Origin of the sequence: Rhodococcus sp. NPDC059179, from assembly GCF_042754885.1 — a bacterium.
In the GTDB taxonomy this organism is placed as follows: domain Bacteria; phylum Actinomycetota; class Actinomycetes; order Mycobacteriales; family Mycobacteriaceae; genus Rhodococcus_G.
Genome location: NZ_JBHZBV010000008.1, coordinates 145,105 through 186,931 on the forward strand (window position 1 = coordinate 145,105; position 41,827 = coordinate 186,931).

The following is a 41,827-nucleotide window of genomic DNA, read 5'->3' on the forward strand; positions in this document are numbered from 1 at the left end:
CACCCCCTCTAATTACTTGTTGTTTGTGTTCGCCTTCTTTTTTTTTTTAACACCCACCCCATCCCACCCCGGGGGCCCCCCCCCCCCCCGCCCCCCCGCCCCTCTTGCGTATCCACCCGACCCAAGACCTCCCCAATGTCACATTGGTTCGGCTCACGCGAATCAATGTGACATTGGGGAGGTGGGAGAATTCCTAACCGGCGGCGGCTTCCCGCTGCAGCTCGAGCGCGATGTCGATCAGCTGGTCCTCCTGGCCGCCGACCAGCTTGCGCTTGCCTGCGCGCACCAGCAGCTCGGCGGCGGAGACGCCGTACCGCTCGGCCTGGCGCTCGGCATGCTTGAGGAAGCTGGAATAGACCCCGGCGTAGCCCATCATCAGGGCCTGGCGGTCGAGCAGGCATTCGGCCGGCATCGTCGGGCGGACAATGTCCTCCGCGGCGTCGGCGATCGCGAAGAAGTCGATGCCCGTCTTGACGCCGATCTTGTCGCAGACGCCGACGAACGCTTCGACTGGCGTGTTCCCCGCACCCGCACCGAAACGACGGGTGCTGCCGTCGATCTGCTTGGCACCGGCACGCACCGCGGCGATCGAGTTCGCCACGCCCAGACCGAGATTCTCGTGTCCGTGGAAGCCGACCTGGGCGTCGCCGCCAAGCTCCGCAGCGAGTGCCTCGACCCGGTCGGCGACCTGCTCGAGCACCAGCGCACCCGCAGAGTCGACGACATACACGCACTGGCAGCCGGCGTCGGCCATGATGCGGGCCTGCGCCGCGAGCTTCTCCGGCGCAATGGTGTGCGCCATCATCAGGAAGCCGACGGTCTCGAGGCCGCGCTCGCGGGCCAGACCGAAGTGCTGGATCGCGACGTCGGCCTCGGTGCAGTGCGTTGCCACGCGGCAGATCGACGCGCCGTTGTCCTGCGCCTCGATGATGTCCTCCTTGATGCCCAGACCGGGCAGCATCAGGAAGGCGATCTTCGCCCGCTTCGCGGTGTCCACCGCGATCTTGATCAGTTCCTGCTCGGGGGTCTTGGAGAAGCCGTAGTTGAACGAGGATCCGCCCAGTCCGTCGCCGTGGGTGACCTCGATGACCGGCACCCCGGACGCATCGAGCGCGCCGACGATCGCCCGCACCTCGTCTCCGGTGAACTGGTGCCGCTTGTGATGCGACCCGTCCCGCAGGGAGGTGTCGGTGACCCGGATGTCCCATGAAACGTCGAAATGAACGTTGCCGTCGACCGGTGCCATCGCCCTCACGCCCTCACGCCGAGGAGCTTCTGGGCGATCTCCTCGCCCACCTTGGTTGCCGCCGCCGTCATGATGTCGAGATTGCCCGCGTACGGCGGCAGGAAGTCGCCCGCGCCCTCGACCTCGACGAAGGTCGTGACGGTCGCATAGCCGCCCGACACCTCGCTCGGCTCGTTGAACTGGGGCTCGTTGAGCAGCCGGTATCCGGGCACGTACTGCTGGATGTCGGCCACCACACGGTGGATGGAGTCGGTGATCGCCGCGCGGTCCGCATCCTCGGGGATCGCGCAGAAGATGGTGTCGCGCATGATCATCGGCGGATCGGCCGGGTTCAGGATGATGATCGCCTTGCCCTTGCGAGCACCACCGATCACCTCGATCCCACGGCTGGTCGTCTTGGTGAACTCATCGATGTTCGCGCGGGTGCCCGGCCCGGCCGAGGACGAGGACACCGACGCCACGATCTCGGCATAGGGCACGGCGACGACCCGGGAGACCGCGTACACGATCGGAATGGTGGCCTGGCCGCCACACGTGATCATGTTGACGTTCGGGGCGTCGAGATGCTCGCGCAGATTGGCAGGCGGAACGACCGCGGGCCCGACGGCCGCGGGGGTGAGGTCGATCGCGCGGATGCCCGCCTCCTGGTACCGCGGCGCGGCAGCGCGGTGCACGTAGGCGGAGGTCGCCTCGAAGACCAGGTCCGGCTTCTCGTCCTGCGCCAGCAGCCAGTCGACGCCCTCCGCGGAGGTCTCGAGGCCCATGCCGCGGGCGCGCGCGAGCCCCTCACTGGCCGGGTCGATGCCGATCATCCAGCGCGGCTCGAGCCGCTCCGAACGCTGCAGCTTGTAGAGCAGATCGGTGCTGATATTGCCCGAGCCCACGATCGCAACGCTTGCCTTGGTCATCGGATGATCAACTCCTCCTAGACGAACTCGATGGACACCGTCCCCAGCCCGCTGAACTCGGCACGAACGTGGTCGCCCGGCCGAACGTCGACGGCCTTGGTGCACGACCCCGGCAGCACGACATCACCGGCGCGCAGGCGTACACCAAAAGTGTCCACCGTCTGAGCCAGCCAGGCGACCGCGCGTGCCGGATGGCCGAGCACCGCGTCGCTGCGCCCCTCCGCGACCCGCTCGCCGTTGATCGCGAGCACTGCGTCGATGGCGGTGAGGTCGATGTCGTCGGGCCGCACCCGCTGGGCGCCAAGCGCGTGCCCCGCGTACGAGGCGTTATCGGAGACCGTGTCGACGAGCCCGATCCGCCACTCCTTGATCCGGGTGTCGATCAACTCGATCGACGGGACGATGAACTCCGTCGCCGCCATCACGTCGTCGACGGTGCAGTCCGCTCCCGGCAGGTCCGCGCCGAGCACGAACGCGACCTCGATCTCCACCCGCGGCAGCAGGAAGCGCGCGCACTGAACCGGCTCACCCTCGTGCAGTTCGGTGGTGTCGAACAGGTGCCCGTAGTCCGGTTCGGAGACCCCCAACATCTCCTGCATCGCCTTGGCGGTGAGCCCGACCTTGTGCCCGACGACCCGTTCCCCGGCCTCCACTCGGCGGCGGATGTTGAGCAACTGGATCTCGTACGCGTCGACCATGTCGATGTCCGGGAAGAGCGTTGCCAGCGGTTCGAGCGGTGCGAACCCCTTCTCGGCGGCGTGGAGGAGGTCCGCGACCTCGATACGCGATTCCGTCGACAGCACTCGGTTTCCCCCTCGGTCGCAAGCTATGCGGTCGAGGCGGACTCCGAACGCGCAACCCCGCGGCGAGCGGCGTGCGCTGCGGCGCGACGACCAGAGAACACACAGTCTGCGAGCGAAAGCCCACTCACGTAGGAGTTCGAGCAAATTCCGACGGCGGTCCGGCCGGCGGCGTATAAGCCTTCGATCGCAACCCCGTCGGCGGCCAGCACCTCACCGGTGTCCTCGTCGACGACGAGTCCCCCGAGGGTGATCATCGGCAGCGGATTACTCAGGCTCTTCTTCAGGGAAACGTCGTACAGCGAGAACGGCGCGGTCAGGGCCGGGCGACGGAACTCGTCCGGCTTACCCATCGGATCGGATGTCCCCGCCATGATCGCGTCGTTGTGCGCGGCCACGGTGGCGGCGAGCCCCGCCGGGTCGATACCCACCTTCGCGGCGAGTTCGTCGAGGGTGCCGGCCGTGGTGCCGTCGATCCGCATCATCGTCTCGGACTGCACCCGCTGGAACCAGGTGGTCCGGTTGCCCATCTGCGAGCGTGCCTCCGCGACCAGGTCGGCGTCGGCCACCAGCCAGCCGTGACCGTCACCCTCGGCGATCATCGCGTGCCCGAGCGCGGCGCCGTAGCGAGACTCGTCGACCTTTCGCTCCCCCTTCCTATCGACCAGCAGCGACCCGAGGAACGCGGTCGGCGGCACGATGAACCGCCACGCCGAGATGTTCGACAGTTTGTCGGTGGCACCGCCGACGGCGGTGCCGAGGGCGATGCCACTACCGTCGTCGCCGGAGGTGCCCAGCGGCAACCCGCCAAGGTAGCGCGGTGCGTGCTCGGCGACCATCGCCCGGTTCGCGAAGAAGCCGCCCGCGCTGAGGATCACCCCCGACCGCGCCTCGATCCGGAACGGCCTGGCGTACCGGGCCTCGATTCGTGCCATCTGCTTGTCCATCGCCTTGCGCAGCGGCGGATAGTAGACACCCGGCTTGGAGGACAGCGACGCGAGCCGGGCGTGCCGGGCACGCACCCGGGCGGGTGCATCGCGCAGGCTCAGGCACTCGACACCGACCACCGTGCCGGCATCGTCGGTGACCAGCCGAACCGCGCGGGTCTGCGTTTCCAGTCGCAGCCCCTTGGCCAGCGCGGACTCGACCAGCGGGCGGTACAGCATCTTCCCGGACGTGCCCTTACCCTTCGGTCGGTGCCCGCGGGGCGCGGGCGTGGCGGCGTCGCGGAAGCCACCCGCAGCCTCGCTCCCGGAGTAGTACAGGTAGTGCCGGTCCGTGGGGTAGGAGGTCTTGTAGGGGCACAGCGACCCCTCGAACGGGACTCCGTTCGACTGCAACCAGTCCACGGTCGAGACGCTGTTCTCGCAGAACCTGCGCAACGTCTCGGGCCGGACGGCGTCGCCGACCTCGAGGCTCAGATACTCGAACATGGCGTCGGCACTGTCCTCCACGCCCGCCTCACGTTGCACCGAGGTGCCGCCGCCGGCGTAGACGATGCCACCGGAGATGGTGCTGGCCCCGCCACCGGCGAACCGGTCGACGGCGACGACGTTCGCACCCGCATCGAGAGCCTCGATTGCCGCCGACGCACCGGCGACTCCACACCCGACCACCACAATGTCGGTTGACATGTCCCAGGACCTCATCAGTCCCCTCTCCACACTGAACGTGTTGCCGTTTGCGTCCAGCGTGTTCCGCGGAACCCAGGAATACTTCCTGGCAGAAAGCATGGACTGAGACCCCCATCATTCTATAACGTGTTCTACATGAGCAAGCAGGAATACGACATCGTCGTTGTCGGCAGCGGCGCGGCAGGCATGACCGCGGCACTGACCGCCGCACACCAGGGTTTGAGCGTCGTCATCGTTGAGAAGGCCGCCCACTACGGCGGATCGACCGCCAGGTCCGGCGGCGGTGTCTGGATCCCCAACAACGAGGTGCTCCAGGCCGACGGCGTCACCGACACCCCCGAGGCAGCGCGCGAGTACCTGCACAGCATCATCGGCGACGTCGTCGCGCCCGAGCGCATCGACACCTACCTCGACCGCGGACCCGAGATGCTCTCGTTCGTGCTGCGCAACAGCGCGTTGAAGCTGCAGTGGGTGCCCGGCTACTCGGACTACTACCCGGAGGCCCCCGGCGGACGCCTCGGCGGACGCTCGGTCGAGCCGACCCCCTTCGACGGCAACGCACTCGGCGACGACCGCAAGAACCTCGAGCCCGACTACGTCAAGGCGCCCAAGAACTTCGTCATCACGCAGGCCGACTACAAGTGGCTGAACCTGTTGATGCGCAACCGCCGCGGGCCCATGCGCGCGATGAAGGTCGGCCTGCGGTTCCTGGCAGCCAAGGCCACCGGCAAGGACCTGCTGGTCCGCGGGCAGGCCCTGGTCGCAGGCATGCGCATCGGTCTGCGCGACGCGGGTGTACCGATCCTGCTCAACACGCCGCTGACCGAGCTGTACACCGAGGACGGCGTCGTCCGCGGCGTGAAGGTTCTCGTCGACGGCGAGGAGCAGGTCATCCGCGCCAAGCACGGTGTTGTGCTGGGTTCCGGCGGATTCGAGCACAACGCGGAGATGCGCACGCAGTACCAGCGCGCCCCCATCACAACCGAGTGGACGGTCGGCGCCAAGGCGAACACCGGCGATGGCATTCTCGCGGGCCAGCAGCTCGGCGCCGCTGTCGATTTCATGGACGACGCCTGGTGGGGTCCGTCCATCCCGCTGACCGGCGGCCCCTGGTTCGCGCTGTCCGAGCGGACCCTGCCCGGCTCGATGATGGTCAACACCTCGGGCAAGCGCTTCGGCAACGAGGCCGCGCCGTACGTCGAGGCCACCCACATGATGTACGGCGGCAAGTACGGCCAGGGCGAGGGCCCGGGCGAGAACATCCCGACCTGGATGATCCTGGACCAGCGCTACCGCAACCGCTACACCTTTGCGGGCATCACGCCGCGCTCCCCCTTCCCCGGCCGTTGGCTCAAGGCAGGCGTGGTGGTCAAGGCGGGCACCATCGCCGAACTCGCCGAGAAGACGGGGCTTCCCGTCGACTCCCTCACCCAGACGGTGGAACGCTTCAACGGCTTCGCTCGCAACGGCAAGGACGAAGACTTCGGCCGCGGCGACAGCGGGTACGACGCCTACTACGGTGACCCGCGGCTGAAGAACCCCAGCCTCGCCGAGATCAGCAAGGCCCCGTTCTACGCGATCAAGATGGTGCCGGGCGACCTGGGCACGAAGGGCGGCATCCAGACCGACGTCGACGGCCGCGCGCTGCGCGAGGACGGCACCGTGATCGAGGGCCTCTACGCGGCGGGCAACGTCAGCGCGCCGGTGATGGGCCACACCTACGCCGGACCGGGCGCAACGATCGGCCCCGCGATGACCTTCGCGTACCTCGCGGTACTGGACATCGCAGCCAAGGCGAAGTCGGGCGCGAGCGCCGAATCTGCCACCACCCCCGCCACTTCGAACTGACAGGACGTCACGTTGCCCATCGATCCCGCCATCGCGATCGGCGCCGAGCTGCCCACCCAGGAGTTCTCCTGGACGAGCTCGGACGTGCAGCTCTACCACCTCGGCATCGGCGCGGGCGCGAGCCCGCTCGACGCCGGGGAACTGCGCTACCTCGAGGACGGCAAGCCGCAGGTGCTGCCGACCTTCGCCACCGTGGTGGCCAACATCCATGCCACCGAGGCGCCGAAGGTGTCCTTCCCCGGCGTGGAGATCGACCTCGCGAAAGTGGTGCACGGCAGCCAGGAAGTGACCGTGCACCAGCCGATTCCGGCGGAGGGAAGCGCCCGCACCACCACCCGGATCTCCGAGGTGTGGGATAAGGGCAAGGCCGCGGTCATCGTCCAGGAATCCACCACGACCGACCTGGACGGGAATCCGCTGTGGACCGCGCGCTCGTCCATCTTCGCGCGCGGCGAGGGCGGCTTCGGCGGCGAGCGCGGCCCGTCGGAGTCGGTCGCGCTTCCCGACCGGGCACCCGACTTCGAGGTCGAGGCACCGATCCTGCCGCAGCAGGCATTGCTGTACCGGATGTGCGGTGACCGGAATCCGTTGCACTCGGATCCCCAATTCGCCAGCGCGGCAGGCTTTCCTGCGCCTATTCTGCATGGGTTGTGCACCTACGGAATGGTCTGCAAGGCCGCCGTCGATGCCGCTCTGGACGCTGACGCCTCGAAGGTAAAGGGCTACAAGGCCCGATTCGCCGGGGTGGTCTACCCGGGCGAGACCCTCAAGATCCGGATCTGGAAAGAAGCAGGCCGGTTGCTCATCTCGGCCAGCGTTCTCGAGCGCGATGACTCGCCGGCCCTGGCCGACGTGGTCCTCACGCTCGCCTGATCCAACAAGCACGACAGACCGGTCGGCCGTACCCAGGACGGCCGACCGGTCGACCCAACCCCAACGACAGCAACTCCTTCCCCCTCTCTCACTACGACTGGAGTAAACGCATGCCCGATTCGAACGATAAGCGTCTTGGCTTATCCAGGCGGGGATTCCTCGCGGCAGGGGCGGGGGCCCTGGCAGCGACGGCGGTGGGCGCGTGGACGCCCGTCTACGCGATTCCGTTCGGCTCGTCGGGTTCGGCCGGCGGCTCGGGCTCATTGGGCGGTGGGACCACCCTCCCCGCGCCGCCGAACTTCCCGGGCGGCGTCGAACTCGCGCAGCAGGCATACCAGAACTGGTCCAAGGAGATCATGCTGGACTCCGTCTGGACGTGTCACCCCAAGACCGCGGAGGACGTTGTCCGCCTGGCGAACTGGGCGCATGCCAACGGGTACAAGCTGCGCCCGCGCGGCGCCATGCACGGCTGGACCCCGTTGACCGTCGTCAACGGCGCCCCCGTCGACAAGGTCATCCTGGTCGACACGATGAAGCACCTCAACGGCATCTCGATCAACGCGGGCGGCGCCCCGGCGACCGTCACCGCGGGCCCGGGCGCCACCCTGGACGCGATCACGACCGCGCTGCAGGCACAGGGCCTCGGCTGGGCGAACCTTCCCGCTCCGGGCGTGCTGTCCATCGCGGGCTCGCTGGCCGTGGACGCACACGGTGCCGCCCTGCCCGCGGCTGGCCAGGGCACCATGCCCGGTCACACGTACGGGTCGCTGAGCAACCTGGTGACCTCACTGACCGCCGTGGTCTGGGACGGCTCCGCGTACGCGCAGAAGACCTACTCGCGCAACGACCCTCAGATCAAGCCCCTGCTGACCAACCTCGGCCGCACCTTCCTCACCTCGGTGACCCTGCAGGCCGGGCCGAACTTCCGGATGCGGTGCCAGAGCCACACCGACATCAAGTGGACCGAGCTGTTCGGAGCCAAGGGCGCCTCCGGTCGCACCTTCGAGAGCTACGTCGCGCAGAACGGTGGCGTCGAGGCGATCTGGTACCCCTTCACCGACAAGCCGTGGCTCAAGGTGTGGTCGCTCGCGCCCAACAAGCCCGCCGGGTCACGCGAGGTCACCGGGCCGTACAACTACCCGTTCTCGGACAACCTGCCGGAGCCGCTCACCGACCTGCTCGGACAGATGAACGCGGGCGCCCCCGGCATCGCCCCGGCGTTCGGCAACATGATGTACACGACCACGGTCGCCGGACTCGCCGCGACCGGCGCCACCGATATCTGGGGCTGGTCGAAGGACATCCAGTTCTACATCAAGGCGACCACGCTGCGACTGACCGAGGGCGGCGGCGCGGTCATCACCAACCGCGCGAACATCGGCCGGGTCATCCACGACTTCGCCAACTGGTTCAACGAGCGCATCGAGTTCTACAGGTCCAAGGGCCAGTACCCGCTCAACGGCCCCGTCGAGATCCGCTGCTGCGGCCTCGACGAGGCGGCGGACGTCAAGGTCCCGTCCGCGGGCGCGCCGACGATCTCGGCGATGCGGCCGCGTCCCGACCACCCCGAGTGGGACACCGCGATCTGGTTGAACGTGCTCGGCGTTCCCGGCACCCCCGGGATGTTCGCGTTCTACCGCGAGATGGAGCAGTGGATGCGCTCGCACTACACCGGCGCGGACTACACGTTCCGCCCGGAGTGGTCGAAGGGCTGGGCGTTCGGCCCCGATAAGCCGTACACCGACGGCAACATCATCGGCGGTACGCTTCCGCAGAGCTTCCGCGACGGCGTACCCGCGGGTGACAACTGGGACACCGCGCGCACGACGTTCAACACCCTTGATCCGCACCGGATCTACAGCAACACCTTCATGGATCAGCTGCTGCCGTAGCCGCTCGACCCACCAGGGGCCGTGCTCGCCGATCGCGAGCGCGGCCCCTCGTCGTTTCCCGCAGCCACGTAGGGCGCGAGAACCAAGGCGTACACCGCCACGCAGGCGACCGGCCCGACCAGCGGCAGCCAGGGGATCTCCGCGGGCAGCAGGAACACCGACACGGCCGCGGCCGCACTCACGACCGCCACCGCCAACACCAGGCGCGATTCGGCGACGGCCACCACGGGGGCATGCGCCGCATGGGCGGCCATCGTGAACATCGTCGCCCCCACGCCCGTGAGGCCCGCCTGCACCGGCGTCGGGTCGCCCAGCGCCAGCGCGAGCAGCGCCGCCTGCACCGCACAGACGACGGCGATCCTGCTCCACCGTGCGGCGAGCACCCCGGCCGCGGCGAGGCCAGCCGCGATCAGCGCGGGCACCTGCGCATGCGGGACGACGGCGACGCTCATCGACCAGCCCGCCGCAGGGGCCACGACATCGGCAACGCGCACATTCATGGCCGCACGACCGCCCGCCTGCCGCGCAGGCCGAGCCCGGCCAGCACGCGTTCGAGCGACGAATCCTCCTGCCACTCGACCACATCCACCCCGAGGACGCCGAGGTCCCGATACATGTTCCGGCGTTCGAGCCGCCACATCCGGGCGACGGTCGGATCGAGCTTGTCCCCGAACGGCGGACCGACGAGCACGTCCACCACGACCACGGCGCGGCCCCGCCTGCGGAGGTCGAGGAGGGACAGCGCAAAGTCCGTGTCCAGCAGCGTGGAGAAGGCGATCACGACCGCGCCCGGCGGCACGGCGGGTCGCGGCACCAGGGTGCCCTCGAGCGGCAGCGCGCGCTCCCCGGCCCCGAGCACGGCCTCGACGATGCGATAGAACTGCCGACGACCCAGATCGGGTCCGAGCCAGCGGGATCCGTCCCCGAGCACGACGACCGACGTGCGGTCACCGCGCCGCAGCGCCGCCTGCGCGACCTGGCAACCGCCGCGCACCGATCTGTCCAGGCTCTCGCTCGCTGGCCCGGGCGCCTGTGGGTGCGCATCGATCAGCACGACGACGTCCGCGGCCCGGTCCGTGCGGCGTTCGGTGACGTGCAGTGCGCGGCGCCGCGCGCTGACCGGCCAGTTCACCGCTCGCAGTTGGTCGCCGGGTACATAGGCCCGGATGTCCGCGTACTCCACCCCCGGCCCGTGCCGGTCGGTCGGATGCGCGCCGAACCGATCGGGCAGGTTCGTCCGCGGAATCCCCGGTTGAGTCGGATCCACCAGTGGGAACACGTCGATCCTGGCCACCTCGGCCACCGCCGCCCCTGTCAACAACCCGCCTGCCGCGGTCGCGGTGACAGCCACCCGCGGCCGATAGCTCCCCCACCGTCGGGCCGTGATCGACAGGCCGAGGTGCGCGGCGTCCGGACCCTCGCCGATCGGGCCGAACTCCAGCCCCTCCTGCGGTATCGGCCGAACCACGCAGTCCTGCGGGCGGCCTGCCGGGTCCGCCGCGACCGCGAGCCGCACCGATTCCCCCTCGAACAACCGGACCGTTTCCGGTGCCCCGTGCACGGCCACCCCTTCGACGGGGCGCGGCAGCACCGCGCGCGCCGCGAGCGCGCCGAGCATCGGCGCGGCGAAGACCAGCAGCTCCGGCCGGCCGACGGCGAGCGCGACGACCAGTGCGGTGGCCGAACAGGTGGCCAGTGCAGCCGCCGCGGGTGAGGCGCGCCAGTCGAGGGTGCTCACGCGCTCGCCCTTGGTACCGGCAGCCGGCGCAGGATGTCGGCCACCACTTCCTCCGGGTGGATCCGGCGCACCCACATCTCCGGTCGCAGCGAGATCCGGTGTGCCACAGCTGGTGCGGCGAGCGCCTTGACGTCCTCGGGTATGACGTAGTCCCGACCGTTCAGGAGTGCCCGCGCGCGGGCGAGCTGCACGAGGTCGAGCTCGGCCCGCGGACTGGCGCCGACCTCCACCTGGGGATGGGAGCGGGTCGCGGCCGCCAGTGACACGACGTACCGGAGCACGTCGGGATGCACGGAGACCTGCTCGACGCTGCCCCTCATGGCGTGCAGCTCCTCGGCCGTCACGATCGCCCGCACCGCCACCGTCGCCGCGCCGCGGTCCAGGCGCCGCTGCAGCATCTCCTGCTCGTCCACCGCGCCGAGATACCCCAGCCGCAGCCGCAGCATGAACCTGTCGAGCTGCGCCTCCGGAAGCGGGTAGGTGCCCTCGTATTCGATCGGGTTGTCGGTCGCGAGCACGATGAACGGCTCCGGCAGCTGTCGGGTGACGCCGTCGATGCTGACTTGACCCTCCGCCATCGATTCCAACAGCGCTGCTTGCGTTTTCGGTGGTGTGCGGTTGATCTCATCGGCGAGAAGAACGTTGGTGAACACCGGTCCGGCGCGGAACTCGAACCGTCCCGACTGCATGTCGTAGATGGTCGAACCGAGGAGGTCGGCGGGCAGCAGGTCCGGGGTGAACTGGACTCGGGTGAATTCCAGCCCGAGCGCCGCCGCGAAAGACCGCGCGATCAGCGTCTTGCCCAGCCCTGGCAGGTCCTCGATCAGTACGTGTCCACCCGCCAGGACCACCAGCAGCACGGTGGTGATCGCGTCCCGCTTGCCGACCACGACGCGCTCGATCTCGGCGAGGACCGCCTCGGCGCGCGCGGTGGTGGCCTGCGTCGCGGCTGTCACAGCTGTTCCAGTCGGGTCAGGATCCGCTCGAGCGCGCCGCGCCCGGGGCCGGGCGCGTCCGGGTCACCCGCTCGCGCACCGGCCGGGTCCACCCACCGCCACAGGTCCGCACCGAACATCACGGCGCCTGCCGATTCGAGGTCCGCGTGCTCCCGGAAACCGCGCGGACCGCTCGCGTGCACGAACTCGCGAGCGAGCAGCGGCCGCAGGTGCCGATCCCAGTCCGCACGCGAACCGTCCGCCCAGCTCACCAGCGTCTCGGTGCGAATCTGCCAGCGCCGCAACATCTCCTGCTGGGAATTCTGGGCGGGGACGCCACCGTCGGACGCCCGGACCGCGTCGACCGTTCGACGCATCGCGAAGATCACCACGGCCGCCGACATACCCACCGCGATCAGCGCCGATGCCGAAGCGCCCGCCAGCAGCGCCACAGCCTCGAGCGCCGCGACGAGAACGATCCCGATCACGGCGACGCGGCGCATCGTGTTTCCCTCAGTTCGGCCAGTACCGAGCGCAGCAGCGTCGCCGCCGTGTCGCGGTGGCGTTCGGTCATCTCGTGCCCGCTGAACCTGGCCTCCTCGAAGAGCCCGACCAGGGCGGTGGCGCTCGCCCTGTGCAGCGCGCCATGATGCACCGCACGCGCCAGCACCTCCGTCGGGGTGTCCGACTCGAGGGGCGCGGCGTCGGGCGCCTCGCGCAGGCCCCGCTCCATGGCCAGGTAACAGGCGATGATGGCCGCGCGGGGGTCCGCACCGGCGTTCGAGACCTCGACCAGCCCCAGTTCCGCTGCCCGCTGCAATGATTCGGAAGTCGCCCGCCGGGCAACGGTGTCCGCACCCTCCTCGCGTGCGGCGTCCCGGGCGGACACCATGAGCCGCGCGCGGGCGACGGCCCCGGCCAGCAGTAGCGCGACCAACAGGGGCAACACCAGCAGAATGTCCGGCCAGATCTCGCCGCCGCGGGGAGCCGGTAGCGGCGCGACCGCAGGCACGTTCGGATCCGTCGTGCCGCGATCCGGATCGGGCGTCGATGCCCGGTTTCGATTCGGCGCGAGGGCGAGCGCGGCGACCACGACCAGGCCCGCGAACCCGAACCACGCCACCCCGCGCCACCACTGCCCCGGCGCGGGCCGATGGCCCACCCACGTCGGGGCCGGGCTCCCCGGCCTCCTGGTCGGGCCGAGCACCAGCATCGCCACCAGTGCGACCGCAGCGACGAGGACCGCGAGCGCGGCGATGACGAGCATGGCGACCAGCGCGCCCGTGCCGTCGACGCTGGGCCGCGGGGGCGGCTTCTCGGCATCGGGCAGGTAGCCGCGGAGCGCAAGGACGCTCACCACGATCAACGCGATAACCGTGGCTGTGCGACCGACCGCCCTACCCACCCCTCCATCGTCGCACGGTGCCGGGTCAGCGGGAGGGTAAAGACTCCGGCGGGCCCGCTGGCCAGCGCGGACCCGGCGATCAGGACGGCGACGAGATGGAGCCCGCCCCGTCCGTCACGAATGTGGGCGATACGCCGAATTCCGTCGCCGACACCCGTATCTTTGCGCCGAGACTCTGCCAGCGGCGCCCCGCACGTCGCGCGACTTCCAGGAAACGGGGATCTGCGATGAATTCCGGGCTGTCCACGGTCGCACTGCCGCTCGCGTTGGCGATCATCATGTTCGGCCTTGGCCTGTCCCTGACCGTCGGGGACTTCGCGCGGGTGGCCAGGCACCCCAAGGCCGTCGCGATCGCCCTGGTATGCCAGCTGATCCTCCTGCCTGCGATCGCCTTCGGGCTGGTGCTGTTGTTCGACCTGCCGCCCCTGCTGGCGGTGGGCATGATGCTGCTGGCCGCGTCCCCCGGCGGGACAACGGCGAACCTGTTCAGTCACCTCTTCCGCGGCGACGTGGCGCTGAACGTCACACTCACGGCGGTGAACTCGGTGATCGCGGTGGTGTCGCTGCCACTGATCACCAACTTCGCCCTCGGATACTTCGACCCGTCGGACGGCACCGGTTCGCTCGGCCTGCAGTTCTCCAAGGTGGTGCAGATCTTCGCGATCGTGCTGATCCCGGTGGCCATCGGCGTCTGGGTCCGGCGGGTGTGGCCCGCCTTCGCGGATCGGATGGACCGCCCCGTGCGGATCGGGTCGGCCGTGGTCCTCGCGCTGGTCATCGTCGGCACGGTGATCGCCGAGCGCGAGAACGTCACCGGGTACCTGGCGGACGTCGGTCTGATCGCGTTGATCTTCTGCGTCCTGAGCCTGAGCATCGGGTACGTCCTGCCGCGACGGCTCGGCATCGCCAGCCGCCAGTCGATCGCCAGCTCCATGGAGATCGGCATTCACAACAGCACGCTCGCGATCACCATCGCGATCAGCCTGCTCGACAGCACGCGCATCGCGGTTCCCGCCGCGGTGTACGGCGTGGTCATGTTCCCTGTCGCGGCGGTCTTCGGGTGGCTGATCACCCGCAGCCGCGGGGACGAGCAGGCTCCATCGGCGCCCTCGGGGTCATCGACCGATCGCGACCTCGACCCCGCCGCCGGCTAGGGCGCGCCGCCCCCGGCAGGCCTACCGGAGGCGGCGAGGTGGCATCACTCGACGGCGGTGCCCTCGAGCTCGACCATCTGGCCGGGGATCGCCAACCGGGTGACCCCGAGCATGGTGGTGGTCGGGGCCACCCCGGAGGCGCCCAACCGCGACGCCAGCAGGCCGTAGTGCTGGAAGAGCAGGTCCACGTCGGTGGTGTAGACGTTGAGCCGGACGAGGTTCGCGAGGGACATCCCGGCCTCTCCGAGCACGGCCTCCACGTTGTCGAGGCTCAGCGCCAACTGCGCCGCCATGTCACCGGGATGCTGGGGCTTGCCGTCGCCGCTCATCGCGGTCTGCCCGCTGCAATACAGGGTCCGGGTGTGCCCGGAGACGAGCTCACCCTGGTTGAAGCCCATCTCCACCGACCACGTCACCGGGTTGACTGCCGTTCGTTCCACGACCACATCGGCCTCCGTTCGATTCGTTGACGACCCACTCCGTCGGCCCCGTGGCCACCGGTCCGTGACGTCGTGGTGGTCAGCCTCCCAGCGAATCACGACATCCTCTGTCATGTATTTCGATAGGATTTTCGGGTGCGTGCCGACCGGTTGGTGTCGCTGGTGCTGCTGCTGCGCCAGCGCGGGCGGCTGACTGCGGCCGAGCTGGCCGACGAGCTCGAGGTGTCCACCCGCACCGTGTTGCGCGACATCGAGGCGCTGTCCGCGGCCGGGGTCCCGGTCTTCGCCGAACGCGGTCGGCGCGGCGGTTTCGCGTTGTTGCCCGGGTTTCGGACCGAGCTCACCGGGCTGAACCACGACGAGGCGCTTGCCTTGCTGGTCGCCGGATCGCGGCGCGGCGCGCAGGCATTCGGCCTCGACTCGGCGCTTGCTTCGGCGATGCTCAAGGTGGTTGACGCGCTACCCGAAAGCTATCGGTACACCGCAGCTGACGTGGCCGAGCGATTGCTCATCGACCCAGCGACCGATCTGCTCTCGCGTCGGCTGGTCGCCGAGGAGGTGTCCGGCACCGTCTTGGCCGAGGTCCGGCGCGCGGTGTTCGCCGGAAACAAGCTGCATATCCACTATGCGGCCGTCGACCAGACCCCGAAGTGGCGCACGGTGGACCCGATCGGCCTGGTCACCGTTCGCGACCGGGGCTACCTGCTGGCCACGAGATCAGGCGCGAACCGCACTTATCGGCTGTCGCGGGTGTTGGCTGCAAAGGAACTCTCCGAACCGGCACAGCGACCAGACCGGGTCGATCTGGACCTGGCCTGGCAGGAACGCAGCACACAGTTTCGGACCGGCGGCGACCAAGTCGCCGTGTTGGTACGGGTGAACCCGGTGCGGCGGGAGGACCTGGTGAGCACCGCGCTGGCCGTCCGGACCGAGGAACCCGACGCCAACGGCTGGCTGCGGATGGAGGTGACCTTCCAAGATTCACGACACGCCGAATGGGCGCTGTGGCAGCTCACCACGGATGTGGAAGCCCTGGCCCCGCGGTCGTTGCGTACTTCTCTGCGCAACCGCGCCGCCTCGATTGCCGCCCGCTACAGAGAGTCATCCTGAGAGTTGTCGCCTGCTGCCAGGCCGCCGACGAGGCGATCCGGACCGCCCGCCGCTCATCCCAGAAGCGCCAATCTGCTGCGGGTGCGCGCCAGGTCCAGCCCGCCCGCGACCGGCTCGGGTCCCGAGGCCCGCCAATCCGCACCGACCACGGTCAGTTCGGTGTCTTGGTCGTGGAGGATGTCGACGACATTGCAGAATCGCTGCACCCCATCAGGACTCGCGTCGATAATCTGGGGCATACCGCTCAGCACCCAACGTGGGAATGCCGCCGCCAGGCTCAGGTAGTCCAGCGTCGAGGTCGGCCGCTCGCACAGGTCCGCGAACTCAAACCAGACAAGATCGCCTGCTGCCGAGAGTGCCGTGATGGGCTGCGTGGTCGGGCGGAGCGTGACGCGATCGCCTGCCGTGGGCCACTTCAGTGCGGCCGCGTCGGGCAGGTACCGCCCCGCACCGAATCGCCGCGCACCGGTCCCCGGCCCGCGGTAGTCGACGGCGCCCGACACCTCGACGATCTCCATCCGCTCCTTGAGCACCTCGATGGTCGGCACGAACGTCTCGTGGAACAGCGGGTTCGGCATCAGCCCGTCCGGCGGATAGTTCGAGGTGACCACCAGCGTCGCCCCGCGCTCTCGCAGCGCCCCGAGCAGCCTCGTCAACAGCGCGCCGTCGCCGACATCGTGTACGTGGAACTCGTCGAAGAACAGGATCTCGCACCGGTCCAGCATTAGATCCATCGCGCGTTCGATCCCGTCGCTGTGCGCGAGCGTGTGGAGACGGCGGAAGAAGTCGTGAAAGTGCACCCGCCGGGTCGCGACCTCGCCGAGGCCGTCGCGGAACACGTCCATCAGCCAGGTCTTACCCCTGCCCACCGGACCCCACAGGTAGACGCCGCGACCGGCGGCGAGGTCCAGTGCGGCCAAGCGCTCGGCGGCCGCGCGCTGCGCCGGATCGAGCACGAATCCGGCGTCGCACGCGGCCCGGTCGAATGCGTCCATCCTGGTCGATTCCATGCCGCGACTCTACAAATGTAGAGTCAGTGAGATCAACGTGATAGGAGCAACATCAGTGCCGGCAACCACCGACAGGCGCACTCGCATCGCGGACGCGGCGCTCGACATCATCGCCGCGGACGGCATCCGGGCGCTCACCCACCGCGGCGTCGACCGACGCCTGGAACTTCCCGCAGGCTCGACGTCCTACTACTTTCGGACCAAACGCGACCTGCTGATCGCGACGGTCGGGCACCTCACCGACCGCTCCCGCCGCGAGTTCACCCGTTCCCGGCTCGAGCCCGCTGCGGACGCGGACATCGCCGACATCGCCAAGGGGATCGGCGCGTACGTCGACGGATTGCTCTCCGGCCGCACCCGCGACCTCCGCGCCCGCTATGCCCTCACGTTGGAAATGGTGCACGACAAGCAGATCCAGGCCGCTTTGGCCGTGAGCCTGTTCTCACCGGAGCGGGCGGTCGAGCTCACCAGCGCGCTCGGCACCGACCACCCGGACCGGGACGCGGCGAACCTGATCGCACTCCTGGAGGGTCTGGTCTTCGACCGGACCGTCGGGGCCAGGGCACTCGAGGGCCCTGAACCCGGCACGGCCGCCAGCGCCGGTGTGCTCGCGGCCGCGATCGAAACGTTCCTGCGGGGGTTGACGGCCCGGGCGTGAGTGGGGGGTCAGCCCACGAACTCGAGTGTCACTGCCGCCCCCGCAACGACGGCCAGGACGAGAACCTGCGCGACCAGCACCGCATTGCGCAGTACTGCTGGCCTAGCTCGCCCCGCGGCGAAACCCGCGCAGGCCCGTTCGTGGCGGCGAGAAGACGAGACGAGCACCCCCGCGGCGACGATCAGGGCCGACCCGCCTGCCACGGCTGTTGCGGTCCAGGGCGCAGGCGCGAACCGCAGGTAGAGCACCGCGACCGCCGCCAGGCTGGCGGCCGTCCGCACCCAGGCCAGCTCGGTCCGCTCCGGTTGCAGACCCGGGTCGGTCCGACCCGACAACTGCGTCCCTGCACAAGGAGTCACTGCACGGTCAGTGCGACAAGGAAGATCACCGAAACGCCGACCACCAGCACTGCGAGCAGCGCGCCGAGCGCAGGGACCGGCAGGCTGCGTCCCCGCCGCAGCGCCACCTCTACCCCGATCCACCTCAGGAAGGCAAAGCCCGCGAGCAGCGCCGCGCCGACCAGCAGTCCAATCACCAGCGTGAAATGCACTGCGGGACTGACGAGATCGGATCCGAATGCTTCGAAGCCCACCGCCGCGGCAACCAGACCCATCGCGGTGCGGATCCATGCCAGGAACGTTCGCTCGTTGGCCAGCGTGAACCGTGGGTCCGGGTCGGCCCCCTCACGAAAAGATCGCGGGCGCCACTGCCGGTCAGCCACAGTCAACGCCCCTTCCCGCCGCATCAGCGCGGCACGTCACCGAGGATGGCCACCCGCTCCATGACTCGTCGGTGCGGGAAGTAGTCGCTGGCAGCGTAGTGCTGGGTCGCCCGGTTGTCCCAGAAGGCAATGGAATTCGGCTGCCACCGGAACCGGCACTGGAAGTCCGGAACCTTGGCCTGGTCGAAGAGGTGCCGCAGCAGTGCTTCCCCTTCCGCCGGGTCGAGGTCGGGGATGTGGGTGGTGAACAGGCTGTTGACGAACAGCGTCTGGCGGCCGGTCTCCGGGTGGGTGCGCACGATCGGGTGCCGCACCGGCGGGTACAGCTCCTGCATCTGGGCCTGCTTCTCCGGTGCCATCGACCGTCCGAACGAGGGCATGAAATCGTGCACGGCATCGAGGCCGTCGATACGAGCCTTGACCTCATCCGACAGGCAATCGTAGGCATTGCCCATGTCGGCCCAGAGCGTGTCCCCGCCTGCGGGTGGCACGTCGATGGCACGCAACACCGACCCGAGCGGTGGACGCTGCTGCCACGTCACGTCGACGTGCCAGATGTTCTCGGTGCCCGGGCTGTCCTCCCCGCGCTCGAACCGAACCACCGAGGGCACCTCGCCCTGCGGCAGCAGCGGGTGTACCTCCAATTCGCCCCAGCGCTGGGCGAAGTCGCGGTGCTGCACACTGCTGATGTCCTGATCTCGGAAGAAGATCACCTTCCACTCCAGCAGTGCCCGACGCAGGTCGTCGATCACCTCGGCACTCGGGTCCCGCAGATCCACCCCGTGGATCTCTGCACCGATGAACGGCGTCACAGGCCGTACCTCGAACCGCTCGTACGGCATCGATTCGACACCGTCCGCGTTCAAACGCATTCCGCGTGGACCGAACTCGATGGAATGCCCACCGATCTCTACCGTCCGCGACGTGGTCAGAGTTGACAAGTTTCCTCCGTTTGTGTTGTTCGCCGGGCGTCGCCGACTCAATCCGTTTGCGAACAGGGAGCGCCAAGCGCCCCCACTGACATGTCGATCACGTGGTGCACGGTGTCCTCGAAACTCGTGTGCACCACAATGTTTCCGCTTGCGTGGCGTTGCTCAAAGGTCGCGAGCGCCGATACCGCCATGTTGAGAATCAGGTCCACCCGGGCCACCGCCACCCGGCGCGGCAGGTGGCCGAGGACGCCCATCAGGCGTCGGGAAACCTCCCTGCTGCCCGCGGAGATGGCGGCCATGTCGGGTTCGTCGAAGTCGATTGCAGGCGACACCCGCGCCAGAAACTGCGCGTAGTAGGAATCGACACCGCGTTCGGCGATGTAGTCCGCCAGGGGCAGCACCACCGCCTCGACGAGGGCGCGCACGTCCTCACCCCGGCCCTCGGCGTCGATCGTGGCGATGAACTTCTCGCGAGCGGCGTTGACGGTCGCCATCCGCCGGCGGAACACCTCGAAGATGAGCCCGTCCCTGCCACCGAAGTGATATTGCACGGCCGAGTTGTTCTTCTGCCCGGCCGCCGACGCGATATCCCGCATGGATACCCCGTCCAGACCGCGTTCGGCGAACATGCGTTCGGCGACCTCGATCATGACATCCTTGGCACTAACTTGGTTCGACACCATTCTTCCACCCCGCTAAATCAGCGTCTTAATAATCTATACAGAGCGTAGCGCTTCGGACTAGAGCTTGCTGGCGGTCGGATCCCACATCTTTCGTGCGGTTTCCCCGATCCTGTTGAGCGAGAACACCGTCAGGAAGAGTGCGGCACCGGGGACCAGCACCAGGTACGGATTGTCCTGGAACTCGCTCTGGCCCGCGGCGATCATGTTCCCCCACGTCGGCTCCGGACGCGGAATGCTCAGCCCCAGATAGCTGAGCGATGCCTCCGCGACGATCAGCACCGCGACCACCATGAAGCTGTACGAGAGCACCGGCAGCACCAGGTTCGGCGCGATCTCCTTGACCATGATCCGCCGATTGCTCGCCCCGAGAGATCGTGCCGCCGTGACAAACTCACGAGAACGCAGGCTCATGGTGTTGGCCCGAACCAGCCGGATGTAGGTGGGCACCACCATGATGCCGAGCGCGATCGAGACGTTGCGGACGTTCGGCTCGAGGATCGTCACCAGGGCCATCAGCAGGATCAGCGGCGGGAACGCCAGCATCGTGTCACTGAGCACCGAGACCACGGTGTCCGTGCGGCCGCGGAAGTAGCCGGCCACGATCCCGATGGCACCGCCGACCAGCACACCGCAGATCACCCCGCCGATCCCGACAATCAGCGAGACCCGCGCGCCGTAGACCAGCCCGCCGAGCAGGTCGAGACCCTGCTTGTCGGTGCCGAGCGGGTTGGCGGACAGCAGGTTCGGTGGCTGCATCGACGGCGTGAGCAGCGTCTTGGAGGGGTCACGGGACTCGCTCAGCGGCAGCCAGTCCGCGACCGCGGCGGCGATGGCAACCACGGCCAGCCAGGCCAGCGCCAGCGCGGTGCCCAGGTCCAGCCGGCGCGTCTTGCGCGCCTTGGGCTTGCTCTCGGCGGCGGGGGCGGTGGGGCCAGCGGTCCGGACGGATTCGGGGGTCAGGGTGTCAGGCACGGCGGATCCTCGGGTCGATGGCGGCATATCCGATGTCCACGAGCGCATTGATCAGCACGTAGACGATGGCGATGACGAGCACGCCACCCTGGACGACGGGAAAATTCTTGAGCTGGACAGCTTCGACGATCATCGTCCCCATGCCAGGGAGGTTGAACATGGTCTCGACGACGACGGTGCCGCCGATCAGCCGTCCCAGACTGACGCCGGCGATGGTGATCAGGGAGACCATCGACGGGCGCAACGCCTCCCGAACCAGGACGTGTCCGGCAGGCATGCCCTTCGCCTTGGCCGAGAGCACGAAGTCCTGTTGCAACGTCGAGATCATGTCGGTGCGCAGCACCCTCGTGAAGATCGCGATCTCGGTCAACGCCAGTGTCAGTGCGGGCAGGAAGACCGTCCGCAGGTTCTCCCCCAGGCCCGCCGGGTCGGTGAGCCGGGAGAATCCCTGCCGCGGGAACTCGGGCAGAAAGTACCCGATCACGCACAGCACGGCGGCAACTCCCATGCCTGCCAGCAGCGACCGCCCCCACTGGGCCCCGAGCGCGCCGCCCGCGCCGCGCCGGAGGAACGGCCCGAGCGCCACGGCCGCACCGATCAGGACTCCCACACCGACGACAAGCTGTTGGGCCAGAGAGTGATTGAAGACGAATAGGTAGATCAGCAGCAGTCCCGCGAGGAAGCTGGGCGTCGAGATCAGGGCGAAGGACACCGCAGAGGACACCCGGTCGAAGGCCCGGCCCGCGCGGTAGGCGGACCAAATCCCGACCGGCACGGCGATGGCGAGCGAGAGCACGATCGCGACCAGCGCCAACTCCAGGGTCACCGGCAGTTTGGCCATGATGATGTCGGTGACGTCCTGGCGCGGTGGCAGCAGCGAGGTGCCCAGGTCGCCGGTCAGCGCCGACCCCGCCCAGCTGAAGAACCGCTCGGTGACGGGCGCGTCGAGGGCCAGTTCGGCCCGTACGGCCGCGTACTGCTCAGCCGTGCCGTTGGGTCCCACGACCGCGGCGGCGGGGTCACCCGGCGTGAGTTCGAGGATCAGGAAGGTCAGCGTGGAGACCAACGCCACCACGACCGCAACATGGGCGAGTTTGCCCATCGTGTAGCGAAGCAAGTAAGGGACCCCTTCCGGGAGAAGTCGACGCGACGACGCGTCAATGCAGTGCATTAAACAGAGTGAGAGTTTCCTTGACAACCCCCCGATTCTTCGGTGACACTCGGCACATCGTTCGGTTAAGAGTGTTTCTTATCTCTAATCTCGCGGCGCCGCACCCGGCTGTCCCACCGAGCGATATCCGTCAGCCGTAGCAACGAGGAGAACTCGATGTCCGACCCCGCACCGTTGCTGTCCGTCACGAAACTGCGCACCACCCTCACCACACCCGGAGGTCCCCTGGTCGCCGTCGCGGATGTCGACCTGACCCTCGAGCGCGGGCAGAGCCTCGGCATCGTCGGCGAGTCCGGGTCGGGCAAGTCCATGCTGGTCCGGTCGATCATGGGCATCGCACCGTCCGCCGCGACGGTGCATCCGGACAGCCGGATCGTCTTCGACGGCCGGGACGTCACCCGCCTCGACCGCAAGCAGGCCAGGCACTTCTGGGGCACCGAGATCGCGATGATCTTCCAGGACCCACTGACCTCGCTGAATCCGGTCCGCACGATCGCCAGCCAGATCACCGATCCATTGCGGTTCCACCTCGGCCTCAGCCGGAAGCAGGCCCGGGCACGGGCGCTCGAACTGCTCGACATGGTTCGCATCCCCTCGGCGGCCAGCCGCCTCGACGAGTACCCCCACCAGCTCTCCGGCGGCATGCGCCAACGCATCGGCATCGCGATCGCGCTGGCCTGCGATCCCACCCTGCTGATCGCCGACGAGCCGACGACGGCCCTGGACGTCACCGTGCAGTACGAGATCCTCGAACTGCTCCAGTCCATCCAGACGGAGCGGAAGATGGCGATGATCCTGGTCAGCCACGACCTCGGCGTCGTCTCCCGGTACACCGACCGGATCGGGGTGATGTACGCCGGCCGCCTGATCGAGACGTCCGCGACAGCAGGCCTGCGCGGACAGGCCCGGCACCCCTACACCGAGGCACTGCTCGCCTCCATCCCCCGCACCGACCTGCCCCCGCACACCCGGCTGCAGGCCATCGACGGGCGCCCCCCTGACCTGCTGCACCTCGAGCCGGGATGCCGGTTCGCACCGCGCTGCGGGTACGTCCGGGACCGCTGTCGCACCGACGAACCCCTGCTGCATCACGACGACCGACGCGAGCATCCCGCCGCGTGCCACTTCCCCCTCGACTCGTCCACCACCGAACTGATCGGAGCGCACTGATGGCAGGCACCGGCACCGCGCACCTGCGCGGGGACGCCATGGTCACCCTCGACCGGATGGTCGTCGAGTACCCCACCGCGAAGGGGACCGTGCGGGCCGTCTCCGGCATCAGCCTCGACCTCGTGCGCGGTGAGACACTGGGCCTGGTGGGCGAATCCGGTTGCGGCAAGTCCAGTCTCGGGCGCGGCGTGCTGCAGCTGCCTGCGCCGACGTCCGGCTCGGTCCGACTGCGGGACATCGACCTCTGCACACTGAGCGGGGACGCGCTCAAGGAGCAGCGCCGGCACGTGCAGATGGTGTTCCAGGACCCGATCTCCTCGCTGAACCCCAGGCGCAAGGTCGGCGACATCGTCGCCGAGGGCCTGCGGATCCAACGCCCCGAGATGTCCAAGGACGAGGTCACCAAGGTCGTCGACGACGTCCTCGAGGCCGTCGGCCTCGACCCCGCCAGGGCCCGCACCCGGCGCGCGTCGGAGTTCTCCGGAGGACAGTGCCAGCGCATCGCCATCGCACGCGCCCTGGTACTCGAGCCGGAGTTGCTCGTGTGCGACGAGCCGGTCTCCGCCCTCGACGTCTCGGTGCAGGCACAGATCCTCAACCTGCTCGAGGACATGAAGGACCGCTACGGCCTGACCATGCTGTTCATCTCCCACGACCTCGGGGTGGTACGCAACATCAGCGACCGGGTCGCGGTGATGTACCTCGGCAAGCTGTGTGAGATCGCGCCGACGCTCGACCTCTACGACCGGCCGGCACACCCCTACACCCAGCTGTTGCTGTCGTCGATCCCCACGCTCGACGACGAGGCGATGACGCCCATCCGCAAGGTCGACGCGGAACTGCCCTCCCCCCTCGATCCCCCGTCGGGCTGCCGATTCCGCACCCGATGCCCCTTGTCCACCGACCAGTGCGCCGCCGTCGAACCGGAACTGCGCGAGGTGCAGCCCGGTCACTACGTCGCCTGCCACCACCCCCTGTTGGAGAACTGATGAAGTCGATCACCAAGACCACCACCGCGGCCGTCGCCGCGGCCCTGCTGCTCGCCGGCTGCGGCTCGGGCGGCGGCTCGACGTCCGCCTCCGGCACCGGGGGCGACGCCACCCCCGTCGACAGCGGTGAGCGGTGCACCGCCGAGCGGGTCGGCGGCACCATCTCGATGGGCGAGTACTTCATGCTCCCCACCTTCGCGCCCGGCCAGGGCGGCTTCGGGGCGCGCGGCGGCGGCCAGTCCGCCGCGGTCTTCGACCGGCTGATGCGCTGGGACCCGGTCACCAACGACTACACCCCGAAGATGGCCGAGTCGATGACGGCCGACGAGTCCAGCACCGCGTGGACCCTCAAGCTGCGGCCGAACGTCAAGTTCAGCAACGGCGACCCGGTCACCGCCGAGGCCGTGAAGTTCAGCGTCGAACTGCACCGGGACCCCGCCCTGCGCTCGAGCGCACTCCAGGATGTCAAATCGATCACCGGCATCGAGGTCGTCGACCCCACCACCGTGAAGTTCACCCTGGACGGTCCGTGGACCACCTTCCCCTACGTCCTCGCCGGCCCCGCCGGTGAGGTGGTCAATCCCGCTGTCTACCAGTCGATGCCGGCGGACCAGTACGCACTGAACCCGGTCGGCGCAGGCGCAGGCGCCTACACCGTCAAGCGCAACGCCCCCGGCGAGGAACTGCTGCTCGAGCCGAACCCCAACTACTACGGCGGCCCGGTCTGCGCGTCCCTGCGGTTCGTGATGGTGCCCGGCGCCCAGGCCACCTACGACGCCCTCACCACCGGCGAGCTGCAGACCGCGTTCCTGCGCGAGGCACCGATCATCGCGAAGGCCAAGCAGGACGGCACCAAGGGCTACTCGGAGCTGGCCAACTCCGGCAAGATCCTCGTCCTCAACAACGGCAACGGCGGGTACACCGGCATCGCCACCGACGTCCGCGTACGCAAGGCCATCGCCGCGGCGGTCGACCCGGACCTGGTCGACCAGCGCATCAACGGCGGCACCGGAGATCCCGGCTCCACCCTGCTCAGCGAGAAGTCCACCCTGTTCGACGGCACCGCCGGTCCCCAGTACGACCCGGAGCAGGCCAAGAAGCTGGTGGCGGAGGTCAAGGCCGAGAAGGGCTGGGACGGAAGCCTGAAGATGCTGATGGCCTCGACCCCGGAGGGCACCGAGCAGGGCATCGTCCTCAAGGCGCTGCTCGACGCGGTCGGCTTCGACGTCAAGATCAGCAACGTGCCCGTTGCCCAGGTCACCGCCCAGACCTTCCAGGGCGACTTCGAGGTGGGTACCGGCGGCATGGTGCTGCGGGATTCACAGCCGTACGCGGCCCTGGCGAACTTCCTGGGTACCGGCGGCTCGACCAACATGACCGGCTTCGGCAATCCCGAGCTCGACACGACGGTGGCCAAGCTCAAGGCGGCCACCAGCCTCGACGAGCAGAAGCAGATCATGGGCGAGGTCCAGGCGATCCTCAACGAGCACCAGCCGATCATCAGCTACGGCTCGGTCGAGGAGTTCGTCGCAGTCAGCCCAACCGTCAAGGGCGTCGTCCCGACCCTGAACGCGGTCATGTTCTTCGACGGCGCCTACCTCGAGAAGTAGGACATACCTTCACCTTTCCCCGGGGCGGGCGTATCCCATACGCCCGCCCCGACCCGTACAGGGAGCAATCCATGACCGCAGAGAACACCGAGTTTCCGGGCCGGATCACCACCAGCCTGTCGACCTCCGAGCCGTGGTGGCCGCCGCGGACGCAGGCGCCTGCCGACGCGCCGAACGTCGTCGTGATGATCGTCGACGACATGGGGTACTCCGACATCGCCCCCTTCGGATCGGAGATCCCCACCCCGCACCTCGACGCCGTCGCCGAGGAGGGCGTGCGGATGTCGGACTTCCACGTCACCTCGATGTGTTCGCCCACCCGGGCGGCGCTGCTGACCGGCTGCAACGCGCACGCCGTGGGTGTCGGCGCCGTCTGCAACACCGACCCCGGGTTCCCCGGCTACGCGGGCGAGCTGCCCGCCGACCAGCCGACCCTCGCGGAAATGTTGCGGGGCAACGGGTACAGCACCTTGATGATCGGCAAGTGGCACCTGTGCAAGGAGAGTGATCTCAACGCGGCCGGGGACCGCCACTCCTGGCCGCTGCAACGCGGATTCGACCAGTTCTACGGGTTCCTGGAGGCGCAGACCAACTTCCACCACCCGCACCAGCTGTACGAGGGCAACAACCCGCTGCACGTCGACGACTATCCCGAGGGCTACTACCTCACCGACGACCTGACCCGGCGTGCCACCGAAATGATCTGCGACAGCGTGGCATCCGACCCGGACAAGCCCTTCCTGCTGTACTACGCGCACGGCGCGGTGCACACCCCGCTGCACGCCAAGGACTCGTACATCGAGTCCTTCCGCGGGGCGTACGAGGAGGGTTGGGACGCCATCCGGCATCGCCGGTTCACCCGCCAGCAGGAGCTGGGCCTGATTCCCCGGTCCGCCACCCTTGCGCCGCTGGATGATCCCACCGGACCCGACGTGCCCGCCTGGGCGGACCTCGGCGCGGACGGTCAGCGACTGGCCGCCCGGTACATGGAGGTCTACGCCGCCATGGTCACCTCCATCGACGAGAGCGTCGGCCGGATCCGTGAGGTCCTCGATCGTCTCGGCCAGCTGGACAACACGGTCTTCGTGTTCCTCAGTGACAACGGCGCGGCAGGCGATGGCGGCACCGACATCGGCGTGTTCAATCACCTCGGCAACCTGGACCGGTCCGCCAAGCGCACGGTGGCGCAGCGGCTGCCCGTCGAGCTCGCCCGGATCGACGAGATCGGCGGACCCACCTCCTGGCCCGCCATCCCGGTTGGCTGGGCCACCACCTCGAACACCCCCTTCCGGCGGCACAAGTTCAGCACCTTCCGCGGCGGGCACCAGGTGCCGTTCCTGATCTCCTGGCCGCGCGGCCTGGACGGAGTCGGCGGCGAGATCCGGCACCAGTACGCGCACGTGACCGACGTGGTGCCGACCCTGATGGACCTGATCGGGCTTCCGGTCACCCTCGAACGGCACGGCCGCCGCGGCCGCGACCTCGACGGGGTGAGCCTGGTACCGACGCTGCGCTCGGCCGACCATCCGTCCGACCACCGCGAGCAGTACTACGAGTCCTTCGGCGACCGCGCCTACCTCCGCGAGGGCTGGGAGGCGGTCTCGGTCCGCACCCCGCTGACCCCGTTCCGGGACGACCGGTGGGAGCTGTTCGACCTGTCCGACGACCTCACCCAGTGTCGCGACCTCGCCGCGGAGCACCCGGAGCGGGTGGCGGAGCTGGTGCGGGCGTGGGAGGAGGCCGCCGGCGAGAACCAGGTGCTGCCGATGGCGGATGGCACCCCGCTGCACTGGTTCCAGCGTCCGCCGCACGAGCAGCGGTTCGCCCGGCCGGTGACCCTGCTGCCCTGCACCCCCACCCTCGAACGCTTCCGGTCCGGCCACCTGATCGACGGCCGCTCGTTCGAGATCGTGGTGGATCTCGAGGCCTTCACCCTGGCCGACAGCGGGGTTCTCGTATCGCACGGCGGGCAGGAGGGCGGCTACGTCCTCTACGTCGAGGACGGGTTCCTGCACTTTGTGGAGAACGCGTTCAGCCGGATGATCGAGGCACCGCCGGTGCGGCTGCCTGCACAGTGCAGCCGCATCACCGTCGCCGTCACCGCACCCGGCAAGGCCCGCTGGTCGGTGGAGATCCGCATCGACGACGAGGTCGTACTGCGGTCCGACGACTTCATTCAGCTGTCCTGGCTGGTGCCCTACAACGGGATCAACGTCGGCGTCGCCCGCCGCTCCCCGGTGTCCTGGGAACTGGCTCGAAAGTACGGCACCTTCCGCTACAGCGGGCGGATCGCGGGCGTCACCTACGTTCCCGGTGACCTGGCGCCCGACGCCTTCCCCATGATGATCGACCACTTCCGCGAACTGGGCATGGCCACCCAGTGACCCTCTCGCGCAGACTCTCTCGGAGGACCCCATGAACCGTCACTCGATTCCAATCGTCAAGTCACAGCCTCAACCCCCCGCCTCGGTCGACTACCGCAACCAGGCGGAGCCGTTCGTCCGGCCGCAGCCGGTGCGGCCGCCTGCCGGCGCGCCCAACGTCCTGCTGGTGATGCTCGACGACGTCGGGTTCGGCGCCGCGTCGGCGTTCGGCGGTCCGGTCCGCACCCCGACCGCCGACCGCCTGGCCGCCGACGGCGTCAAGTACACCCGCTTCCACACCACGGCATTGTGCTCGCCGACGCGGGCGGCGACCCTGACCGGACGCAACCATCACAGCGTCGGATTCGGCGTGATCGCCGAACAGGCCACGGCCGCACCGGGTTACAACGGGACCAGGCCCGACTCGGCGGCGACGGTGGCCCGGATCTTGCAGGGCAACGGTTACGCCACGGGTGCGTTCGGCAAGATGCACCAAACGCCCACCTGGGAGATCAGCGAGGCCGGGCCGTTCGACCGGTGGCCCACCCGTGAGGGGTTCGACCGCTTCTACGGCTTCCTCGGCGCCGAGTCGGACCAGTTCGCACCGGTCCTGTACCGGGACTTCACCATCGTCGATCCGCCCACCACGCCCGAAGAGGGCTACCACATGTCGGAGGACCTCACGGACCGCGCCATGGAGTGGATCGAGTCGGTCACCACGATGGACCCGGACAAGCCGTGGTTCTGCTACCTGCCGTTTGGTGCCTGCCATGCGCCGCTGCAGGTTCCGGACAGTTACCTCGACAAGTACCGGGGCGAGTTCGACCACGGCTGGGACCGCCAGCGGGAGATCACCCTCGAGCGGCAGAAGCAGCTCGGTGTGGTCCCGCCGGAGACCGAGCTCGCGCCGTGGGCGCCCGACCTGCCGCACTGGGACGAACTGGGCGATGACCAGAAGGCGGTCTCGGCGCGGCTGATGGAGCTGTACGCGGCGTTCCTCGAGCACACCGACGACCAGGTCGGCAGGCTCGTCGACCGGCTGCAACAGCTGGGCATGCTCGACGACACGCTGGTGCTGTACATGCTCGGCGACAACGGCGCCTCCGCGGAGGGCGGCATGGAGGGCTCGTTCAACTACCTCGCCGGCCTCAACGGGTACCGGCAGACCACCGCCGAGGTGCTCGAGCGGTTCGACGAGCTGGGCACCCCGGCCAGCTACCCGCACTACCCGGCGTCGTGGGCGATGGCCCTCGACACCCCGTACCAGTGGACCAAGCAGGCGGCCTCGCACTACGGCGGCACGCGTAACGGACTGATCGCGCACTGGCCCAAGGGCATCACGGACACCGGCGGCCTGCGACACCAATGGCATCACTGCGTGGACATCACCCCGACAATCCTCGCGGCGGTCGGGGTGCCTGCGCCGGGCACCGTCGACGGCGTGCCGCAGCAGCCGATGGAGGGGGTGGCGATGAACTACACCTTCGCCGACGCCGACGCACCGGACCGACACACCACGCAGTACTTCGAGATCTACGGCAACCGGGGCATCTACGACCACGGCTGGACGGCCGTGACGCTGCACCGTGCGCCGTGGCTGATGGCCACGCACGGGCTTACCCTGCCTGCCTTCGACGAGGACCGGTGGGAGCTGTACGACACCCGCACCGACTGGTCACAGGCACGCGACGTGGCGGCGGAATTCCCCGAGAAGCTGGCCGAGCTGCAACAGAAGTTCCTCGTCGAGGCGGCGCGGTACCAGGTGCTCCCGCTCGACGACCGAACCGTGACCCGGAACGCGGCGCCGAAGGACCGCCCACCGCACCCGCTGCGCGGACGGACCAGCCTGACGCTGTACCCGCACATGAACGGACTCGTCGAGAAGGCCGCGCCGCCGCTGTTCAATCGTTCGTACGTGATCACCGCCTCGCTCACGACCGGCGGCCGGCCGTGCGAGGGCGTGCTGGCCAGTCTCGGTGGACGCTTCGGCGGGTTGGCGCTGTACGTCGCCGACTCGAAGCCGGTGTTCTGCTACAACTTCAGCGGCGGAGGGCTGACCTTCGTCCGCCCGGACGTCGAACTGGCCGCGGACACCCGCGAGGTGCGCCTCGAGTTCGTCTACGACGGAGGCGGAATCGGCAAGGGCGGCACGGCGATCCTGTCGGTGAACGGGGTCGAGGTGGCGCGGGAACGGATCGAGGAGACCACCCGTGCGATCTTCAGCATGAACGAACAGCTCGACGTCGGCGTCAACCGCGGCAGCCCGGTGTGCGACGACATCGTGGGCCGGTTCGCGTTCACCGGGCGTCTCGAACAGGTGCGGGTCGACCTGCCGCCTGCGGCCGACGCCGTCAGCCCGCAGGAACGCGACCGCATCGCACTCGCCACGCACTGATCCTCCACCGGTCGGTGCGTGCCGGGTCTCGGCGCCCACCGACCGTGTCGGCGCGGCAGGTCAGTCGCGGGCGCGTGCGACGGCCTTGATCTCCACGAGCGTGCCCGGCATGGCGAGCGCCGCGACGCCCACCGCGGTCCACGCCGGCCGCGCATCACCCTGGAACCGCGCCTTGGCCTTCATGAACTCCGGCAGGTGCTGCGGGTAGTCGACGTGGAAGGTGGTCAGCTCGACCACGTCCGCGGACGTGCAGCCTTGCTTGCGCAGCACCCCCAGCAGCGCATCGAAGGCGAACCTGTACTGCCGCTCGATGTCGTCCGGAACGGTTCCGTCGGCCTCGAGACCGACCTGCCCCGAGAGGAACCACAGGTCGCCCGCGCGCACGGCGTCCGAGTACTCGAACTCCTCTTCCCAGTTCTCGTTTCCCTGTCCCATGCCAATTCCCTTCGAGTGAGGCGCTACGCACCCGTGCGCGCTTCTGGTAGTAGCCCCTACCAGAAGCGCGCACGGGTGGTGGAGCCGCCTACGCCGTGAGCACCAGGCCCGACGTCGGGACGCCGGTGCCGGCGGTGACGAGCACGTTCTGCACATCCGGAACCTGGTTCACCGAGGTACCTCGGATCTGACGGACGCCCTCGGCGATGCCGTTCATGCCGTGGATGTAGCCCTCGCCCAGCTGACCGCCGTGGGTGTTCAGCGGCAGCCGCCCACCCAGCTCGATGGCGCCGTCGGCGATGAAGTCCTTGGCCTCACCGCGGCCGCAGAAGCCGAGCTCCTCGAGCTGCATCAGCACGTACGGGGTGAAGTGGTCGTAGAGGACCGCGGTCTGCATGTCCTGCGGACGCAGACCCGACTGCGCCCAGAGCTGGTCGCCGACCAGACCCATCTCCGGCAGGCCGCTCAGGCCGTCCCGGTAGTAGCTGGTCATGATGTACTGGTCCGCCCCGCTGCCCTGCGCCGCGGCGGCGATGATCGCCGGCGTGTTCGGCAGGTCCTTGGCCCGCTCCGGGGAGGTAACCACGATCGCGATGCCGCCGTCGGTCTCCTGGCAGCAGTCCAGCAGGTGCAACGGCTCGGCGATGAACCGCGAGTTCTGGTGGTCCTCGATGGTGATCGGCTTGCCGTAGAAGAAGGCGTTCGGGTTCGTCGCCGCGTGCTTGCGGTCGGCGACCGCGACCTGCCCGAAGTCCGCGCTGGTGGCGCCGTACACGTGCATGTACCGCTGCGCGATCATCGCGACAAACGACGCCGGGGTGCTCAGGCCGTGCGGGTACGAGAAGGCGTTGTCCGTGCCGGACGAGTTCACCTGCTGCACCAACGCCGAATTGACCTGCCCGAAGCGCATTCCCGAGCGCTCGTTGAACGCGCGGTACGCAACCACGACGTCGGCCACGCCGGTGGCCACCGCCATCGCCGCCTGCTGGATGGTCGCGCAGGCCGCGCCGCCGCCGTAGTGGATGCGGGAGAAGAACTTCAGGTTCGGGATCCCGACCGAACGGGCCACGGCCACTTCGGTGTTGGTGTCCATCGTGAACGAGGTCAGCCCGTCCACGTCCGAGGGCTTCAGGCCGGCGTCGTCGAGCGCGGCCTGCACCGCCTCAGCTGCCAGCCGCAGTTCGCTGCGCCCCGAGTCCTTGGAGAAGTCGGTGGCACCGATGCCGACGATCGCCGCCTTGCCCGAAAGGATGTCGGTCACTGGGCTGCTCCGTCCATGACGAGGGTGACGGTCGACTTGATGTGGTCGCCGAGGCTGTCTTTGCCGACGATGTCGAGGGTCACGAGCCCGTCCTCGACGGACGCGACACTGCCGGTCAGGGTCAGGGTGTCGTAGGCGTACCACGGCACCCCGAGTCGCAACTTGATCGACTTGATCACCGCGCGCGGACCGGCCCAGTCGGTGACGAACCGCTGCACCAGGCCGGTGTCGGTGAGGATATTGACGAAGATGTCCTTCGAGCCACGCTGCTGCGCCTTGTCGCGGTCGTGGTGGACATCCTGAAAGTCCCTGGTGGCCAACGCCGTCGACACGATGAACGTCGGGTCGCCGTGGATCGACAGAGCGGGCAGGGTCTCCCCCACTGCTACCTCGAGTGTGTTACTCATGCCTGCTCCTTCACGGGACGCCACGCGTACAGCGTCCACGGCTTCTGGTCGGTCTCGTCGTCGCCGGGCAGGTCCAGGAACTCCACCTGTACCCGCGCGCCGATGCGCACGTCGGCGGGGTCGACCCCCCGCAGCTCACCGAGCATCCGCACGCCCTCGTCGAGTTCGACGAGCGCGACCACGAACGGCAGCGAGCGGCCGGGCACCTTCGGCGCGTGGTGCACGACGTGGGAGAACACGGTGCCAAGCCCGGACGCGACGGCGTAGTCGGTGCGCTCGGACTTGTCCTTCCAGATCGCAGGCACCGGCGGGTGCTGTAGCGAGCCGTCGGGCCGCTGCTGGAGGCGCAGCTCGTGAGCGGCCACGCCCTCCCAGAAGAACTCGGTGTCCCGTGAGACGGACGGTCGCAGCATGCGGTCCGGGTTCAGGTCGTCGAGGGACTCACCCAGGCTCGACGTCGCGCTCGCCGGAGCGGCCTCCGCCTTCGCCGGGGGCGCGAACTTCAGGATCCGGAACAACATCTCGGCGACGACCTCGTCGCCCACCTTCCAGAAGTTGCGGGTGGTGAAGAACCAGCCCTCACCCAGACCCGTCTTCTTCGGTCCCACAACGTCTTCGAGGACCGACTCGATCGTCACCTCCTCGCCCGGCCGAACGTAACGGTGGTAGGTCTGGTCGCAGTTGGTGGCGACCACCGAGGTGTAGCCGGCCTCGTCGAGGATCTCGGTCATCCGGCCGAGGGGGTCGTCCTCCTCGCGGACCGCACCGAGCCCCCGCATCGTCCACACCTGCGCCATGGCGGGGGGCGCGACGAGCCCGCCGTGCCCTGCGGCGATCGCGGCGTCCTCGTCGACGTAGATGGGGTTTTCGTCGCCGATCGCCTCGACCCAGTTGCGGATCATCGGCATGTTGATCGGATCCCGACCGCTGCGCGCCTTGCTCGCGCCGCTGTCCCGAACCCGCTGCGCCGCAGCGAGGATCTCGTTCTCACTCATCGGCGTGCCACCTTCGGCAGGCCCAGTCCGGCGGTGGAGATGAGGTCGCGCATGACCTCGTTGACGCCGCCGCCGAACGTGATGACGAGGTTGCGCTTGGTCTGCGCGTCCAGCCACCGCAGCAGGTGCCCGGTCTCCGGGTCGGCCGGGTCGCCCCAGCGCCCCACGACCTCCTCGGCGAGCCTGCCCATCCGCTGGATCTGCTCCGTGGCGAACACCTTGGTGGCCGACGCGTCGGCCATGTCGAGTGCGCCGGTCTGCGAGGCCACCTGCCAGTTGAGCAGCTCGTTGAGCCGGTAGATCGCGCGGATCTCGCCGAGCGCGCGCTGCACGTCCGGCTGCGTGGCCAGCGGGGCGCCGTCGGGTCCGGGACGCGTGGCCCACTCGCTGACATGGTCGTAGAGTCCGCCGACGCGGCCGGACGGGCCGAGCATGACGCGCTCGTGGTTGAGCTGGGTGGTGATCAGCCGCCAGCCCTTGTTCTCCTCGCCGACCACCATCGAGGCGGGCACGCGCACGTTCTCGTAGTAGGTGGCGTTGACGTGGTGCGCGCCGTCGGCGGTGATCACCGGCGTCGAGGAGAAGCCCGGGTCGGTGGTGTCCACGATCAGGATCGTGATGCCGCGGTGCCGGTCCTCGGTGGTACCGGTGCGCACGGCCAGCCAGATGTAGTCGGCTGCGTGGCCGCCGGTGGTGAAGTACTTCTGGCCGTTCACGATGTAGTCGTCGCCGTCGCGGACCGCGGTGGTGCGCAGCGCGGCGAGGTCGGTGCCCGCCTCGGGCTCGGTGTAGCCGATGGCGAAGTGCACCTCGCCGGTCAGGATGCCCGGCAGGAACTTCTGCTTCTGCTCCTCGGTGCCGTACACCTGCAGGGTGGGGCCGACCGTTTGCAGCGTCACGGACGGCAGCGGCACGTCCGCGCGGACCGCCTCGTTGGTGAAGATCTGCTGTTCGATCTCACCGAACCCCTTGCCGCCGAACTCCTTCGGCCATCCAACGCCGAGCCAGCCGTCGCGGCCCATGCGGCGGATCACCTCGTGGTAGACCGGGCCGTGCCGGTCGGTGAGCATGATCTCGGCCTCCTCCGGCGAGATCAGGTCGGCGAAGTACTTGCGCAGTTCCGCCTGGAACTTCTTCTGCTCCGGGGTCAGATCGATGAGCATGCTGCCTCCACACCGAGGTCGCGGGCGCTGAGGGCGCCGAGAATGGCCAGACGGGACGACGGGCCGCCGACGAGGCGGACGAGATCCTTGGTCTGCTCGTAGTACAGGTGCGCCGGGTAGGTGACGTCGGCTCCGAGACCGCCGTGCATGTGGCTGCACTGCTGCATCGCCACCGGCAACTGCTCGGCCAGCCAGTAGGCGGCGACCGAGGTGTCCTCGGTGGCGTCGAGGCCCTCCGCCAGCCGCCAGCACGCCGAGATGGCGGCCAGCTCCAGCGTGCGGGCGGTGACGTAGGAGTCGGCGACCTGCTGCGAGACCGCCTGGAACGCCGCGATCGGCTTCCCGAACTGCTCGCGCGTACTCACATGGGTGGCAGTGAGTTTCGTCATCCCGCTGCCCAGTCCGGCGGCCTGCGCGGCGACCGTGGCGAGGGCGATCCGGTACAGCGCCTCGACAGGGGCGCCGGTGAGCAGCGCGCCCGAGTCGACGCGCACGCCGTCGAGCGCCATCGTGTACTCGGGGGCGAGCGACGCGGTGAACGTGCGGGTCAGCGTGACGCCCTCGGCGTCGGGCGCCACGACGGCCACCCCGGCCGACGTCGGCACCAGCACGAAGGCCGCCTGCTCCGCGTACCGCACCCCGACCTTGCGGCCGGTCACGAGGTACCCGTCGCCGTCCGCGGTCGCGGTCGTCGCAGGCGATGTGGGCAGCGGCGCGCCCGGCTCGGCGAGCGCCGCGGTGAGGATTGCGCCGCCGGGGACCCCGGCGAGGAAGCGCTGCGGGTCGCCGCCGAGCGCCAGCAACGGCAGCACGCCGAAGCCGAGGGTCTCGAGAACCGGGACCTGCGCCGCGTGCCGACCGACCTGGTTCAGCAGCACGCCGATCTCGGCGATGCCCAGATCGTCGCCGCCGAGCGATTCCGGCAACGCCAACGAGAGCACGCCCTCGTCGGCCAGCCGCTGCCACAGCGTCGCGTCCCACACGGGGGCGCCCCGGTCCATGGCCGCGAGCGCCTCGGCGCTCGCGGCCGTCTGCAGCACGGCAGCGGCCACCTCGGCCACCGCCTGCTGCTCACTGCCAAAAGTGAAGTCCACCTGAAAAATCCGTCCTGTCGAGGTGCGTGGCGCCGTTGTTACCTGCGGCGCTGTGGTGATTGTCGGCCCCGCCGACGTGGTCAGCCGCGCGGCAATCCGAGCAGGTGCTCGGCGGCGACAGTGAGCAGGATCTGTTCGGTGCCGCCCGCGATCGACAGGCACCTGGTGTTCAGGAACTCCCGGGACAACGGTCCCTCGACGGCTCCGGCCGTCCCGGACAGCTCCAGCGCGAACTCCGCAACCGCCTGCCGGTGCCGGACACCGACCAGTTTGCGCACACTCGACTCCGGACCGGGGTCCTGGCCGTCGAGCTGACGCAGGGTGGTGCGGTGCTCGAGCAGCGAGCCGACCATGGCCTCGCCGATCAGGAACCCGATCCGGTCTGCGGTGACGGCGTTCGGCCCCCCGCGCCCGGCCAGCTCGAGCAGCTCCTCCATGGCCTTGCCGAGCGAGGATCCGCCACTCATCGCGACGCGCTCGTTGGCCAGGGTGGTCCTGGCCAGCTTCCAGCCGCCGTTGACCTGCCCGACCACGCCGTCGTCGGGCACGAACACGTCGTCGAGGAACACCTCGTTGAACAGTGCGTCGCCGGTGATCTCCCGCAGCGGCGAGATCCGGATGCCGGCGCTGCGCATGTCCACCACGAAGTAGGTGATGCCCCTGTGCTTGGGCGCATCCTTGTCCGTGCGGGCCAGGCAGATCGCCCAATCCGCCTCGCGGGCAAGCGAAGTCCAGACCTTCTGGCCCTGCAGCCGCCAACCGCCGTCCACCTTCTCGGCGGTGGTGCGCAGCGCGGCGAGATCAGATCCCGCGCCCGGCTCGCTGAACAGCTGGCACCAGACGACGTCGCCGCGCAGGGTCGGCACCGCGAAACGCTCGATCTGCTCCGGCGTGCCGTGCTCGAGGATCGTCGGCACCGCCCACCAGCCGATGACCAGGTTCGGCGTCTCCAGCCCGGCGCGGACCAGCTCCCCTCCGATCAGGATCTGCTCGGCGGCCTTGGCGGACTTGCCGTAGGGCAGGGGCCAGTGCGGCGCCAGGTAACCGGATTCCGCGAATGCGACCCGGCGCTCATCCTCCGGCAACGCCGCGATCGACTCCAGCTCGGCGCGGACCGCCCCGCGTGAGGCCTCGAGGTCGCCCAGGTCGACGGTCAGGTGCCGACGCTCGCCCGCCTGGGTGAGCTCCGCGACCCGCGCGCGCCAGAGCGCGCTGCCGCCGAGCAGTTGGCGCAGCGAGAGCACTCGCCGCAGGTAGAAGTGCGCGTCGTGCTCCCAGGTGAAACCGATGCCGCCCAGCACCTGGATGCAGTCCTTGGCGGTGTCCACCGCGGCGTCGAGCGCCACCGCGGCCGCGACGGCGGCCGCGATCGGCAGTTCGGCGTCCGATTCGGCCGCAACGGCCGCATCCCAGGCCACCGCCCTGGTCTGCTCCACGCGACAGAGCATCTCGGCGCACAGGTGCTTGATGGCCTGGAACGAGCCGATCGGCTTGCCGAACTGCTCGCGGATCTTCGCGTAGTCGACCGCGGTCCGCAGGCACCAACCCGCCACACCCGCCGCCTCCGCGGCAGCAAGCGTCGCGGCCAGGTCCCTGACCAATCCGGGGCGCAGCCCGGCGACGATCCGGTCCGCGCCGACCCGGACACCCGCACAGGACACTCGGCCCAGCGGGGTGCTCACGTCCACGTTCTCCAGCGCCTCGACGGTCAGTCCGTCCGCCTCGGCGTCGATGAGGCACCACACGATGTCGTCGCCGCGCGCGGCCGCGAGCAACACGCCGACACCGGGCGCGCCGCCGAGCGCGAGTCCGGCCTCGCCACTGAGGACCAGCCCGCCGTCGCCGTCGGCCTCCGCAGCCACGACACCGTCGACCACGACGCCGACGGGCAAGTTACCCTCCGCCAGCTCCGGGCCCCACTGCTTCGCCGCCGCGTCGCCGCTGCGTCCGACGACCAGCGCCGCGAGCGCGGTCGAGAGCACCGGACCCGCGGCCAGCGACGCCGCGGCCTGCTCGAGCATCACTGCGAGGTCGACGATCTCGCCGTCGGCGCCGCCGACCTCCTCGGCCTGGGCGACCGAGAACAAACCGAGGTCCGCGATGGCGGACCAGTGTGACCGCCACGAATCCGCGGGCCCCTGCCGTAGCGTCTCGATCGGGTTCGTCGCCCGCGCCCAGGCCTGAATCGATTCCTGTACGGCACGCTGCTCGTCTGTCGTGGCAATCGTCACAAGGAAGGCCAACCTTTCATTACTGACAAATTTGTCTAGAACGTGTTCTAATATGAGTGCCGGGTAAGAGTCAAGACCTGGCACGAACTGCAAGAACTCAACTACTCGCCGATATCAAGGAATCTGTGGATGACCTCCTCATCTCGAACCCGTTCCGCGGCTAAGTCCGGCGCGAACAACGGGGCCGTCTCGACGCTGACCGACGAGGATCTCAGTTCCAACGCGCAGCGCGAGCGTCGCAAGCGGATCCTCGACGCCACCCTGGCCCTCGCGTCCAAGGGCGGCTACGAGGCCGTGCAGATGCGCGCCGTCGCCGAGCGGGCCGATGTCGCGGTGGGAACCCTCTACCGATACTTCCCGTCGAAGGTCCACCTCCTGGTGTCCTCGCTCTCCCGCGAGTTCGAGAAGATCGACGCGCGCAAGAAGCTGCCGCCCGGAGACACCCCGATTGCCCGGATGCACCTGATCCTCGGCCAGATCACCCGGGCGATGCAACGCGATCCGCTGCTGACCGAGGCCATGACGCGGGCGTTCATGTTTGCCGACGCCTCCGCCGCCGCCGAGGTCGATCAGGTGGGCAAGCTGATGGACTCGCTGTTCGCGCGGGCCATGAGCGACGGAGACCCATCCGAAGAACAGCTCGCGATCGCCCGCGTCATCTCCGATGTGTGGCTGTCCAATCTCGTCGCGTGGCTCACCCGTCGCTCCTCCGCAACGGACGTCGCCAAGCGCCTGGAACTGACCGTCGAACTTCTTCTCGGCGGAGGTTACAAGGATCCGGGCCTCGCGTAAGTAGACTTCGCGCAGTGAGTGCGCAAGACCTACCCGTCGAGCTCCGCAGGCGTCTCGTGTCCGTCGCGAGGACGCCGCGGCTCCTCGTGGCGTCCGACTACGACGGCACGATGGCGCCCATCGTCTCCGATCCAGCCAAGGCCTTCCCACACGCGGAAGCGGTGCGCGCCCTGCGCGCACTGGCCAGCCTGCCTGCCACCACGTCGGCGGTCATCTCGGGCCGTGCGCTCCGGGACCTGGCGATGCTGTCCCGGCTGCCCGTCGAGGTGCAACTGGTCGGCAGCCACGGCTCCGAGTTCGACGTCGGCTTCGTGCACGAGATCGACGACGACGCCAAGCGGTTGCTGCGGGAGATCACCGAGGAACTGCAGACCGTGGCCGCCGCCGGCGCGGGTGTCACCGTCGAGATCAAGCCCGCCAGCGCCGCCCTGCACGTCCGCAACGCCAGTCCCGAGGTCGCGGACGCGGCACTGTCCCGGGTCCGCGGCGGTCCCGCAACCTGGCCCGGCGTGCAGGTCACCGAGGGCAAGTCCGTGATCGAACTGGCCGTCATCGCCACCGACAAGGGCGAGGCGCTCGACATCCTCCGGCATCGCGAGGGCGCGTCGGCCACCGTGTTCTTCGGCGACGATGTCACCGACGAGAAGGCCTTCAGCCGGCTCCAGGGCCCCGATCTCGGCATCAAGGTGGGCGACGGCGAGTCGCTCGCCGAGTTCCGGGTGGAGAGCACCGAGGACGTCTCCGCCGCGCTGGCGTTCCTGCTCGAGGAGCGGCGAACCTGGCTACACGGCGACAGTGCCACCCCGATCGAGCGGCTCAGCATGCTGGCCAGCCCCCGATCGGTCGCGCTGCTGACCCCCGATGCCACATTGACCTGGTTCTGCCATCCGGAGCCCGATTCCGCCGCGGTGTTCGCACACCTGCTCGGCGGGCTCGGTGCCGGCCACTTCACCGTAGGACCCCGGCGGGAAGCACTGCCCCTGAGCCAGCGGTACGTGGACGGCACCATGACCGTCGAGACCCGTTGGGCCAGCCTGCAGGTCACCGACTACCTGCCACACGATGTCGACCAGGGCCGCACCGACCTGATCCGCGTGATCACCGGACAGGCCAAGGCCGTCGTCACCTTCGCTCCCCGCCCGGAGTTCGGGCAGGTGCAGGTGCACCTCGAGCAGGAGGCCGACGGCCTTCGGGTGTACGGCACCAATGATCCGCTGGTGCTGCGCTCCCCCGGCGTCGAATGGGAGATCACCAGCGACGGTGTTCAGCAGACCGCACGCGCGGTCATCGACCCGTCACTGGGGCCGATCGTCCTCGAACTGCGCTGCGGCACCTCGGAACTCGGTCCCTCGTCGACGTCGGAATCGGAGCGCAGGGCACTCGCGGAGTCGTACTGGAGCGAATGGGCCGACGGTCTGACCCTGCCCTCCCGTAAGCGCGGGTTGATGAAGCGCTCCGCCCTGACGCTCCGCGGTCTCGTGCACGCCGATTCGGGATCGATCCTCGCCGCCGCCACCACCTCACTGCCGGAGGAACTCGGTGGCGTCCGCAACTGGGACTATCGGTACTGCTGGCTCCGTGACGCCTCCCTCACCGCCTCCGCGCTGGTCTCACTCGGCTCGCTCGGCGAGGCCGAGGATTTCCTGGAATGGGTGCACCGGGTGCTCGAGACGCTGCCAGGCCCGGAACGGCTGCATCCGCTCTACACGATCTACGGCACCAACCTGCCGCCCGAGGCCGTGCTCGACTCGCTGCCCGGGTACTCCGGCTCACGGCCGGTCCGGGTCGGCAACGCCGCAAACTCACAGGTGCAGCTCGACGTCTTCGGTCCCATCGTCGACCTGATCTCACACCTGGCACAGGCACGCGAGAAGGCCGGCATCGTCAATGCGCTCACCGACGCCGACTGGAACCTGGTGCAGGCCATGGTGTCGGCGGTCGAGCGCCGCTGGTCCGAGCCGGACAACGGTATCTGGGAGATCCGCGGCAACCCCCGCCACCACGTGTACTCGAAGGTCATGTGCTGGGTCACCGTCGACAGGGCGCTGACCCTGGCCGAGCGTTTCGGGCGACAGTCCGAGTCCGGATGGACGGCGCTGCGGGCGGACATCGCGGACGAGGTCAGGGACCGTGGCTGGAGCGATCGCGCCCGCTCGTACACCGCGGCCTACGACGGCACCGACCTGGACGCGGCGACGCTGCACATCGGACTTTCCGGGCTGATCGACCCGACCGACCCGCGGTTCGTCGCGACGGTCCGGGCCACCGAGGCGGAGCTGCGAAGCGGCTCGACCGTCTACCGGTACCACCACGACGACGGCCTGCCCGGCGGCGAGGGTGGATTCCACCTGTGCGCGGCCTGGCTGATCGAGGCCTACCTGCTGATCGGGGAACGCTCGGACGCCGAGGCCCTGTTCGCCCAGCTGGTCGATGCCGCCGGCCCCACCGGGCTGCTCAGCGAGGAATTCGATCCGGTGGCGGAGCGGTCGCTCGGCAATCACCCGCAGGCCTACAGCCACCTCGGACTGCTGCGCTGCGCGCATCTCTTGAGCTGAACCAGTCGCCTGCGCGCCTGGTTGTCCACACGCCGCCGCGGCGCCCGGACCTCCCCAATGTCACATTGGTTCACGTGGGCCTACTAGATGTGACATTGGGGAGGTCGTCGGTGGAGTGGTGACGGTGCGTGGCCAACCGAAATGGTTTGGATATGCGAAATGCCCCGCATCACAGTCTCTTTCAAGACTGCAATGCGAGGCATTCGCAATTTATGTTCGGCGGTGTCCTACTCTCCC

The 41,827-nt window shown here is 69.0% G+C and carries 37 protein-coding genes; 13 read left to right on the forward strand and 24 right to left on the reverse strand.

All coding sequences use genetic code 11. The annotated features are described in order from the left end of the window. Positions 1–193: 193 nt before the first annotated feature. The 4 genes from dmpG to ACFXMV_RS16815 are packed head-to-tail and all read right to left on the reverse strand — an operon-like array spanning position 194 to position 4,606. Complete coding sequence (gene dmpG, locus ACFXMV_RS16800; protein WP_378502020.1) at positions 194–1,246, reverse strand: 4-hydroxy-2-oxovalerate aldolase; 1,053 nt, start codon at positions 1,244–1,246, stop codon at positions 194–196. A 5-nt stretch (positions 1,247–1,251) separates the two neighbouring features. Continuing rightward, a complete protein-coding gene (locus ACFXMV_RS16805) occupies positions 1,252–2,154 on the reverse strand; it encodes an acetaldehyde dehydrogenase (acetylating) (RefSeq protein ID WP_378502018.1) in 903 nt (300 codons plus the stop codon). Positions 2,155–2,171: 17 nt separating this feature from the next. Beyond that, complete coding sequence (locus tag ACFXMV_RS16810; protein ID WP_378502019.1) at positions 2,172–2,957, reverse strand: 2-keto-4-pentenoate hydratase; 786 nt, start codon at positions 2,955–2,957, stop codon at positions 2,172–2,174. Between the two features lie 23 nt (positions 2,958–2,980). Continuing rightward, positions 2,981–4,606 carry an FAD-binding protein gene (locus ACFXMV_RS16815; protein WP_378503675.1) on the reverse strand — a complete coding sequence of 542 codons (1,626 nt, stop codon included), beginning with the start codon at positions 4,604–4,606 and terminating at the stop codon, positions 2,981–2,983. Positions 4,607–4,723: 117 nt separating this feature from the next. On the opposite strand from ACFXMV_RS16815, the gene kstD reads away from it, so the two are divergent. The 3 genes from kstD (at position 4,724) to ACFXMV_RS16830 (ending at position 9,201) form a co-directional block, all read left to right on the forward strand. Continuing rightward, the gene (kstD, locus tag ACFXMV_RS16820; protein ID WP_378502002.1) at positions 4,724–6,436 is read left to right on the forward strand and encodes a 3-oxosteroid 1-dehydrogenase; all 1,713 of its coding nucleotides are present in this window, start codon (positions 4,724–4,726) and stop codon (positions 6,434–6,436) included. Between the two features lie 12 nt (positions 6,437–6,448). Next, on the forward strand, positions 6,449–7,309 hold the full coding sequence (locus ACFXMV_RS16825; protein WP_378503667.1) for a MaoC/PaaZ C-terminal domain-containing protein: 861 nt from the start codon (positions 6,449–6,451) through the stop codon (positions 7,307–7,309). Positions 7,310–7,419: 110 nt separating this feature from the next. After that, the gene (locus tag ACFXMV_RS16830) at positions 7,420–9,201 is read left to right on the forward strand and encodes a cholesterol oxidase substrate-binding domain-containing protein (RefSeq protein WP_378502311.1); all 1,782 of its coding nucleotides are present in this window, start codon (positions 7,420–7,422) and stop codon (positions 9,199–9,201) included. Here the strand turns inward: ACFXMV_RS16830 and ACFXMV_RS16835 are convergent. From ACFXMV_RS16835 to ACFXMV_RS16855, 5 genes are read right to left on the reverse strand one after another with little or no spacing between them, the layout of a single operon-like run. After that, positions 9,186–9,701 carry a hypothetical protein gene (locus ACFXMV_RS16835; RefSeq protein ID WP_378503668.1) on the reverse strand — a complete coding sequence of 172 codons (516 nt, stop codon included), beginning with the start codon at positions 9,699–9,701 and terminating at the stop codon, positions 9,186–9,188. The two genes, ACFXMV_RS16830 and ACFXMV_RS16835, sit on opposite strands and share 16 nt — an antisense overlap. Further along, a complete protein-coding gene (locus ACFXMV_RS16840; RefSeq protein ID WP_378501519.1) occupies positions 9,698–10,939 on the reverse strand; it encodes a DUF58 domain-containing protein in 1,242 nt (413 codons plus the stop codon). The genes ACFXMV_RS16835 and ACFXMV_RS16840 overlap by 4 nt, the downstream gene beginning before the upstream one ends. After that, the gene (locus ACFXMV_RS16845) at positions 10,936–11,895 is read right to left on the reverse strand and encodes an AAA family ATPase (protein WP_378501518.1); all 960 of its coding nucleotides are present in this window, start codon (positions 11,893–11,895) and stop codon (positions 10,936–10,938) included. The genes ACFXMV_RS16840 and ACFXMV_RS16845 overlap by 4 nt, the downstream gene beginning before the upstream one ends. Beyond that, entirely contained in the window at positions 11,892–12,377 is a 486-nt protein-coding gene (locus ACFXMV_RS16850; RefSeq protein WP_378501517.1) for a hypothetical protein, read from the reverse strand. Before ACFXMV_RS16850 ends, ACFXMV_RS16845 begins: the two co-directional genes overlap by 4 nt. After that, entirely contained in the window at positions 12,359–13,234 is an 876-nt protein-coding gene (locus tag ACFXMV_RS16855; protein WP_378501516.1) for a DUF4129 domain-containing protein, read from the reverse strand. The genes ACFXMV_RS16850 and ACFXMV_RS16855 overlap by 19 nt, the downstream gene beginning before the upstream one ends. A 272-nt stretch (positions 13,235–13,506) precedes the next feature. Here ACFXMV_RS16855 and ACFXMV_RS16860 point away from each other — a divergent pair, with 272 nt between their 5' ends. Then, the gene (locus ACFXMV_RS16860; RefSeq protein WP_378501591.1) at positions 13,507–14,433 is read left to right on the forward strand and encodes a bile acid:sodium symporter family protein; all 927 of its coding nucleotides are present in this window, start codon (positions 13,507–13,509) and stop codon (positions 14,431–14,433) included. A gap of 44 nt (positions 14,434–14,477) precedes the next feature. Here ACFXMV_RS16860 and ACFXMV_RS16865 read toward each other — a convergent pair whose 3' ends face one another. After that, positions 14,478–14,873 carry a RidA family protein gene (locus ACFXMV_RS16865; protein WP_378503669.1) on the reverse strand — a complete coding sequence of 132 codons (396 nt, stop codon included), beginning with the start codon at positions 14,871–14,873 and terminating at the stop codon, positions 14,478–14,480. A 135-nt stretch (positions 14,874–15,008) separates the two neighbouring features. Here ACFXMV_RS16865 and ACFXMV_RS16870 point away from each other — a divergent pair, with 135 nt between their 5' ends. After that, the gene (locus ACFXMV_RS16870) at positions 15,009–15,983 is read left to right on the forward strand and encodes a helix-turn-helix transcriptional regulator (protein WP_378501593.1); all 975 of its coding nucleotides are present in this window, start codon (positions 15,009–15,011) and stop codon (positions 15,981–15,983) included. Between the two features lie 53 nt (positions 15,984–16,036). Here the strand turns inward: ACFXMV_RS16870 and zapE are convergent, their stop codons facing one another. Continuing rightward, positions 16,037–16,993, reverse strand: a complete 957-nt coding sequence (gene zapE / locus ACFXMV_RS16875) for a cell division protein ZapE (protein WP_378501594.1) — start codon at positions 16,991–16,993, stop codon at positions 16,037–16,039. 55 nt (positions 16,994–17,048) lie between these two features. Here zapE and ACFXMV_RS16880 point away from each other — a divergent pair, with 55 nt between their 5' ends. Beyond that, complete coding sequence (locus ACFXMV_RS16880; protein ID WP_378503670.1) at positions 17,049–17,651, forward strand: TetR/AcrR family transcriptional regulator; 603 nt, start codon at positions 17,049–17,051, stop codon at positions 17,649–17,651. Between the two features lie 8 nt (positions 17,652–17,659). Here the strand turns inward: ACFXMV_RS16880 and ACFXMV_RS16885 are convergent, their stop codons facing one another. From ACFXMV_RS16885 to ACFXMV_RS16910, 6 genes are all read right to left on the reverse strand, one after another. After that, positions 17,660–17,986, reverse strand: coding sequence for a DUF202 domain-containing protein (locus tag ACFXMV_RS16885; protein WP_378500253.1), 327 nt, complete (start codon positions 17,984–17,986; stop codon positions 17,660–17,662). Between the two features lie 20 nt (positions 17,987–18,006). Continuing rightward, positions 18,007–18,396 (reverse strand): YidH family protein, encoded by a 390-nt coding sequence (locus ACFXMV_RS16890; RefSeq protein ID WP_378500252.1) that lies wholly within the window; start codon positions 18,394–18,396, stop codon positions 18,007–18,009. After that, on the reverse strand, positions 18,396–19,313 hold the full coding sequence (locus ACFXMV_RS16895; protein ID WP_378500251.1) for a TauD/TfdA dioxygenase family protein: 918 nt from the start codon (positions 19,311–19,313) through the stop codon (positions 18,396–18,398). The genes ACFXMV_RS16890 and ACFXMV_RS16895 overlap by 1 nt, the downstream gene beginning before the upstream one ends. A gap of 38 nt (positions 19,314–19,351) precedes the next feature. Then, positions 19,352–19,954, reverse strand: coding sequence for a TetR/AcrR family transcriptional regulator (locus tag ACFXMV_RS16900; RefSeq protein WP_378500250.1), 603 nt, complete (start codon positions 19,952–19,954; stop codon positions 19,352–19,354). A gap of 90 nt (positions 19,955–20,044) precedes the next feature. Further along, entirely contained in the window at positions 20,045–20,959 is a 915-nt protein-coding gene (locus tag ACFXMV_RS16905; RefSeq protein ID WP_378500249.1) for an ABC transporter permease, read from the reverse strand. Continuing rightward, positions 20,952–22,076: an ABC transporter permease gene (locus tag ACFXMV_RS16910; RefSeq protein WP_378500248.1), complete on the reverse strand. Its 1,125-nt coding sequence runs from the start codon at positions 22,074–22,076 to the stop codon at positions 20,952–20,954. The genes ACFXMV_RS16905 and ACFXMV_RS16910 overlap by 8 nt, the downstream gene beginning before the upstream one ends. A gap of 210 nt (positions 22,077–22,286) precedes the next feature. Here ACFXMV_RS16910 and ACFXMV_RS16915 point away from each other — a divergent pair, with 210 nt between their 5' ends. The 5 genes from ACFXMV_RS16915 (at position 22,287) to ACFXMV_RS16935 (ending at position 30,657) form a co-directional block, all read left to right on the forward strand. After that, entirely contained in the window at positions 22,287–23,300 is a 1,014-nt protein-coding gene (locus ACFXMV_RS16915; RefSeq protein WP_378500247.1) for an ABC transporter ATP-binding protein, read from the forward strand. After that, on the forward strand, positions 23,300–24,289 hold the full coding sequence (locus tag ACFXMV_RS16920; protein WP_378500246.1) for an ABC transporter ATP-binding protein: 990 nt from the start codon (positions 23,300–23,302) through the stop codon (positions 24,287–24,289). The genes ACFXMV_RS16915 and ACFXMV_RS16920 overlap by 1 nt, the downstream gene beginning before the upstream one ends. Next, positions 24,289–25,899 carry an ABC transporter substrate-binding protein gene (locus ACFXMV_RS16925; protein WP_378500245.1) on the forward strand — a complete coding sequence of 537 codons (1,611 nt, stop codon included), beginning with the start codon at positions 24,289–24,291 and terminating at the stop codon, positions 25,897–25,899. Before ACFXMV_RS16920 ends, ACFXMV_RS16925 begins: the two co-directional genes overlap by 1 nt. A 71-nt stretch (positions 25,900–25,970) precedes the next feature. Continuing rightward, the gene (locus tag ACFXMV_RS16930; protein WP_378503671.1) at positions 25,971–28,283 is read left to right on the forward strand and encodes an arylsulfatase; all 2,313 of its coding nucleotides are present in this window, start codon (positions 25,971–25,973) and stop codon (positions 28,281–28,283) included. A 31-nt stretch (positions 28,284–28,314) separates the two neighbouring features. Beyond that, the gene (locus tag ACFXMV_RS16935; protein WP_378503672.1) at positions 28,315–30,657 is read left to right on the forward strand and encodes an arylsulfatase; all 2,343 of its coding nucleotides are present in this window, start codon (positions 28,315–28,317) and stop codon (positions 30,655–30,657) included. Between the two features lie 60 nt (positions 30,658–30,717). Here the strand turns inward: ACFXMV_RS16935 and ACFXMV_RS16940 are convergent, their stop codons facing one another. The 7 genes from ACFXMV_RS16940 to ACFXMV_RS16970 all read right to left on the reverse strand — a co-directional run bounded on the left by ACFXMV_RS16940 (position 30,718) and on the right by ACFXMV_RS16970 (position 38,243). After that, positions 30,718–31,092: a RidA family protein gene (locus tag ACFXMV_RS16940; protein ID WP_378503673.1), complete on the reverse strand. Its 375-nt coding sequence runs from the start codon at positions 31,090–31,092 to the stop codon at positions 30,718–30,720. An 88-nt stretch (positions 31,093–31,180) separates the two neighbouring features. After that, positions 31,181–32,353 (reverse strand): lipid-transfer protein, encoded by a 1,173-nt coding sequence (locus tag ACFXMV_RS16945; protein WP_378502172.1) that lies wholly within the window; start codon positions 32,351–32,353, stop codon positions 31,181–31,183. Beyond that, entirely contained in the window at positions 32,350–32,760 is a 411-nt protein-coding gene (locus ACFXMV_RS16950) for a MaoC family dehydratase (protein ID WP_378502171.1), read from the reverse strand. The genes ACFXMV_RS16945 and ACFXMV_RS16950 overlap by 4 nt, the downstream gene beginning before the upstream one ends. Further along, on the reverse strand, positions 32,757–33,755 hold the full coding sequence (locus tag ACFXMV_RS16955; RefSeq protein WP_378611960.1) for a bifunctional MaoC family dehydratase N-terminal/OB-fold nucleic acid binding domain-containing protein: 999 nt from the start codon (positions 33,753–33,755) through the stop codon (positions 32,757–32,759). The genes ACFXMV_RS16950 and ACFXMV_RS16955 overlap by 4 nt, the downstream gene beginning before the upstream one ends. Continuing rightward, positions 33,752–34,918 (reverse strand): acyl-CoA dehydrogenase family protein, encoded by a 1,167-nt coding sequence (locus tag ACFXMV_RS16960; RefSeq protein ID WP_378502305.1) that lies wholly within the window; start codon positions 34,916–34,918, stop codon positions 33,752–33,754. The genes ACFXMV_RS16955 and ACFXMV_RS16960 overlap by 4 nt, the downstream gene beginning before the upstream one ends. Continuing rightward, a complete protein-coding gene (locus tag ACFXMV_RS16965; RefSeq protein WP_378503687.1) occupies positions 34,903–36,012 on the reverse strand; it encodes an acyl-CoA dehydrogenase family protein in 1,110 nt (369 codons plus the stop codon). Before ACFXMV_RS16965 ends, ACFXMV_RS16960 begins: the two co-directional genes overlap by 16 nt. An 80-nt stretch (positions 36,013–36,092) precedes the next feature. Beyond that, positions 36,093–38,243, reverse strand: a complete 2,151-nt coding sequence (locus tag ACFXMV_RS16970) for an acyl-CoA dehydrogenase (protein ID WP_378501925.1) — start codon at positions 38,241–38,243, stop codon at positions 36,093–36,095. Positions 38,244–38,372: 129 nt separating this feature from the next. Here ACFXMV_RS16970 and kstR point away from each other — a divergent pair, with 129 nt between their 5' ends. Together kstR and otsB are read left to right on the forward strand one after the other, a co-directional pair. Continuing rightward, the gene (gene kstR / locus ACFXMV_RS16975) at positions 38,373–39,035 is read left to right on the forward strand and encodes a cholesterol catabolism transcriptional regulator KstR (protein WP_378501926.1); all 663 of its coding nucleotides are present in this window, start codon (positions 38,373–38,375) and stop codon (positions 39,033–39,035) included. Positions 39,036–39,049: 14 nt separating this feature from the next. Beyond that, positions 39,050–41,590, forward strand: a complete 2,541-nt coding sequence (gene otsB, locus ACFXMV_RS16980) for a trehalose-phosphatase (RefSeq protein ID WP_378503688.1) — start codon at positions 39,050–39,052, stop codon at positions 41,588–41,590. The last annotated feature ends 237 nt before the right edge of the window (positions 41,591–41,827 follow it).

Excerpts from the sequence above, each read along its gene's own strand:
- kstR (WP_378501926.1), top strand. The coding sequence starts at position 38,373 with ATGACCTCCTCATCTCGAACCCGTTCCGCGGCTAAGTCCGGCGCGAAC.
- ACFXMV_RS16955 (WP_378611960.1), bottom strand. The coding sequence starts at position 33,755 with ATGAGTGAGAACGAGATCCTCGCTGCGGCGCAGCGGGTTCGGGACAGC.
- ACFXMV_RS16805 (WP_378502018.1), bottom strand. The coding sequence starts at position 2,154 with ATGACCAAGGCAAGCGTTGCGATCGTGGGCTCGGGCAATATCAGCACC.
- ACFXMV_RS16835 (WP_378503668.1), bottom strand. The coding sequence starts at position 9,701 with ATGAATGTGCGCGTTGCCGATGTCGTGGCCCCTGCGGCGGGCTGGTCG.
- ACFXMV_RS16925 (WP_378500245.1), top strand. The coding sequence starts at position 24,289 with ATGAAGTCGATCACCAAGACCACCACCGCGGCCGTCGCCGCGGCCCTG.
- ACFXMV_RS16950 (WP_378502171.1), bottom strand. The coding sequence starts at position 32,760 with ATGAGTAACACACTCGAGGTAGCAGTGGGGGAGACCCTGCCCGCTCTG.
- ACFXMV_RS16930 (WP_378503671.1), top strand. The coding sequence starts at position 25,971 with ATGACCGCAGAGAACACCGAGTTTCCGGGCCGGATCACCACCAGCCTG.
- ACFXMV_RS16890 (WP_378500252.1), bottom strand. The coding sequence starts at position 18,396 with ATGCGGCGGGAAGGGGCGTTGACTGTGGCTGACCGGCAGTGGCGCCCG.
- ACFXMV_RS16915 (WP_378500247.1), top strand. The coding sequence starts at position 22,287 with ATGTCCGACCCCGCACCGTTGCTGTCCGTCACGAAACTGCGCACCACC.
- ACFXMV_RS16850 (WP_378501517.1), bottom strand. The coding sequence starts at position 12,377 with ATGCGCCGCGTCGCCGTGATCGGGATCGTTCTCGTCGCGGCGCTCGAG.
- ACFXMV_RS16830 (WP_378502311.1), top strand. The coding sequence starts at position 7,420 with ATGCCCGATTCGAACGATAAGCGTCTTGGCTTATCCAGGCGGGGATTC.
- dmpG (WP_378502020.1), bottom strand. The coding sequence starts at position 1,246 with ATGGCACCGGTCGACGGCAACGTTCATTTCGACGTTTCATGGGACATC.
- kstD (WP_378502002.1), top strand. The coding sequence starts at position 4,724 with ATGAGCAAGCAGGAATACGACATCGTCGTTGTCGGCAGCGGCGCGGCA.
- zapE (WP_378501594.1), bottom strand. The coding sequence starts at position 16,993 with ATGGAATCGACCAGGATGGACGCATTCGACCGGGCCGCGTGCGACGCC.
- ACFXMV_RS16900 (WP_378500250.1), bottom strand. The coding sequence starts at position 19,954 with ATGATCGAGGTCGCCGAACGCATGTTCGCCGAACGCGGTCTGGACGGG.
- ACFXMV_RS16935 (WP_378503672.1), top strand. The coding sequence starts at position 28,315 with ATGAACCGTCACTCGATTCCAATCGTCAAGTCACAGCCTCAACCCCCC.
- ACFXMV_RS16920 (WP_378500246.1), top strand. The coding sequence starts at position 23,300 with ATGGCAGGCACCGGCACCGCGCACCTGCGCGGGGACGCCATGGTCACC.
- ACFXMV_RS16860 (WP_378501591.1), top strand. The coding sequence starts at position 13,507 with ATGAATTCCGGGCTGTCCACGGTCGCACTGCCGCTCGCGTTGGCGATC.
- ACFXMV_RS16960 (WP_378502305.1), bottom strand. The coding sequence starts at position 34,918 with ATGCTCATCGATCTGACCCCGGAGCAGAAGAAGTTCCAGGCGGAACTG.
- ACFXMV_RS16940 (WP_378503673.1), bottom strand. The coding sequence starts at position 31,092 with ATGGGACAGGGAAACGAGAACTGGGAAGAGGAGTTCGAGTACTCGGAC.